Source organism: Burkholderia sp. 9779_493 (assembly GCF_015712215.1).
Lineage (GTDB): Bacteria > Pseudomonadota > Gammaproteobacteria > Burkholderiales > Burkholderiaceae > Burkholderia > Burkholderia cenocepacia.
Map to the genome: position 1 here is coordinate 1 of NZ_JACCQA010000044.1, position 55118 is coordinate 55118.

At 67.9% G+C, this 55118-nt stretch carries 50 protein-coding genes and 1 pseudogene; 16 read left to right on the top strand and 35 right to left on the bottom strand.

The annotated features are described in order from the left end of the window. Positions 1-384 precede the first annotated feature (384 nt). Genes H0X95_RS31080 through phnS form a run of 7 tightly spaced genes read right to left on the bottom strand, consistent with a single transcriptional unit; the run spans position 385 to position 7679 of the window. Positions 385-939 carry a phosphonate degradation HD-domain oxygenase gene (locus H0X95_RS31080; protein WP_058902322.1) on the bottom strand — a complete coding sequence of 185 codons (555 nt, stop codon included), beginning with the start codon at positions 937-939 and terminating at the stop codon, positions 385-387. A gap of 4 nt (positions 940-943) precedes the next feature. Continuing rightward, positions 944-2398: a phosphonoacetaldehyde dehydrogenase gene (phnY, locus tag H0X95_RS31085; protein ID WP_048985291.1), complete on the bottom strand. Its 1455-nt coding sequence runs from the start codon at positions 2396-2398 to the stop codon at positions 944-946. Further along, positions 2395-3705, bottom strand: a complete 1311-nt coding sequence (gene phnA / locus H0X95_RS31090) for a phosphonoacetate hydrolase (protein ID WP_048985294.1) — start codon at positions 3703-3705, stop codon at positions 2395-2397. The genes phnY and phnA overlap by 4 nt, the downstream gene beginning before the upstream one ends. Next, positions 3702-4562: a 2-aminoethylphosphonate ABC transport system, membrane component PhnV gene (gene phnV / locus H0X95_RS31095; RefSeq protein ID WP_059720640.1), complete on the bottom strand. Its 861-nt coding sequence runs from the start codon at positions 4560-4562 to the stop codon at positions 3702-3704. Before phnV ends, phnA begins: the two co-directional genes overlap by 4 nt. Continuing rightward, on the bottom strand, positions 4552-5472 hold the full coding sequence (gene phnU / locus H0X95_RS31100) for a 2-aminoethylphosphonate ABC transporter permease subunit (protein ID WP_048985295.1): 921 nt from the start codon (positions 5470-5472) through the stop codon (positions 4552-4554). The genes phnV and phnU overlap by 11 nt, the downstream gene beginning before the upstream one ends. Then, on the bottom strand, positions 5450-6553 hold the full coding sequence (phnT, locus tag H0X95_RS31105) for a 2-aminoethylphosphonate ABC transport system ATP-binding subunit PhnT (RefSeq protein WP_006494272.1): 1104 nt from the start codon (positions 6551-6553) through the stop codon (positions 5450-5452). The genes phnU and phnT overlap by 23 nt, the downstream gene beginning before the upstream one ends. 34 nt (positions 6554-6587) lie before the next feature. Continuing rightward, positions 6588-7679 (bottom strand): 2-aminoethylphosphonate ABC transporter substrate-binding protein, encoded by a 1092-nt coding sequence (gene phnS, locus H0X95_RS31110; protein WP_059720639.1) that lies wholly within the window; start codon positions 7677-7679, stop codon positions 6588-6590. A 261-nt stretch (positions 7680-7940) separates the two neighbouring features. Here phnS and H0X95_RS31115 point away from each other — a divergent pair, with 261 nt between their 5' ends. After that, positions 7941-9050, top strand: a complete 1110-nt coding sequence (locus H0X95_RS31115) for a 2-aminoethylphosphonate--pyruvate transaminase (protein ID WP_059720638.1) — start codon at positions 7941-7943, stop codon at positions 9048-9050. A gap of 97 nt (positions 9051-9147) precedes the next feature. Here the strand turns inward: H0X95_RS31115 and H0X95_RS31120 are convergent, their stop codons facing one another. Genes H0X95_RS31120 through aroQ form a run of 3 tightly spaced genes read right to left on the bottom strand, consistent with a single transcriptional unit; the run spans position 9148 to position 11836 of the window. Next, positions 9148-10491 (bottom strand): MFS transporter, encoded by a 1344-nt coding sequence (locus H0X95_RS31120; RefSeq protein WP_006489486.1) that lies wholly within the window; start codon positions 10489-10491, stop codon positions 9148-9150. A gap of 38 nt (positions 10492-10529) precedes the next feature. Continuing rightward, a complete protein-coding gene (locus tag H0X95_RS31125) occupies positions 10530-11384 on the bottom strand; it encodes a shikimate dehydrogenase (RefSeq protein WP_034203266.1) in 855 nt (284 codons plus the stop codon). Continuing rightward, on the bottom strand, positions 11381-11836 hold the full coding sequence (gene aroQ / locus H0X95_RS31130) for a type II 3-dehydroquinate dehydratase (protein ID WP_006489476.1): 456 nt from the start codon (positions 11834-11836) through the stop codon (positions 11381-11383). The genes H0X95_RS31125 and aroQ overlap by 4 nt, the downstream gene beginning before the upstream one ends. Before the next feature lie 257 nt (positions 11837-12093). Here aroQ and H0X95_RS31135 point away from each other — a divergent pair, with 257 nt between their 5' ends. Together H0X95_RS31135 and H0X95_RS31140 are read left to right on the top strand one after the other, a co-directional pair. Then, positions 12094-13986 (top strand): bifunctional sugar phosphate isomerase/epimerase/4-hydroxyphenylpyruvate dioxygenase family protein, encoded by a 1893-nt coding sequence (locus H0X95_RS31135; RefSeq protein WP_059720637.1) that lies wholly within the window; start codon positions 12094-12096, stop codon positions 13984-13986. A gap of 287 nt (positions 13987-14273) precedes the next feature. Beyond that, a complete protein-coding gene (locus H0X95_RS31140) occupies positions 14274-14537 on the top strand; it encodes a hypothetical protein (protein ID WP_006489463.1) in 264 nt (87 codons plus the stop codon). Between the two features lie 78 nt (positions 14538-14615). Here the strand turns inward: H0X95_RS31140 and H0X95_RS31145 are convergent, their stop codons facing one another. After that, positions 14616-15410, bottom strand: coding sequence for an AraC family transcriptional regulator (locus H0X95_RS31145; RefSeq protein WP_006489480.1), 795 nt, complete (start codon positions 15408-15410; stop codon positions 14616-14618). A gap of 580 nt (positions 15411-15990) precedes the next feature. Here H0X95_RS31145 and H0X95_RS31150 point away from each other — a divergent pair. Both H0X95_RS31150 and H0X95_RS31155 read left to right on the top strand, forming a co-directional pair. Next, the gene (locus H0X95_RS31150) at positions 15991-17169 is read left to right on the top strand and encodes a branched-chain amino acid ABC transporter substrate-binding protein (RefSeq protein WP_006489492.1); all 1179 of its coding nucleotides are present in this window, start codon (positions 15991-15993) and stop codon (positions 17167-17169) included. Between the two features lie 314 nt (positions 17170-17483). Continuing rightward, entirely contained in the window at positions 17484-18794 is a 1311-nt protein-coding gene (locus H0X95_RS31155; RefSeq protein ID WP_006494264.1) for an MFS transporter, read from the top strand. Between the two features lie 113 nt (positions 18795-18907). On the opposite strand, the gene H0X95_RS31160 is transcribed toward H0X95_RS31155, so the two are convergent. From H0X95_RS31160 to garD, 4 genes are all read right to left on the bottom strand, one after another. Further along, positions 18908-19345, bottom strand: a complete 438-nt coding sequence (locus tag H0X95_RS31160) for a DoxX family protein (protein ID WP_006491342.1) — start codon at positions 19343-19345, stop codon at positions 18908-18910. 163 nt (positions 19346-19508) lie between these two features. Then, positions 19509-19964, bottom strand: a complete 456-nt coding sequence (locus H0X95_RS31165) for an RbsD/FucU family protein (RefSeq protein ID WP_006491332.1) — start codon at positions 19962-19964, stop codon at positions 19509-19511. Between the two features lie 79 nt (positions 19965-20043). Next, the gene (locus tag H0X95_RS31170) at positions 20044-20436 is read right to left on the bottom strand and encodes a nuclear transport factor 2 family protein (protein ID WP_006491341.1); all 393 of its coding nucleotides are present in this window, start codon (positions 20434-20436) and stop codon (positions 20044-20046) included. A 183-nt stretch (positions 20437-20619) separates the two neighbouring features. Then, on the bottom strand, positions 20620-22173 hold the full coding sequence (gene garD, locus H0X95_RS31175) for a galactarate dehydratase (RefSeq protein ID WP_059720636.1): 1554 nt from the start codon (positions 22171-22173) through the stop codon (positions 20620-20622). A gap of 229 nt (positions 22174-22402) precedes the next feature. Here garD and kdgD point away from each other — a divergent pair, with 229 nt between their 5' ends. Beyond that, entirely contained in the window at positions 22403-23317 is a 915-nt protein-coding gene (gene kdgD / locus H0X95_RS31180; protein WP_006491348.1) for a 5-dehydro-4-deoxyglucarate dehydratase, read from the top strand. 87 nt (positions 23318-23404) lie between these two features. Here kdgD and H0X95_RS31185 read toward each other — a convergent pair whose 3' ends face one another. Further along, on the bottom strand, positions 23405-23959 hold the full coding sequence (locus tag H0X95_RS31185) for a hypothetical protein (RefSeq protein ID WP_059720635.1): 555 nt from the start codon (positions 23957-23959) through the stop codon (positions 23405-23407). 191 nt (positions 23960-24150) lie between these two features. After that, a complete protein-coding gene (locus H0X95_RS31190; protein ID WP_059720634.1) occupies positions 24151-25728 on the bottom strand; it encodes an aldehyde dehydrogenase (NADP(+)) in 1578 nt (525 codons plus the stop codon). Positions 25729-25975: 247 nt separating this feature from the next. On the opposite strand from H0X95_RS31190, the gene H0X95_RS31195 reads away from it, so the two are divergent. Next, a complete protein-coding gene (locus H0X95_RS31195; RefSeq protein ID WP_006491336.1) occupies positions 25976-27352 on the top strand; it encodes an MFS transporter in 1377 nt (458 codons plus the stop codon). A gap of 66 nt (positions 27353-27418) precedes the next feature. On the opposite strand, the gene H0X95_RS31200 is transcribed toward H0X95_RS31195, so the two are convergent. After that, complete coding sequence (locus H0X95_RS31200; RefSeq protein WP_006494258.1) at positions 27419-28144, bottom strand: site-2 protease family protein; 726 nt, start codon at positions 28142-28144, stop codon at positions 27419-27421. After that, positions 28141-29094 carry a DUF2167 domain-containing protein gene (locus H0X95_RS31205; protein WP_006491337.1) on the bottom strand — a complete coding sequence of 318 codons (954 nt, stop codon included), beginning with the start codon at positions 29092-29094 and terminating at the stop codon, positions 28141-28143. The genes H0X95_RS31200 and H0X95_RS31205 overlap by 4 nt, the downstream gene beginning before the upstream one ends. A 196-nt stretch (positions 29095-29290) precedes the next feature. On the opposite strand from H0X95_RS31205, the gene H0X95_RS31210 reads away from it, so the two are divergent. Beyond that, positions 29291-30139 (top strand): helix-turn-helix domain-containing protein, encoded by an 849-nt coding sequence (locus H0X95_RS31210; protein ID WP_006494257.1) that lies wholly within the window; start codon positions 29291-29293, stop codon positions 30137-30139. 32 nt (positions 30140-30171) lie between these two features. Here H0X95_RS31210 and H0X95_RS31215 read toward each other — a convergent pair whose 3' ends face one another. Then, the gene (locus tag H0X95_RS31215) at positions 30172-30798 is read right to left on the bottom strand and encodes a LysE family translocator (protein WP_034203259.1); all 627 of its coding nucleotides are present in this window, start codon (positions 30796-30798) and stop codon (positions 30172-30174) included. A 168-nt stretch (positions 30799-30966) separates the two neighbouring features. Here H0X95_RS31215 and H0X95_RS31220 point away from each other — a divergent pair, with 168 nt between their 5' ends. Further along, positions 30967-31431: an Lrp/AsnC family transcriptional regulator gene (locus H0X95_RS31220; RefSeq protein ID WP_006494255.1), complete on the top strand. Its 465-nt coding sequence runs from the start codon at positions 30967-30969 to the stop codon at positions 31429-31431. On the opposite strand, the gene H0X95_RS31225 is transcribed toward H0X95_RS31220, so the two are convergent. The 11 genes from H0X95_RS31225 to H0X95_RS31275 form a co-directional block, all read right to left on the bottom strand. Continuing rightward, positions 31428-32798, bottom strand: coding sequence for a dihydroorotase (locus tag H0X95_RS31225; RefSeq protein ID WP_059720633.1), 1371 nt, complete (start codon positions 32796-32798; stop codon positions 31428-31430). The genes H0X95_RS31220 and H0X95_RS31225 overlap by 4 nt on opposite strands. 3 nt (positions 32799-32801) lie before the next feature. Then, positions 32802-33362 carry a gamma carbonic anhydrase family protein gene (locus H0X95_RS31230; RefSeq protein ID WP_006491343.1) on the bottom strand — a complete coding sequence of 187 codons (561 nt, stop codon included), beginning with the start codon at positions 33360-33362 and terminating at the stop codon, positions 32802-32804. Continuing rightward, entirely contained in the window at positions 33362-33940 is a 579-nt protein-coding gene (locus H0X95_RS31235; protein ID WP_058902335.1) for a 6-pyruvoyl trahydropterin synthase family protein, read from the bottom strand. Before H0X95_RS31235 ends, H0X95_RS31230 begins: the two co-directional genes overlap by 1 nt. Further along, positions 33934-34854 carry a GTP cyclohydrolase FolE2 gene (gene folE2 / locus H0X95_RS31240; RefSeq protein ID WP_034203464.1) on the bottom strand — a complete coding sequence of 307 codons (921 nt, stop codon included), beginning with the start codon at positions 34852-34854 and terminating at the stop codon, positions 33934-33936. The genes H0X95_RS31235 and folE2 overlap by 7 nt, the downstream gene beginning before the upstream one ends. Before the next feature lie 60 nt (positions 34855-34914). Then, positions 34915-36123, bottom strand: coding sequence for a zinc metallochaperone GTPase ZigA (gene zigA, locus H0X95_RS31245; RefSeq protein ID WP_185716449.1), 1209 nt, complete (start codon positions 36121-36123; stop codon positions 34915-34917). 166 nt (positions 36124-36289) lie between these two features. Continuing rightward, entirely contained in the window at positions 36290-37501 is a 1212-nt protein-coding gene (locus tag H0X95_RS31250) for an acyl-CoA dehydrogenase family protein (RefSeq protein WP_059720631.1), read from the bottom strand. Continuing rightward, on the bottom strand, positions 37498-38340 hold the full coding sequence (locus tag H0X95_RS31255) for a hypothetical protein (protein WP_034203255.1): 843 nt from the start codon (positions 38338-38340) through the stop codon (positions 37498-37500). Before H0X95_RS31255 ends, H0X95_RS31250 begins: the two co-directional genes overlap by 4 nt. 51 nt (positions 38341-38391) lie before the next feature. Beyond that, positions 38392-39048, bottom strand: coding sequence for a methionine ABC transporter permease (locus tag H0X95_RS31260; protein ID WP_006491339.1), 657 nt, complete (start codon positions 39046-39048; stop codon positions 38392-38394). After that, positions 39041-40222 (bottom strand): methionine ABC transporter ATP-binding protein, encoded by a 1182-nt coding sequence (locus tag H0X95_RS31265; protein ID WP_059720630.1) that lies wholly within the window; start codon positions 40220-40222, stop codon positions 39041-39043. The genes H0X95_RS31260 and H0X95_RS31265 overlap by 8 nt, the downstream gene beginning before the upstream one ends. 18 nt (positions 40223-40240) lie before the next feature. Further along, positions 40241-41653: an LLM class flavin-dependent oxidoreductase gene (locus tag H0X95_RS31270; protein ID WP_059720629.1), complete on the bottom strand. Its 1413-nt coding sequence runs from the start codon at positions 41651-41653 to the stop codon at positions 40241-40243. A gap of 10 nt (positions 41654-41663) precedes the next feature. Next, positions 41664-42494, bottom strand: a complete 831-nt coding sequence (locus tag H0X95_RS31275; RefSeq protein WP_059720628.1) for a MetQ/NlpA family ABC transporter substrate-binding protein — start codon at positions 42492-42494, stop codon at positions 41664-41666. 428 nt (positions 42495-42922) lie between these two features. Here H0X95_RS31275 and H0X95_RS31280 point away from each other — a divergent pair, with 428 nt between their 5' ends. From H0X95_RS31280 to H0X95_RS31300, 5 genes are all read left to right on the top strand, one after another. Continuing rightward, entirely contained in the window at positions 42923-44287 is a 1365-nt protein-coding gene (locus H0X95_RS31280) for a 2-hydroxycarboxylate transporter family protein (protein WP_006481998.1), read from the top strand. 120 nt (positions 44288-44407) lie between these two features. Then, entirely contained in the window at positions 44408-46321 is a 1914-nt protein-coding gene (locus H0X95_RS31285) for a sensor histidine kinase (protein WP_196446338.1), read from the top strand. Further along, positions 46311-47672: a sigma-54-dependent transcriptional regulator gene (locus H0X95_RS31290; protein ID WP_006484474.1), complete on the top strand. Its 1362-nt coding sequence runs from the start codon at positions 46311-46313 to the stop codon at positions 47670-47672. The genes H0X95_RS31285 and H0X95_RS31290 overlap by 11 nt, the downstream gene beginning before the upstream one ends. A gap of 25 nt (positions 47673-47697) precedes the next feature. Continuing rightward, entirely contained in the window at positions 47698-48027 is a 330-nt protein-coding gene (locus H0X95_RS31295) for a DUF3579 domain-containing protein (protein WP_006484473.1), read from the top strand. A gap of 238 nt (positions 48028-48265) precedes the next feature. Beyond that, entirely contained in the window at positions 48266-49117 is an 852-nt protein-coding gene (locus tag H0X95_RS31300) for an alpha/beta fold hydrolase (RefSeq protein ID WP_059720626.1), read from the top strand. A gap of 111 nt (positions 49118-49228) precedes the next feature. On the opposite strand, the gene H0X95_RS31305 is transcribed toward H0X95_RS31300, so the two are convergent. After that, positions 49229-49669 (bottom strand): PACE efflux transporter, encoded by a 441-nt coding sequence (locus H0X95_RS31305; RefSeq protein WP_059720625.1) that lies wholly within the window; start codon positions 49667-49669, stop codon positions 49229-49231. A gap of 101 nt (positions 49670-49770) precedes the next feature. Here H0X95_RS31305 and H0X95_RS31310 point away from each other — a divergent pair, with 101 nt between their 5' ends. Next, positions 49771-50661 carry a LysR family transcriptional regulator gene (locus tag H0X95_RS31310; RefSeq protein ID WP_006484483.1) on the top strand — a complete coding sequence of 297 codons (891 nt, stop codon included), beginning with the start codon at positions 49771-49773 and terminating at the stop codon, positions 50659-50661. Between the two features lie 143 nt (positions 50662-50804). Further along, complete coding sequence (locus H0X95_RS31315; protein WP_059720624.1) at positions 50805-51740, top strand: helix-turn-helix transcriptional regulator; 936 nt, start codon at positions 50805-50807, stop codon at positions 51738-51740. Here H0X95_RS31315 and H0X95_RS31320 read toward each other — a convergent pair. The 3 genes and pseudogenes from H0X95_RS31320 to H0X95_RS31330 form a co-directional block, all read right to left on the bottom strand. Continuing rightward, positions 51703-53223, bottom strand: a complete 1521-nt coding sequence (locus H0X95_RS31320; protein WP_059720623.1) for a hypothetical protein — start codon at positions 53221-53223, stop codon at positions 51703-51705. The genes H0X95_RS31315 and H0X95_RS31320 overlap by 38 nt on opposite strands. Before the next feature lie 16 nt (positions 53224-53239). After that, positions 53240-54664, bottom strand: coding sequence for a DUF6765 family protein (locus tag H0X95_RS31325; RefSeq protein WP_230878322.1), 1425 nt, complete (start codon positions 54662-54664; stop codon positions 53240-53242). After that, positions 54574-55118 (bottom strand): annotated as a pseudogene (locus H0X95_RS31330) (LVIVD repeat-containing protein); the annotation flags it as partial. The gene H0X95_RS31325 and the pseudogene H0X95_RS31330, both read right to left, overlap by 91 nt.

A 55118-nucleotide genomic window follows, 5' to 3' on the forward strand; every position in this document is an offset into this window, starting at 1 on the left:
CCGAGGATCAGCTCGCTGCCATCAAGCGCCCACACTTATCGGCTGTTAATTTTTAAAGAGCATGTCTGCGAGGGATCTTGAACCCCTCAGCAGCGCTGCGTTTTCAGCAGCAGAGAAGCGAGATTATGAACCGTGTTTCGCAGTTCGTCAACAACTTTCTGAACGACTTCGCTGCGACTGCGGGGCTCAACTTCCGTACCGCCGAGGCTCGCTACCTTCCGAACTCCAACGGCACTGCTTCCCTTCCTTCCGCGCCGCGTTTCCGTTAGCGCGAAAGAGGCGTGATTCTATGCAGCTCACGGCGATCGCGCAAGGGGTTTCGCAAAAAATATAAGGCGCCGCACGCTGCCGCGTGCGGCGCCTTATATAGAAGCAACCGAACCGTCAGGAAACCACGCGCGCCTGGCGTGCGACGATCGCCATATAGTGATCGAGATCCGGCGTCGCCTTGCCTGGCTCCTTCGCCGTATCGTCCCAGCGGCGCAGGTGCAGCGCGTCCTCCGCGAACGGGCGCTGCAGGAACGCCGCCGCTTCCTCGTCACTGAAGATACCGCCCTGCAACGCCAGGCTGCGCACCGAGTCCGGCGACAGGCTCTCGAAATAGCCGGCGTCCGTGCGGCACAGGCAGCGCTTCGCGTCGACGTGCAACCGGATCGGCTCCAGCACCGCGTCGGAAAACAGCGGCCGCAGGAACGGCAGCACGTAATACTGATGCAGATCGTCGATCCCGCGCGCGCTCGGCGTGTCGCCCTGGCGATTCAGCAAATGGCCGAGGTCGTGCAGGAACGCCGCCGCGACCAGCGCTTCGTCCGCCCCGGACGCTTCCGCCAGCAACCCGCTCTGCAATGCATGCTCGAGCTGCGTGACGGGTTCGCCGCTATAGGCCACATGGCCATGCTCGCGATACAGGCCGTGGATCTCTTCCACCGTCAGCGCCATTCGTTTACTCCCAAGGCAGCGAAAACGTCTTCAGGTTCGTGAAACTCTTCATCGCCTCCTGGACGCCTTCCTTGTAACCGAGCCCCGAATCCTTGATCCCGCCGAACGGCGACAGTTCGATCCGGTATCCGGGCACTTCCCATACGTTCACCGTGCCGACGTTCAACTCGTTCACGAACCGTACGACGGCGGCCGTGCTGTCCGTACAGACACCCGACGACAGCCCGAACGCCGTGCCGTTGCTGAGCCGGATCGCGTCGTCGATCGTATCGAATGCGATGACGGGCGACACGGGCCCGAAGGTCTCCTCGCGCACCAGCGTCATCGACGGATCGACGTTGTCGAGCACGGTCGGCGCGTACAACGCGCCGCGCCGCACATTGCCGGTCAGCAGGCGCGCGCCCTGCGCGACCGCCTCGTTCACGCGCGCCTCGAACAGCCGCGCCGCGGCTTCGTCGATCACCGTGCCCATTTCGTTCGAGGGATCGAATGGATCGCCGTATTTCCAGGCGCGCGTCTTCTCGACGAGCAATTCGGTGAACGCCGGCACGATGGAGCGCTGCACCAGCATCCGCTTGACGGCCGTGCAGCGCTGGCCCGAATTCCGGTACGAGCCCAACACCGCGAGCGACGCCGCGCGGTCGGGATCGGCATCGGCGAGGACGATCAGCGGGTCGTTGCCGCCCAGCTCCAGCACGATGCGCCGGTAGCCGGCCCGCGCCGCAATCGCCTTGCCGATCGCCACGCCGCCCGTGAACGTGATCAGCGACGCATGCGGATGCGTGACGAGCTCGTCCGCGATCTCGGCCGGGTCGCCGGTCAACACCTGCAGCATCGGTTCCGGCAGCCCGGCTTCATACAGCAGGTCGGCCAGATAGAACGCCGACAGCGGCACCTTCTCCGACGGCTTCACGATCACGCGGTTGTTGGTCGCGATCGCCGGCGCGATCTTGTGCGCGACCTGGTTCATCGGATGATTGAACGGCGTAATCGCGACGATCACGCCGTCGAGCGGCTGGCGCTGCGAGAACACGCGCCGCGCCTTGCCGTGGGGCGTCAGGTCGCACGAGAAACTCTGCGCGTCGTCACGCAGCGCCTCGACCGCCGCGAACTTCAGCACGTCGGCCACTCGGCCGATCTCGTAGCGCGAATCCTGTTTCGACAATCCCGACTCGAGCGTGATCAGGTCGGACGCCTCCTCGGTGCGCTCGCGCAGCAGCGCGGCCGCACGTTCGAGGATCTGCGAGCGTTCGTAGCGCGTCAGCGTCGGCCGGTAGGCCATCGCGTAATCGAACGCCGCGCGCACGTCGTCGACGCTGGCGAGCGGCGCGGTGCCGACGCGCGCGCCCGTGTACGGGTCCGTGACGTCGAGCGTGCGCTCGCGCATCGCGCGCGTGCCGCACCAACGCAACGCTTCGGCACGAAACGACGGATGATCTTGCCGCGGATGAGCCATCATGTCGCGATCCGGTTCAACACGAAATCGAACACGTCGAAGTTGCGCGGGCGACGTGCGGGATCGTCCCGCTCGATACGGCGATTGAACAGCAGCGGCACCTCCTGCTCCGACACGCCGCCATGCGAACGCAGCGGCACCGTGAGGCCCGACAGATCGTGGTCGCGTTCACGCGTACCGAGCGTCATGTCGCGGCGGCCGATCACGACGAGATCGCCGATCCGGTCGGCCGGCAGTTCGAAACGAGCGGCGGCTTCCGCGTTGTCGAGCACGAGCTCGACGCCATCGAGGCCACCGATGCGCCACATCGCTTCGGGCCGGTCGACGCCCGGCGCCAGGTAGATCGTCGCGAACGAACCGAGCGCGCCGTGATGCACGACGTACGGATCGGTAATCGGCAGGATCACGCGCGCCGCCTGCGTGCCGTACCAGCCGTCGAAGGCGTCCTGCAGATAGATCACGTTCGGGCGGCCCGTCGCCGGATCGTGCTTCGCGTTCATCCCGTGATCGGCCGTGAGCCCGATCGCCCAGCCGAGCGCGTCGAGCTGCGCGAGGTAGCCGTCCATCATCGCGTAGAACGCGTTCGCGCCGGCACTGCCCGGCTCGCATTTGTGCTGCACGTAGTCGGTGGTCGACAGGTACATCAGGTCGACCTGCCGCGTCTGCGCGAGGCGTACGCCGGCCGCGAACACGAATTCGGACAATGCCGCGCTGTACACATCCGGCGACGGCAGGCCGACCCAGTCGAGCACGTCGACGATCCCGTTTTCCGCGAGATTGGCCTGCGCGGCCTTCTCGGCCGAAAAGCAGATGCCGTTCAGCTGCCAGCCGAGCAGCCGGCGCAGCTTGTCCTTCGCGGTCACGACGGCCACCCGCGCACCGGCGTCGGACGCCGCGGCGAGCAGCGTGCCGGCCCGCAGGTAGGCCGGGTCGTTCATCATGACTTCGGCGCCGCGCCCGCCGTCGGCGGCCGGATCCCAGAAGTAGTTGCCGCAGATGCCGTGAACCGACGGCGGCACGCCGCAGACGATCGACAGGTTGTTCGGGTTGGTGAAGGTCGGCACGACGCAATCGGCGCGCCACGCGGTGCCTTGCTCGATCATCCGGCCGATGAACGGCGCGACGCCCGCTGCCACCGCCCGTTCGAGATAGTCGTACTCGCAGCCGTCGACACAGATGACGACGGTCGGCTCGACCGGCAGCCGGTAGCGCCGGCCGTTGACGTCGATCGAGCGTCCCGCGAGATCCGGCGCACCCTTGCCGGCGGCCGGTTGCTCGCCGGGGAGCCGCAACGCGAACGCGGCGTTCATGATGCCGCCCGCTTGCCGCGCGGCACGCGCGCGGCGATCAGCAGCAACGCCGCGAGCGACGCGCCGAGCATCAGCAGCGACAGCGCCGACGCCGGCAGGTAGTAGCCGCGCTCCACCTGCCCGATCACGACGATCGGCACGGTCGCGAAGCCGGGCGGATATACCGTCAGCGTCGCGCCGAGCTCGCCGAGCGACAGCGCGAAGCCGAGCGCGAGGCTCGCGCGCAGCGCCGGCACGAGCTGCGGCAGCAGCACGCGGCGCAGCACCATCGCGGGCGGCGCACCGAGGCTCGCGGCAGCTTCGCGCAGCACGGTCAATTCCGGGCGCAGCGCGGCGGCCGCGCAGCGATAGCAGAACGGCAGAATCAGTGCGAGCTGCACCAGCACGACGATCGCCGCCGAGCTGGACAGGTCGAGCGGCTTCCGGTGATACGCGATCAGCACCGCGAGCCCGAGCACGACGCTCGGTACGCCGTTCGGCACCATCACGAGCGCGTCGACGACCGCCCCGAGGCCGCGCCGGTCGCGCCCTTCGAGCGCGAGCGCCAGCCACAGCCCGAGGATCGTGCCGAGCGCCGATACGCCGAAGCCGATTTCGAGGCTCGTCGCCAGCGCGTCGTATTCCGGCGAGCCGAGCCGCTCGAACCAGCGCAGGCTGTAGCCGGCCGGCAAGATCGTGCCCGACCACTGCGTCGACACGCTCGACAGCGCGACGACGATCACCGGCAGCACGAACAGCCAGAAGCACGCGAACGCGGCCAATGCGAGCGCGGCGCGCGACGCATGCTTGAGCAACGCGTCGGTCCAGCCGACCTGGTGTCGCGGCACGGCCTGCCCGATACGGAATTCAGCGGACATCGTTCCCTCCCGTCGCACGCCGGTTCACCCGGCGATAAACCGCATACAACGCCAGCGACAGCGTCAACATCACGACCGCGCCGGCCGACGCGGTCGGCAGGTCGAGATCGACGGTCGCGCTGCTGTAGATCGCGACCGGCAACGTGACGAGCCGCGCGCTGCCGAGCACGAGCAGGATGCCGAACTCGTTCAGCGTCAGCAGGAAGCACAGCACGGTGCCGGCGGCGATGCCCGGCCACGCGATCGGCAGCACGACGCGGCGCGCGAGCATCCAGCCGGGCGCGCCGAGGCTGCGCGCGGCTTCGATCAGCCGCAGGTCCAGCGTCGCGAACGACGCGAGCGTCGGCCGCACGACGAACGGCGTGTAGAACACGGTCTGCGCGAGAATCACGCCGCCGATGCCGAACAGGAAATCGAGCGGCGGATGCTCGAGATGGAACAGGTGCTGCAGCGCGATGCTGATCGAGCCCTGCGAGCCGTACAGGAAGATCAGCGTGAACGCGACGAGGAACGACGGAAACGCGACGTACAGCTCCAGGAAGCGCGTGACGAGCGATGCACCCGGGAACGGCTTGAAGAACAGCAGCGCGGCCAGCAGCACGCCGAACACCGATGCGGTGCCGGCGCTCGCGAACAGCACGCCGAGCGTCGTCAGCAGCACGTTGCGCGTGTCGGGATTGCCGAAGAAGGTGCGGTACGCGGCGAAACTCAGCCCGTGATCGCCCGACACGCTCAGCAGCACGAGCCGCACCAGCGGATAGACGACGAGCGGGCCGAGCACGACGATCGCCAGCGCGGCGAGGTGTAAATCGCCCATGCGCCTGCGGCGCCGCGCGGCCGCGGCGTGTGCGGCGGCCGACGCGAGCACGTGCGGCGGCAGGCCGGCTTCAGGGCTCGATAAGGACGACATCGTCTGCCTCGCAATGCAGGGACACGCGCGCACCGCGCTCGGGAGCCGCGCCGCGGCCGCGTTGCATCGTGACGCGCACGGGCTCGTCGGGCGCCGCGTCGATCACGACGGCGATCGACAGGTCCGCGCCCTGCCATTCGACCGACGACACCGTGCCGTGCAGGCCGCCCGCTGCGGGCGGCATCACGGTCAGCCGCTCGGGACGCACGCACGCGACCTTGCCGCGCACCTCGTGGCGCGGATCGCCGAGCGGGAAGATCACATGCGGCGGCAGCAGGTTCGCCGGGCCGAGATAGCGCGCGACGTAGCCGTCGCGCGGCGCGTCGTACAACTGCTGCGGCGTGCCGAGCTGCGCGATGTGACCATCGCGCATCAGCAGCGCGCGATCGGACAGCACGAGCGCATCGTCGCGGTCGTGCGTCACGCAGACGACGGTCAGGTTCGGCAGGCGCTCGTGCAGCGCCTTAAGTTCGCTGCGCACCGACGCGCGCAGGTTGGCGTCGAGCGCCGACAGCGGCTCGTCGAGCAGCAGCACGTCGGGCTCGATCACCAGCGCGCGGGCCAGCGCGACGCGCTGCTGCATCCCGCCCGACAGTTGCGCGGGCAGATGGTGACCCGCGTCGCCGAGCTGCACGAGCTTCAGCGCATCGGCGACGCGGCGCGTCACTTCCGACGACGCCATGCCACGCGCGCGCAGCCCGAATGCGACGTTCTCGAACACCGACAGGTGCGGGAACAACGCGTAATTCTGGAACAGCAGACCGAGGTTGCGCTTGTGCGGCGGCGCATAGGTCAGGTCGCGTCCGGCAACGGTCAGCGTGCCGGTCAGGCCGTCGGCCTTCACGAACCCGGCGATGAAGCGCAGCAGCGTGGTCTTGCCGCAACCGCTCTTGCCGAGCACGGTCAGAAATTCACCGGCGCCGATCGACAGCGACAGATCCTCCAGCACCGTGCGCGCGCCGTAGCGCACGCTCAGATGCTCGATCTGCACGCCGCCCGGCGCGCCGGACCGCAGCGTCGCGTGCGGTTCGGCGGCGCCGAATGCGCCGGGATGGGTCAGGGTGGTTTCCACCGGGTTCATCCTCTTGCTCGCGAATACAGGCGGCGTGCGCCGATCACTTCGGCTTGACGACGTCGAGCTGCTTGCCCGAGCTGCCGATCACGTCCTTCTTCCAGCGCTCGATCCACACCGGCTTCTTCGCCATCACCTGGGTCCAGTCGACCGGAATCAGCTTCACACCCGCGATCGCCTTCTTGACCGCTTCGCCGTTCTTGCCGGCCAGCGGCACGTCGGTGCGGCCCGGGATGCCGTACATGTCCGGCACCTTCGACTGCACTTCCGTCGACATCAGGTAGTCGATCAGCTTCCGGCCGGCGTCCTGGTTCGGGCCGCTCTTGATCAGGCCGATGCCGTACGGGAGCTGGAACGTGGTCGGCTGGTCGCCGTCCTTCGCGGCCAGGAAGATCGGCTTGATGGACAGCGCGCCGTGTTCGGCATCGTCGAGGTCCATCTGCAGGTCGCCGTTCGCGACGCTGATCTCGTTACGCGACAGCAGCACGTTCAGGTAGCCCGTGCCCTTCGTGTGGAACTTCACGCTCTGCGACAGCTTCGCGAGATAGTCGAACGCCTTGTCCTCGCCCATCAGCGACGTCGTCAGGATCAGCACGGCCATCCCGTCGCCGGCCGTGGCCGGGTTCGAGTACGCGACCTTGCCGGCGTAGGCCGGCGCGAGCAGGTCGGCGAACGTCTTCGGCTGGTTCTTCACGACGTCCGGGTTGATCGCGAACGAGAAGTAGTTGTTCACGAACGTCGCCCAGGTGCCGTCCTCGGCCTTCGCGATGGCCGGCACGTTCTTGTAGTTCACGCTCTGGTACGGCTGCAGCAGGCCCATCTGGCCGGCTTGCTGGATGAACGGCGGCAGCGTGACGATCACGTCGGCCTTCGGGGAATTCTTCTCGATGTTCGCGCGGTTCACCACCTCGCCGCTGCCCGCCGTCACGATGTTGACCTTCACGCCTTCCTTCTTCTCGAAAGCCGGCAGCACGTCGCGATAGAGGTTCTCGAGGCCGTCCGCCGTGTACAGCACGACCGCTTTTGCCGCATGCGCCGGCATCGCGGCGCCTTGCAGCAGACCGGCGGCGCAGGCGGCCAGCGCGAGTTTGCGGAACGCGCCGGCGGCGGCGCGCGAGGGTTTCTGCAGTGTCATCTCACTTCTCCGTAGGCGGAACACCAAACGGCCGGGGCACGATCCGGCTCTCCTGTTGTCTTCGGGCGAGCCGCCTGGCGGCCCGCCTCGCTACCGCGCTCAGGCTGGGTGTCGCGCGGCAACCGAAGGATCACAGCGTTCGATGACAAAGCCGTGACGAATGCCACAATTTCCAAAAAATGACACATTTTGCCACTATCATGCAAGTCATTCGGAAATGCCGTCCGGTGTTTCGTTCGCCCTTTGCTGGAGACAAAAGCCATGCCCGACCCAATCCTGCTCACGCCCGGCCCGCTCACCACGTCCGCCACAACACGCCACGCAATGCAACATGACTGGGGGTCGTGGGATGCCGCTTTCAACCAGCTGACGGCCAGCGTCTGCGCGGATCTCGTCGCCATCGCGCATGGCGGAGACGAGTACGTATGCGTGCCGATGCAGGGTAGCGGCACGTTCTCGGTCGAAGCCGCGCTCGGCACGCTGGTGCCGCGCGACGGCGTCGTGCTGGTGCCCGAGAACGGCGCGTATTGCGCGCGCATCCTGAAAATTCTCGGCCGGCTCGGTATCGACGCGATCGCGCTGCCGTTCGGCGAAGACGCGGCCGTCGACGCGGCGGCCATTGAGGCTGCGTTCGCGCGCGAGCCGCGCATCACGCACGTCGCGCTCGTGCACCTGGAAACGAGCGCCGGGATCCTGAATCCGCTCGACGCGATCGCGGCCGCGTGCCGGCGGCACGGCAAGCGGCTGATCGTCGATGCGATGAGTTCGTTCGGCGCGCTGCCGATCGCGCTGGCGGACAGCGGCATCGACGCGCTGATCTCGGCCAGCGGCAAATGTCTCGAAGGCGTGCCGGGAATGGGATTCGCGATCGTGCGGCGCGACGCGCTCGACGCGAGCGAAGGCAACTCGCCCTCGCTCGCACTCGATCTCCACGACCAGTACGCGTACCTGCGCAGGACGGGGCAATGGCGCTTCACGCCGCCGACGCACGTGATTGCCGCACTGCGCGCCGCGCTCGACCAGTACTTCGCCGAGGGCGGCCAGCCGGCGCGCGGCGCGCGCTATGCGGACAACTGCCGGACGCTGGTCGAATCGATGCGCGCGCTCGGTTTCGTGCCGTTCCTCGACGCGAGCGTGCAGGCGCCGGTGATCGTCACGTTTCACGCGCCCGACCATCCAGCCTACGATTTCCGCCGTTTCTACGACGCGGTGCGCGACGCGGGCTTCATCCTGTATCCGGGCAAACTGACGCGGCTCGAGACGTTCCGCGTCGGCTGCATCGGCGCGATCGATGCGGGCGATATCCGGCGGGCGGTCGCCGCGATCGCGCAGGCAATCGAATCGCTCGGCATCGCGATGCAGCCCGCATGAAGCGAGGTATGTGCCGACCGGTCGGCACGCGCAAACAAAAAACCCGGCGGCCAACCGGCCGCCGGGCGAACGCACCGAGTGTGCGTGGAGCCGGTGCTTACAGCTCGATCCGCTTGATGTCGCCGACGACGAAGATGTACGACAGCGCACCGACCAGCGCGATCACGCCGATGAACACGAGCGCGCCGACGAACGAGCCGGTCGACGCGACGATGAAGCCGACCACGAGCGGCGTGACGATGCCCGCCAGGTTCGCCGCGAAGTTGAAGATGCCGCCCGTCACGCCGAGCAGGCCGTCCGGCGCGATGTCCGACACGAGCGTCCAGCCGAGCGCGGCCATCCCCTGCGCGAAGAACGCGACCGACATGATCGCGATCACCGCCTCGTTGCTCTGCACGTAGTTCGCGAGAATGATTGTCGACGCGAGCAGCAGGCCCGCGATGATCGGCAGCTTGCGCGCGAGGTTCGCGGACTTGCCGCGGCGCAGCAGCCAGTCGGAGAAGATCCCGCCGAACATCACGCCGACCGACGCGGCGATGAACGGCATCACCGCGAAGAAGCCGATCTTCAGCCAGCCCATGTGGCGCTCGGTTGCCAGATAGGTCGGGAACCAGGTCAGGAAGAATACGAGCGTCGAATTGCCGGCGAACTGGCCGAGGCAGATGCCCGCGAGCTGGCGCTTCTTCACCAGTTGGCCGACCATCGACCAGCTGAACTTGGCCTGCGCCGGCTTGCCGCTCTTGTCGCCGTCCTTGCGCGCACCGTGCACGAGACCGCCGCCCGCTTCGATATAGGCCAGTTCCGCCGAATTCGCGCCCGGGTGGTTGCGCGGCTCGTGGTAGAACTTCCACCAGACTAGGCCGAACACGATGCCGACCGCACCGACCACCCAGAACAGCGAGCGCCAGCCGAACGCGCCCATCAACGCGAACAGCACCGGGCTGAAGAACGCGAGGCCGATGTACTCGCCGACGGTGTAGGTGCCGGTCGCCATCGCGCGTTCGTTCTGCGGGAACCACGTCGCGACGACGCGGCTGTTGGTCGGGAAGCACGGCGCTTCCGTCACGCCGAGACCGAGCCGGCACGCGAGCAACGTCGCGACGCCCGGCACGAAGCCTTGCAGGAACGTGCACAGCGACCACAGCGTCATCGACCAGTAGTAGGTGATCTTGCTGCCGAAGCGGTCGAGGAACAAGCCGCCGGGCACCTGCATCGCCACGTACGTCCACGAAAACGCGGAGAACATGACGCCCATCACGGCCGCGTTGATGCCGAGCTCCTTGGTGAGCTGCGGCGCCGCCACGCCCAGCACAGTGCGGTCGAGATAGTTGATCATCGTGCCGATCGCGAGCAGCGCGAGGATCTTGTAGCGCGCCGACGTGCGCCGGACCGTGCCGGCCGCCTGCGCCGGCGCGGCGCTCGTGTGGGTGGTGTGTTGCATGGTCGTCTCCTGTCTCTCTTTCTGTGTCTGCAAGGGGGTCAGCGCGCGACGAGCGACTGAAAGTGATCGAACATCCGCTCGGCGTCGGGCGTGCGCCCGGTGAAGAGCTCGAACGCGTCGACGGCCTGGTACACGGCCATCCCGCCGCCCGGCAGCGTCGCGCAGCCGGCCGCGCGCGCGGCGTGGATCAGTTCGGTTTCGAGCGGGAAATACACGATGTCGGCCACCCACATGCCTGCGTGGAGCAGTTCGGCCGGCAGCGGCAGGCCCGGATGCTTGGCCATGCCGGTCGGCGTGCAGTGGATCAGGCCGGTCGCTGCGCGCATCGCGGCCGCGAGATCGCTGCCCGGCGTGACCCGGGCGGCAGGGAAGCGCTGCTGCAATTCGCCCGCCAGCGCGGTGGCGCGCGTGCCGTCGACGTCGAAAATCGTCAGTTCAGCCGCGCCCATCTGCAGCGCGGCGTGCGCGACGGCCGCGCCCGCGCCGCCCGCGCCGAGCTGGACGACGCGGTCGAGCTTCGCGTCCGGCAGCCCGCGGCGGAACGATTTCGCAAAGCCCGACCAGTCGGTGTTGTGGCCGATCCGCTTGCCGTCCTTGAACAGCACGGTGTTCACCGCGCCGAGCGCACGCGCGTCGTCCGACAGCGCGTCGAGGTGCTCGATCACGCGCTGCTTGCACGGATGCGTGATGTTCAGCCCGTTGTAGCCCATCCGCTGCGCGGCCTCGAGCAGTTGCGGCAGTGCGTCGACGGTCACGCCAAGCGCATCGAGATCGATGCGCCGGTACACGTAGCCGAAGCCCTGGCGGAAGCCCTCTTCCTCGTGCATCGCGGGCGACAGCGAACCGCCGATGCCCTGGCCGATCAGGCCGATCAGAAACGACGGGCGGCTCATCGGGCGGCCCCCTGCGCGAACAGCGTCGCCAGGCGCTGCAACGCGAACACATAGCCTTCGGTACCGCAGCCGCAGATCACGGCTTCGGCGATCGCCGAGATATACGAATGGTGGCGAAACGCTTCGCGGCGATGGACGTTCGAGATATGCACCTCGATCACCGGCTTCGCGATCGCGGAAAGCGCGTCGGCCAGCGCGACCGACGTGTGCGTATAGGCGGCCGGGTTGATCACGATGCCGTGCGTGTCGTGACGCGCGGCATGCAGCCAGTCGATCAGCTGGTGCTCGGCGTTCGACTGGCGAAACTCGATTTCCAGCCCGAGCCCTTCCGCCGCCGTGCGGCAGCGCTGCTCGAGATCGGCGAGCGTTTCCGCGCCGTAGATATGGGGCTCGCGGGTGCCCAGCAGATTGAGGTTCGGGCCGTTCAGCACCAGCACCTTGTGCTTGCTCATCGTGTTTCTGCTCCTGAAACAGGGGCAGACCAGGATCGGCGCCGCCCCGAAGACATCGGAATTTGGCGCTAGTGTGCGCCCGTGCACGCGGGCTGTCTTTTCGGGTTTTCGCTAATTTGTACCACCTAGTTAGTTTGTACAATACGCATCACTAACCCAGTAAATTCGGGATATGGCGCGCGTACGGAACTCAACGACTGGTTCATTCAGGGCCGGTTCGACCGGCGCCATGCCCCGTTCATCCGCAGGAAACGCCCATGCAGCGCTCGATCGCCACCGTGTCACTGTCCGGCACGCTCGCCGAGAAGCTCGCCGCCGTCCAGGCCGCGGGCTTCGACGGCGTCGAAATCTTCGAAAACGATCTCGTCTACTTCGACGGATCGCCGGCCGACGTCCGGCGCATGGCCGCCGACCTCGGCCTCGACATCGTGCTGTTCCAGCCGTTTCGCGACTTCGAGGGCGTGAGCGCGGCCCAGCTCGCGCGCAATCTCGACCGGATCAAGCGCAAGTTCGACGTGATGCATGCACTCGGCACCGACCGCATCCTCGTCTGCAGCAGTGTGGCGGCCGACACGATCGCGGACGACGGGCTGCTCGTCGACCAGCTCGGCGTGCTCGCCGAAGCCGCGCGGCAGGCCGGCGTGGTGGCCGCGTACGAAGCGCTCGCGTGGGGCCGCGTCGTGAAGCGGTACGGCCACGCGTGGAAGCTCGTGAACGCGGTGAACAGCCCGCACCTCGGCCTGGCGCTCGACAGTTTCCACACGCTGTCGCTCGACGATTCGCCGGACGCGATCGCCGACATCCCCGGCGACCGGATCGCCTTCGTGCAGATCGCCGACGCGCCGAAGCTCGTGATGGACGTGCTCGAATGGAGCCGCCACTACCGCTCGTTCCCGGGCCAGGGCGACTTCGACCTGGCGCGCTTCACCGCGCGCGTGATCGAGTCGGGCTATACGGGGCCGCTGTCGCTCGAGATCTTCAACGACGGCTTCCGCGCGGCGCCGACCGCGCTCACGGCCGCCGACGGCCATCGCTCGCTGCTCTATCTGGAAGACCTGACGCGCGCGCGGCTCGCGCAGGACGGTCGCACGCCGGCCGCCAGCCAGCCGCTGTTCGCGCCGCCCGCGCCGCCCGCGCACGTCGGGTTCCAGTTCATCGAATTCGCGGTCGACGCACCGGCGGCGGCGACCGTCGGCGAATGGCTCGGCCGGATGCGCTTCCGGCTCGCCGGCCGGCATCGCTCGAAGGACGTGACGCTGTTCCAGCACGGCGCCGCGTCGATCGTGCTGAACGCCGAGCGCGACTCGTTCGCCGATGCGTTCTTCCAGCAGCACGGGCTGTCGCTGTGCGCGTCGGCATTCCGCGTCGACGATGCCAAAGTGGCGTTCGAACGCGCGGCCGGCTTCGGGTACGCGCCGTTCTCCGGCCGGGTCGGGCCGAACGAGCGTGTGCTGCCGAGCGTGAAGGCGCCGGACGGCAGCCTCGAATATTTCGTCGACGAGGCGCCGGATACGCCCACGCTATATGAATCGGACTTCGTGCTGACCGACATCGACGGCCCGAGCGAAGTCGGCCCGCTGACGGGCATCGATCACGTGTGCCTCGCGCTGCCGGCCGACGCGCTCGACACCTGGATCCTGTTCTTCAAGACGGCGTTCGGCTTCGAGGCCGAGCGCAGCTGGCTCGTGCCCGACCCGTACGGGCTGATGCGCAGCCGCGCGGTGCGCAGCGCCGACGGCTCGGTGCGGATCGCGCTGAACGCGTCGGTCGACCGCCATACGGCCGTCGCCGAATCGCTCGACCGCTACCACGGCACCGGGCTGAACCACGTCGCGTTCCGCACCGACGACATCGTGAAGACGGTCGCCGCGTTCGCGGCCGACGGCGTGCCGTTCCTGCGGATTCCGGCCAACTACTACGACGATCTCGCCGCGCGCTACGCGCTGCCGAACGAACTGATCGACACGCTGAGCGCGCATCACCTGCTGTACGACCGCGACGAGCACGGCGGCGAATTCCTGCATGCGTATACGGAGCTGGTCGACAACCGCTTCTCGCTGGAGATCGTCGAGCGGCGCGGCGGATACGACGGCTATGGCGCGGCGAATGCGGCCGTGCGGCTCGCCGCGCAGGCGCAGCGCAGGAAATAAGGAAAGGACGCGAAGCGGAGTTGGGGCCGGACCACGCAAGCGATTCGGCGACCATTCGGGCGGCCCACCTTTCACCCGCACCATCGTGGTGAATCGCACCGCCGAAGGCCCGCCCGCACGGCCGGCCTCGATCAGCGGGGAAGCTACGCGGCGTCTGGCGTTACATCCCGTAACCCGTACCGCAGCGCAGCATTGCGCCGTCCGCCACGGTTTTAAGAATCGCTTAAGTCTTCGACGGCACCATCCGCAACCAGTACCCGATGGTCATCTCGAAAAGGAGGAAAGCGATGAGCGCCGTAGAAGCACCCGCGGGCCGCCCGGCCGCGCCCCCTGCAAAGAAGACGATGCTGCGCCGCCTGCTCAGTCATCACGAAATCGCGACGCTGCTCGTGCTGCTGCATGCACCGATCGGCGCGAACGCCAAACCCGAATTGCCCGCGCTGCAGGAAGCCGGCCTCGTCGAAATGGTCAAGCTCGACCCCGATACGGCCCCGAGCTTCCGGCTGACCGAAGACGGCACGGCCGTCCTGAAAGGGCTCGGCTACCGCTAAGCCGCCGTTTCCCCCCTTCTCCCGCTTCCCCGCCTTACCCCGATCCCCGCGACGCGCCGGCCACGCCGGCGAGTTGCGTCACCCCGCCCGCTCCTGCAGCATCAACCGGTATTCCGTCGGCGTCACGCCGACCGTCGCCTTGAACTGGCGCGTGAACGCGCTGTGATCCGTGTAGCCGCACAGCGCGGCGACGTCGGTCACCTTGTCGTGCGTGACGAGCAGCGCGGTGGCCGCGTCGAGCCGCGTCTTCAGCAGCACCTGGCGCGGCGTCAGGTGGAACACCTTGTGGAAGTAGCGTTCGAGCTGCGCGACCGACATCCCGGCCATCTGCGCGAGCTGCTTCAGGTTCAGCGGCTGCACGTAATGATCCTGGATGTGCTGGACCACGTCGGCGAGCCGGCTGTAGGCCGGGTGCGATCCCTCGTGCGCCTTCAGGTCGCGCGAGATGCCCGCGAGGCCGACCACCCGGCCCGCGGCGTCGCGCAGCGGCTCCTTGCAGGTCAGGCACCAGCCCGGCTGGCGGCCCGGATACAGGTGCAGCTCGAGCTGGTCCATCAGTTGCTGGCCGGCGTTGATCGTCGCCATGTCCTGCTCGAAATAGCTGCGGCCGAAGCGACGCGGAAACACCTCGTCGGCCGTCTTGCCGAGCAGGTCGCGCTTGTCCTTGTAGCCGCAGCGCATCGCCAGCGTGCGATTGACGATCGCGTAGCGGCCGCTCGCATCCTTCACGAAGAACGCGACGTCCGGCAGCGCATCGAACACCGGTTCGAGCAGGCGGAAATGCACGAGCATCGCGCCGAGATCGGCGTTGTCGGGCTGGTAGCGCAACGTGTCGGACAGGCTCATGGGCGGTACGGCAAGCAAGGTCGTCATCCCGGCAACCGCGAAGCGAGTGGCGGATGGCGTCGATTATAGGAGCGCCCCTTCGTTCGCGTCGCGCCGAACGCGGGGCGGGCAAGGCGGCGGCCGGTTGCATCGTGCGTCGCGATCGGCCGCATCGGTCAGCCGCACAGGTTGCGCACACAACTACTGCGAAGCGCGTGCGGCGCCGGCGAAGGTTCCGCTTTCGCCGCGGCCGGCGCAGCACATCGACACACTGCCAGCACGCCCCCGAATCCGCCATCCTAAAAATGCCGGCGACCCGCGTCTTGGCGGGTTTGCGCATCCGCCATGACGATTTCGGCATATATCAGGGTAATCGACGATATGCCGATATCGTCGCCGGCCACGCATCGAACGCGCAAGACGCACGCATTTTCGCTATCTAGACTTCGCTTCACGGTCACGAGACGACATCCCGCCGCTGCCGCAATCGGCACGCACGACCTGTCGCATCCGCCGTCGCGCACGCCGATTCCGGCATAGCACACGCAGTACGCGGCGAGCACGCATCGCCGCTGCGCATCGGCCTGCGGATCGAACCGTCTCGCCCGGTTTACCGGCGCCGGCCCGCATGCCGGCGGCGGCCCAACCACGCCATCAAGGGGAAGTGAAAGTGAAGCTGAAGGTATCGCACGTCGCGCTGGCCGCCGCCTGCGCACTGTCGGGCGCGCACGCCATCGCCGCCGACGTCGTCAAGATCGGTTTCGCCGCACCGCTGACCGGCCCGCAGTCGAATTACGGCACGGACATGCAGAAGGGCGTGCAGCTCGCGATCGCCGATTTCAACGCGACGCATCCGACGATCGGCGGCAAGCCCGTCACGTTCCAGCTCGACTCGCAGGACGACCAGGCCGACCCGCGCACCGGCACCACCGTCGCGCAGCGACTGATCGACGACAACGTCCGCGGGATCATCGGCCACTTCAACTCGGGCACCAGCATTCCGGCGTCCGACCTGTACGATCGCGCGGGGCTGCCGCAGATCTCGATGGCGACGTCGCCGCAATACACGGCGCGCGGCTACAAGACGACCTACCGGCTGCTGACGAGCGACGCGCAGGCGGGCCGCATCGTCGGCACGTACGCGGTGAAGACGCTGCGCTTCAAGCGCATCGCGATCATCGACGACCGCACGGCCTACGGCCAGGGCATCGCGGACGAATTCGCGAAGGCCGTGGAAGCAGCCGGCGGCACGATCGTCAAGCGCGACTTCACGAACGACAAGGCGCTCGATTTCTCCGCGATCCTGACCAACCTGAAGGGCATGAATCCGGACGCGATCTTCTACGGCGGCGGCGATGCGCAATCGTCGCCGATGATCCGCAAGATGCGCCAGCTCGGGATGAAGTCGGCCTTCGTGACGGGCGAAATGTCGCGCTCGCCGACGTTCCTGAAGGTCGGCGGCGACGCGGCCGAAGGCGCGATCGTCTACATGGGCGGCCTGCCGAAGGAAAAGATGCCGGGCTTCTCCGGCTACGCGGCCCGCTACAAGGCGCGCTTCAACGAAGACGTGATCACCTACTCGCCGTATTCGTACGACGGCACGATCGCGCTGCTCACCGCGATGAAGGACGCGAACTCGACCGACCCGAAGGTGTACACGCCGTACCTCGGCAAGGTGTCGATCAAGGGTGTGTCGGCCCCGAGCATCGCGTACGACGCGAAGGGCGACCTGAAGGATGCGCCGGTGACGATCTACAAGGTCGAGCGCGGCGCGTTCAAGCCGGTCGATACGATCGCCGGCAACTGATACGCACCCCTTCCCGCGCGGCGCGCCAGCGGCTCACCGGCCGCCCGCGCCGCGCGCGCTTCGGCCGCCCGGTCCGAAGCCGTCCTCGGCGCGCGCCCGCGCGCAGGCATTTCGCGCTCCTGTAGAATCCCCCCACCCGCTTTGACGCTTCGTCTCCGCCGTGCCCCATCCCGGTGCGGCGGCGCGTGTTGCGCGCCCCACCCGGCACGCCGCACGCTTCGACGACGCAAGCCGCGCCTTGTCAGTCCATGCCGAAAAGCGGGCCCTGGAGACGCAGCACCGACAACAACATTCGAATACCGATCGTCCTGACCATGCAAGCTTCCGAATTGAGCGGCGTGCCTCGCGCCGCCGAACGCGCGCTCACGCGCAGCGACTACAAGACCCTTGGCCTTGCCGCACTCGGCGGCGCCCTCGAGTTCTACGACTTCATCATCTTCGTGTTCTTCGCGCCGGCGATAGGGCAGCTGTTCTTCCCGCACGACATTCCCGACTGGCTGCGCCAGTTGCAGACGTTCGGCATCTTCGCGGCCGGCTACCTCGCGCGCCCGCTCGGCGGCGTGATCATGGCGCACTTCGGCGACCTGTTCGGCCGCAAGCGGATGTTCACGCTGAGCGTGCTGATGATGTCGGTGCCGACGCTGCTGATGGGCCTGCTGCCGACCTACGACACGATCGGCATCCTCGCGCCGGTGTTGCTGCTGCTGTTCCGCGTGCTGCAGGGCGCGGCGGTCGGCGGCGAAGTGCCGGGCGCGTGGGTGTTCGTGTCCGAGCACGTGCCGTCGCGCCATATCGGCTATGCGTGCGGCACGCTGACCGCGGGTCTCACGGCCGGCATCCTGCTCGGCTCGCTCGTCGCGGCCGGCATCAACAGCCGCTACTCGACGGCCGAAGTCGGTGCGTTCGCATGGCGCATCCCGTTCCTGCTCGGCGGCGTGTTCGGGCTGTTCTCGGTGTACCTGCGCCGCTGGCTGCATGAAACGCCGGTGTTCGCCGAGATGAAGGCGAAGAAGGCGCTCGCGGCCGAGATTCCGCTGAAGGCGGTGCTGCGCGACCACGGCCGCGCGGTGATCGTGTCGATGCTGCTCACGTGGATGCTGTCGGCCGCGATCGTCGTCGTGATCCTGATGACGCCCGCGCTGCTGCAAAAGCAGTTCCACCTGACGCCCGCGACGACGCTGTTCGCGAACAGCGTCGCGACGCTGTGCCTGACGGCCGGCTGCATCACCGCGGGTTCGCTCGCGGGCTGGATCGGCGCGAAGCGCGTGCTCGGCATCGGCGGGCTCGGGCTGGCCGCGTGCTACTACCTGCTGTTCGCGCAGGTCGCGGCCGATGCATCGACGCTGCCGCTCTACTACGGGATCGCGGGCTTCATGGTCGGCACGATCGGCGCGGTGCCGTTCGTGATGGTCAAGAGCTTCCCGGCCGTCGTGCGCTTCTCGGGCATCTCGTTCTCGTACAACGTCGCGTATGCGATCTTCGGCGGCCTCACGCCGGTGATCGTGTCGCTGATGATGAAGTCGAATCCGCTCGCGCCGGTCGTGTACGTCGCGGCAATCTGCGTGCTGGGCGCGATCGCCGTGCAGTTCTCGAAGGATGCGAAGGATGTGAAGGACGCACGCTGAACGTCGGCACGCACGCGCCGGCCGGATGAACGAAGGGCCGAATCCCGCGGCGTGTGGGATTCGGCCCTTTTGTTTTGCGTCGGCGCCGGCGTCGCGGCGCGAATTGGCTTAGCTCAACGCAGCACGCCGTACGACGAACTCGGCCGGCGCAGCGCGTCGATGCTCGCGCCGCCTGCGCCCGTGACGAACAGCAGCAGGAACCCGCCGGCGATCGCGACGTTCTTCCAGAAGTGAATCACCATGTCGTGCTGGACGGCCGCGTTCGTCGCGTCCCAGAAATTGTGCCCGACCATCGCGGTCGCGATCGTGTAGACCGCCATCAGCAACGCGAGCGGCCGTACCTTGTAGCCGACGATCAGCAGCAGGCCGCCGAGCCCCTCGATCGCGACGACGATCGGCGCGACGACCTGCTGATAGGGCACGTTCATCCCGTGCAGATACGCGACGAAGTCGCTGTAGCCGAGCAGCTTCATGATGCCGCCCCACAAGAACAACGCCGCCAGCGCCAGGCGTGCGAAAAAAATGACGCCGGAATCGACGGTACGCGTCATGCCTCTCTCCTCGTATGCAATTCGGCCGGCCGCGCGGCCCGGCAGGGCGCGCGGCAAATGGGCCAGCATAGAGGGTCTTTCCGCGGTGTCCAAGAAAAAGGTTGTAGCAAATCTTTACACTGCGGCGGCGACGCCCGCGGCCCGACGCGTGGAAAAAATGCGTTTAGCCCGCGTCGCTCAACAGCACGCCCTTCTTGAAGATGAAGCAGCCGTAGCCGCGCGTTTCGCCGGTGACGATCACCGCATACGCCTGCTGCGCGCGCTCGTAGAACGCGAAACGGTCGATGCCGGCGAGCGGCACCGCGCGCCCTTCCGCGCGGTCGATCTCGGCCTGCACTTCGCGCTGCACGGGCGGCACCGCGGCCGCGTCGCCGACGACTTCCATCCGCCATGCGGGCGTGTCGACGAACGTATCGAGCGGCAGCACGGACAGCACCGCGCGCACGACGCGCGCCGAATCGGCGCCGTCGATCCGCAGCGCGCGGCCGACCACCGTGTGCTCCGCGACGGATTCCGCCGGGAAATTCGCATCGCAGATCGCGATTTCGTCACCGTGGCCCATCGCGCGCAGCGTGTGCAGGATGTCGGCGTGCAGCAGCGGGTCGAGATTCTTCAGCATGTCGGCTAGTCTCCGGGATCAGGAACGAATCGCATAACGTTACCCGATCCCGGCGGCCGCTGCGCATGTGCCGTTCGCGTCACGACGCCGCGGCCGGCATTTCGTCGATGAAACCCGTGACCGATGCGAGGCGGCCCGATGCGTCGACGGTGCCGAAGTCCGAGCCCTTCACGATCGCCGCGCCGTCGGGCGACACGAGCGCCCACGAGAACCGCAGATGCTGGCCGAACGCGTCGACGTCAGTCGTGCGGCGGAAGCGGTACGCGGGGAAACGTTGCTGCACGGCGGCGATCATCGTATCGATGCCCGCGTGGCCGTCGCCGGCCATCAGCGGATCGCGATAGGCCGCGTCGCTCGCGTAGGTCGCGTCGATCAGCGCGCGGCGGCGCGCGACGTCGGGTTCGTTCCACGCGTCGAAGTAGCGGTCGACCAGGTCGGCGTGGACGGACGAAGCGGATTGAGCGGTGTTCATGGCGAGGCTCCTTGTGTCGGTGGACGATGTCGCGGACGTTTCGGGTCCGCGTGCCGCTATCGTCGCCGGGCGCGCGCGGACGGTCGATTACGTGCGAGGTAAGGAAATCGCGCGTGCGCCGCCCCAAAAGAAAACGGGCGCCCGAAGGCGCCCGCATCGTCTTGCCGCTACCACCCGCACGTATCAGGTCACCGGCGCCGGATTGAACAGCGTCAGCGCATTCGCGAGCTTCCATTGCTCGGCCCACGTGCGGCGCTTGCCGCTGGCGACGTCGAGCATCAGCCGGAACAATTCCCAGCCCGTGTCCTCGATCGTCGCCGCGCCGGTCGCGATCTGCCCGGCGTCGAGATCCATCAGGTCGTGCCAGCGGCGCGCGAGATCGCTGCGCGTCGCGACCTTGATCACCGGCACCTGCGCGAGGCCGTACGGCGTGCCGCGGCCGGTCGTGAAAATGTGCAGGTTCATCCCCGCCGCGAGCTGCAGCGTGCCGCAGATGAAATCGCTCGCGGGCGTCGCCGCGTACAGCAGCCCCTTCTGCCGCGCCCGATCGCCGGGACGCACGACGCCGGCGATCGGCGCGCTGCCCGACTTCACGATCGACCCCATCGCTTTCTCGACGATGTTCGACAGCCCGCCCTTCTTGTTGCCCGGCGTCGTGTTCGCGCTGCGGTCGACGCGGCCGCGCTGCAGGTAGCGGTCGTACCAGTCCATCTCGCGAATGATCTCGCGGGCGACGTCCTCGTTCGCCGCGCGCGACGTGAGCTGCGCGACGCCGTCGCGCACTTCGGTCACTTCCGAGAACATGATCGTTGCACCCGCACGCACCAGCAGGTCGGCCGCGAAGCCGACCGCCGGGTTCGCGGTGAGCCCCGAGAACGCGTCGCTGCCGCCGCACTGCACGCCGACGACGAGATCCGACGCGGGACACGTCTCGCGACGGCGGCGGTTGAGCCGCTCGAGATGCGATTCGGCCATCTTCATGATCGAGTCGATCATCGAATTGAAGCCGACGTGCGCGGCATCCTGCAGGCACACGACGCCGCCGTTGCCGGTCGCGCCGTCGGCGGTCACCGGGATCGCGCCCGGCGGCAGCAGACGCTCGGGCTGCAGCTTCTCGCAGCCGAGGCTCACGGTCATCACTTCGCCGCCGAAATTCGGATTCAGGCTGATGTTGCGCAGCGTGCGGATCGGGATGTCGGCGTCCGGCGCATCGATCGCGACGCCGCAGCCATACGTATGTTCGAGCCCGACCACGTCGTCGACGTTCGGGTAGCGCGGCAGCAGTTCGTCCTTGATCCGCTTCACCGCATGTTCGACGACGCCCGACACGCATTGCACGGTCGTCGTGATCGCGAGGATGTTGCGCGTGCCGACCGAACCGTCGGCGTTGCGGAAACCCTCGAACGTATAGCCTTCGAGCGGCTCGAGCGGCGGCGCGGCACGCGTCGCGAGCGGCAGGTCGTCGAGGCCCGGCGGCTCGGGCATGCGCATCGTGCGCTCGTTGACCCAGCTGCCGCGGCGCAGGTCGGTCAGCGCATAGCCGATCACCACGTTGTAGCGCACGACCGGGTCGCCGGCCGCGAGGTCGACAAGCGCGACCTTGTGTCCTTGCGGCACGCCTTCGCACAGCGTCAGCCCGTCGGCGAACGTCGCGCCTTCGGGCAAACCGCCGTCGTTGACGACGATCGCGACGTTGTCGTCCGGATGCACGCGGATGTAGAGCGGGGAAGCAGTCATCGGAATTCCTGGAAGCATTCTGCGATATCGTTAGTCATCATACGACATTCAACCTCACTCGACGATGCTGCGTAAACCCTTATCCGGAAAGACCCTACCCTTGACCCGCCAGCAAACCGCTTGCGTCGCTCTTTCTTGCGTTGTACGATGACATACAACGACATCGCCAATTCGGCTCGTATGCCGTTCCCGACGAACCAGCACTCGCGCTAGACGGACGACCCCAACCATGACTTCACCGCAAGAACTCAAACAGATCATCTCCCACGGCCTGCTGTCGTTTCCGCTGACGGATTTCGACGCCGACGGCAGCTTCCGTCCGAGCACCTATGCCGAGCGCCTGGAATGGCTGGCGCCGTACGGCGCGAGCGCGCTGTTCGCGGCCGGCGGCACCGGCGAATTCTTCTCGCTCACGCAGCGCGAGTATTCGGACGTGATCCGCGTCGCGACGGAAACCTGCAAGGGCAAGGTGCCGATCCTCGCCGGCGCGGGCGGCGCGACGCGCGTCGCGATCGAATATGCGCAGGAGGCCGAGCGCCTCGGCGCGAGCGGCGTGCTGCTGATGCCGCACTACCTGACCGAAGCAAGCCAGGAAGGGATCGCCGACCACGTCGAGCAGGTGTGCCGCGCGCTGAAGATCGGCGTCGTGGTGTACAACCGCGCGAATTCGAAGCTGAATGCGGACATGCTCGAGCGCCTCGCCGACCGTTGCCCGAACCTGATCGGCTTCAAGGACGGCGTCGGTGAAATCGAGAGCATGGTCACGATCCGCCGCCGCCTCGGCGATCGCTTTGCGTACCTCGGCGGCCTGCCGACGGCCGAAGTCTATGCCGCCGCGTACAAGGCGCTCGGCGTGCCGGTGTATTCGTCGGCCGTGTTCAACTTCATCCCGAAGACGGCGATGGCGTTCTACGAAGCGATCGCGAAGGACGACCACGCGACGGTCGGCCGCCTGATCGACGAGTTCTTCCTGCCGTACCTGAAGATCCGCAATCGCCGCGCGGGCTACGCGGTCAGCATCGTGAAGGCGGGCGCGAAGCTCGTCGGCCACGATGCGGGCCCGGTGCGCGCACCGCTCGTCGATCTCACCGAAGCCGAAGCGGCCGAGCTCGACGTGCTGATCAGGAAGATGGGCCCGCAGTAAGCGGGTTCGCCGGCGGCGCGGGCGTCCCGCTCCGCCTCCGTCTCACGCGATGGCCGCGCGGCTCGACGAGCCGGCGCGGCCATTGCATTACATCTGCGCGATCGCGCCGATGATCCGCTGACGCACACCGGTGAGCGTGTGCTGCGTCTCGTCGATCCCCTTGCGCGCCGCAAGCGGCCGGCCGCGCGCCGGCGACTCGGCGCCCACGATCTGTTCCAGCACGTCGCGATCGACGACTGCATCGAAGAAGCGCCCGACGGTAAACATCGCGTACTGCTTCGCCGTCGCGAGATGCGTGTTGGCCTGCGTGAGCGCGTCGGCGCGCTGCGCGCCGTTCGGCCCGTCGATGCTGCGGCGGTGCTTCAGCGCGAACACCACCGCCTCCATGTCTTGCTTGAAGCGCTCGACGGCCCTGCCGAAGATCACCGAATGCGGATCGGGGCCCACGACGGGCCGCCCCTGGTTGATCGTCACGTCGAATTCGCTGCCGCCCAGCTCGCGCTGCAGCGTGAACAGCGCGTCGGCCAGCACGCGCCCTTCGCTGGTTTCGCCGATCTGGGTACGGACCGATTTCGCGACGTCGCCGATCGCTTTCCACAATCCGGCCGCGAACAGGTGGTCGCCACGCTTGCTGATATTCATTGGATGGTTCCTTGTTGGTCTTGTGCGTCTCTCAGGCTCGCCCGCGGACCTGACGGTCCGAGGCTTCGCTACTGTAGGAGAAACGGTGCCAACAGGAAAGCCGCGCTGAAAAAAACGGAGACGGCCACCGGCCGCCTCCGTTTTTACCCATCCGGCGAGCGGCCCGGCGTTCGCCGCCGGGCCGCCGCCCGTCACTCCGCCTTGCCGTCCCGCAGCCGCGGAATCGCGAGCGGGTTGCCTTCCTGCAACCCTTCGGGCAGCAGGTCGTCCGGGAAGTCCTGATAGCACACCGGCCGCAGAAAACGCTCGATCGCCGTCGCACCGACCGACGTGACGGCCGGGTTCGACGTCGCGGGGAACGGCCCGCCGTGCACCATCGCGTCACACACCTCGACGCCGGTCGGGTAGCCGTTGACCAGCAGGCGCCCGGCCTTGCGCTCGAGGATCGGCAGTAGCCGGCGCGCGAGCGGCTTGTCGTCGGCATCCATCTGCAGCGTGGCCGTCAACTGGCCTTCGAGCGCGTCGAGCACGCGTGCGACTTCGTCGAGATCGCGACAGCGCACGATCAGCGACGCCGGCCCGAACACTTCGTGGCTGAACGCCGGCTCGCCCAGGAACGCCTGCGCGCCCACTTCGTACAGCGCGCCGCCCGCCTGGCAGTCGGTCTGCGCCGCCTCGCCCGAGCCGATTTCGCGCACGCCCGACAGTTCGGCCAGCTTGCCGCGACCGTGACGGTACGCATCGGCGATGCCGCGCGTGAGCATCACGCCGGCCGGCTTCTTCGCGAGCGCCTGCGCGGCGACCGTCTCGAAGCGGTCGAGATCGGGGCCGTCGATCGCGAGCACGAGGCCCGGATTGGTACAGAACTGGCCGACGCCGAGCGTCAGCGAATCGACGAAGCCCGCGGCGATCGCGTCGCCGCGCGCGGCCAGCGCGGCCGGGAACAGCACGACCGGATTGATGCTGCTCATTTCCGCATAGACGGGAATCGGCTGCGGACGCGCGTTCGCGAGCTGCACGAGCGCCATCCCGCCCTGCCGCGAGCCGGTGAAGCCGACGGCCTGGATCGCCGGATGACTGACCAGCGCCGCCCCGATCACGCGGCCGGGGCCGACCAGCAGCGAGAACACGCCGGCCGGCATGCCGGTTTTCGCGACGGCGGCACGGATCGCGCGGCCGACCAGCTCGGACGTGCCGAGGTGCGCTTCATGCGCCTTCACGATCACCGGGCAGCCGGCCGCGAGCGCCGACGCGGTATCGCCGCCCGCCACCGAGAACGCGAGCGGGAAATTGCTCGCGCCGAACACGACGACGGGCCCGAGCGCGACTTTCTGCAGCCGCAGGTCCGAACGCGGCAGCGGCGTGCGCGCCGGCTGCGCGGGATCGATCGACGCGGCGAGGAAACGTCCGTCGCGCACGACACGCGCGAACAGCCGGAGCTGGCCGACGGTACGGCCGCGCTCGCCCTGCAGCCGCGCGACGGGCAGGCCCGTTTCGGCGTGCGCGCGCTCGATCAGCACGTCGCCGAGCGCGACGATTTCATCGGCGATCGCTTCGAGAAACGCCGCACGAGCCGCGAGCGGCTGCGTGCGGTACGCATCGAACGCGTCGCGTGCGAGTTCGCACGCGCGGTCGACGTCGGCCTGCGTCGCGACGCCGAACGCCGGGACGTCGATCGGCGCGCCCTTCGTCGGGTCGAACGCGCGCAAGGTTCCGGCCGAGCCGGCCACCGCTTCGGCGCCGATCAGCATCTCTCCTGTCAGTTGCATGGGTGTGCTCCGTGGTTCGGGAATGGATTGCCTATTGTAGCTCAACAGATACGATGTCTGCCGACATCCGCGCAGTATCCTGTCCGCGGGCAAAGGCGCCGACGATACACGCGGAAGCCTTTCCCGGCTAGCTTCTCACGACTTTCCCACACTGTGATGACGATCCTCAAAGGGAAAACCCGAGGTTTCTGGATTCGAGCATTCTCAATAAACTTTCGCCTATGTCATACGACGACGTACATTCAAAGTGAGCAATCAACCCTCCCCGCGCGATCTTCCGCTCGACCTCGCGCGCACTGCGCGCCGGACCGCCGTGCGCTACTGGATCCTGGCGATGCTGTTCGTCGTCACGACGCTCAACTATGCGGACCGCGCGACGCTGTCGATTACCGGCACGCCGATCCGCAAGGCGTTCGGCATCGATCCGGTGACGATGGGCTACATCTTCTCGGCGTTCAGCTGGGCGTACGTGCTCGCGCAACTGCCGAGCGGCTGGCTGCTCGACCGCTTCGGCGCGCGGCGCGTGTATGCGGCGAGCATCTTCCTGTGGTCGGCGTTCACGCTGCTGCAGAGCACGATCGGCCTCGGCGGCAGCGCCGCGTTCGCGGTCGCCGCGCTGTTCGCGATGCGCTTCGCGGTCGGCATCGCGGAGGCGCCGGCGTTTCCGGCGAACGCGAAGGTCGTCGCGAGCTGGTTCCCGACGGCCGAGCGCGGCACCGCATCGGCGATCTTCAACGCCGCGCAGTACTTCGCGGCCGTGGTGTTCTCGCCGCTGATGGCCTGGCTCACGCATGCGTACGGCTGGCATCAGGTGTACCTGTGGCTCGGCCTGGCCGGCATCGCGCTCGCATTCCTGTGGCTGCGCGTCGTGAAGGACCCGGCCGACCATCCGGCCGTGAACCGGGCGGAGCTCGACCATATCGAGCAGGGCGGCGGCCTCGTGCGGTCCACCACGCGCGGTAGCGGCGGCGCGTCCGAAGGCAGCCGCGTGGCGGGCTGGTACTACGTGCGCCAGCTGCTGTCGAACCGGATGCTGATCGGCGTGTACCTCGGCCAGTACTGCGTGAACGTGCTCACGTACTTCTTCCTCACGTGGTTTCCGATCTACCTCGTGCAGGCGCGCGGGATGTCGCTGCTGAAGGCCGGCTTCATGACGTCGCTGCCGGCGATCTGCGGGTTCCTCGGCGGCGTGCTCGGCGGGATGCTGTCGGACGCGCTGATCCGCCGCGGCGTTTCGCTGACGCTCGCGCGCAAGATCCCGATCGTCGGCGGGATGCTGCTGTCGATGGTCATCATCGGCTGCAACTACGTCGACAGCGAAGCGCTGGTCATCATGCTGATGGCCGTGTCGTTCTTCGGCAAGGGGATCGGCTCGCTCGGCTGGGCCGTCGTCGCGGATACCGCGCCGAAGGAAGCGATCGGCCTGTCGGGCAGCCTGTTCAACATGTTCGGCAACACGGCGGGCATCGTCGCGCCGATCGCGATCGGCTACCTCGTCGGCGCGAGCGGCTCGTTCAACGGCGCGCTCGTGTTCGTCGGACTGAACGCGCTCGTCACCGTGTTCAGCTATCTCGTGATCGTGAAGGAGATCAAGCGCGTCGAACTGCGTCATCGCGACGCGTGAGGTTCGACCTTTGAAAAACGGCGGCCGCTTCATGCGCGGCCGCCGTTTTTTTACATCGGAGCGACGTCAGGTCGACGCGTGCACGGCGCGCAGCATGTCGTGCACGCCGGACGTCATCAACGCGAGGAACGCGAGCAGACCGACGTAGCAAAGCGCGTAGGTCGTCTTCGTCTCGATCGACGTCGCGTAGTACATGCGGTTCTCCGGCGCGTCGGGATCGTAGCGCCACGCGCGCTTCAGTTGCGGCAGCGCGAGGATCGCCATCACGATCAGCAGCGGGCTCGGCCGATACACGAACAGCGCGATCAGCACCGGCACGCCGGCGAACCAGATGCGCGGCGACAGCACCGCGGTGATCCGCCCGCCGTCGAACGGCGACAGCGGAATCATGTTGAACAGATTGAGGAAGAAACCCGTGTACGACAGCGCGAGCAGCAGGTTGCTGTCGGTGTGGCGCGCGGCCGCGTAGCAGGCCAGCGCGCCGAGGGTGCCGACGAACGGCCCGGCGAGGCCGACGTAGGCCTCCGTTTCCGCGTCGTGCGGCATGTCCTTCAACTGGATCCACGCGCCGACGAACGGGATGAAGGTCGGCAGCCCGACGTCGAGCCCGCGCCGCTGCGCGGCGACGTAGTGGCCGGCTTCGTGCACCAGCAGCAACGCGACGAAACCGGCCGCGAAGCGCCAGCCGTAGAACAGCGCGTAGACCGCGATCGACGCGAGCATCGTGCCCGCCGATACGAGCACCTTGCCGAGCTTCAGGCCGCCGAAGATCAGCAGCAACAGCTTCGTCATTCGTTGCGCTCCGTGGCGGCGGCGTCGGATGCATCCGCGATGGCCGGGGCCGCGGCCGCCTTCGGCTTGCGCCCGAAGAAACGCTTGAGCGCCGCGCCGCCGGCCAGCAGCGCGACCGCGCCGATCTTGAAGAACTTCACCGCGAATGCGCCGATCAGCGCGAGCAGGCCGAGCTTCTTCGCGCCGACGCCGACGATCAGCGCCGCGAGCCCGTACTCGGCGACGTGGTCGGTCGACTGGTTGAAGTCGGCATAGCGCTTGCCGTCGTTGAAACGGATGTTCGACAGCAGTTCGTCGGCCGACGCCTTGTACTTCGGCAGGTCGGCGAGCGTCGACGCCATCGTCAGCGACAGGTAGCCGTCGCGGCCGAGCACGAGCGTCCGGTAGTTCACGCCGTCGTTCGCGGCATTCGGCGCCGCGCCCTTGTCGCGGATGATCGCCGACCACACGAGCCGGTGCGTGGCCGCGTCGTACGCGGGCGCCTTCGCCCAGCCGACCACCTCGGTTTCGGGCAGGCCGCGCGCCTTGCGCGCCGGGTTGTTTTCCTCGGTGCCGGCCTGCAGGCTTTTCAGCAGTTCGTCGGGCTTCCAGTCCTTCGCGTCGTCGTCGCGGATGTAGCCGCTCGGCTCGAACGACACGACCGAGATCCAGTCGGCGTCCGGATCGTCGGGCAGCACGAGGCCGACCAGTTTCGCTTCGTCGATCGCGTTGCCCATCGAGCGCAGGTAGCGGCCGGCTTCGGCGGCCGGCACGAACGATTCGCCGGCCTTCAGCTTCAGCACGGCTTCGTGTTTCACGTCGATGTCGGTCGGGCCTTTCACGACCGCTTCGTTGGCGGCCGCGGCGGCGGCCCTCATTTCCACCTGCGCGGCTTCGGTCTGCGCGTGGCCGCTGGTCGCGGCGAGTGCGAGCGTCGCCACGCAGGCGAGCCGGACGGCAAGTTTTTTCATTGTTGGATTCCCCTGGAATGCCTTGTTGTCGATATGCGCGGCGTCCGGCCCATGCGTTGTGGTCGCGGGTCCGGCGCCGCCTCTCAGGTGGCACGGGGGCTATGGTAACGCAGCGACTGCGCGCGACCGCGGCGGCACGCGGCGCTTACCTCGCAGGTAATGCCGAAGCGGCGCGAGATTGCCTATCATTCGCTCCATGAACTCGACCGCCACGCTCCATTCGCCCTCCCCGTCCGCCGGCCGCGCGTCCGGCATCGGCCCGCTGCTGCGCACGTGGCGGCAACGCCGGCGCCTGAGCCAGATGGCGCTCGCGCTCGATGCGGAAGTCTCCGCGCGCCACCTGAGCTTCGTCGAATCGGGCCGCGCGCAGCCGAGCCGCGAGATGGTGCTGCATCTCGCCGAGCGCCTCGACGTGCCGCTGCGCGAACGCAACGCGCTGCTCGTCGCGGCCGGCTTCGCGCCGCTGTTTCGCGAACGGCCGTTTTCGGACCCGCAACTGGATGCCGCGCGTCATGCGGTCGAAGCCGTGCTGCGCGGGCACGAGCCTTATCCGGCGCTCGCGGTGGACCGCCACTGGACGCTGCTCGCCGCGAACCGGATGCTCGGCGCGCTGGTCGCGCAGGCCGATCCGGCGCTGCTGCAACCACCCGTCAACGTGCTGCGACTGAGCCTGCATCCGGACGGCCTCGCGTCGCAGATCGCCAACTGGCACGAATGGCGCGCGCACATCCTGCACCGGCTGCAGCGGCAGATCGATGCGAGCGGCGACCGCACGCTGCATGCGCTGCGCGACGAGCTCGCCGCGTATCCGGCGCCGGCCGGGCAGCCCGACGATTCGCACACGCGCACCGATTTCGCGGAAATCGCCGTGCCGCTGCGGCTGCGCACGGCGAGCGGCGAGCTGACGTTCTTCAGTACGACGACGGTATTCGGCACGCCGGTCGACGTGACGCTGTCGGAACTCGCGATCGAGGCGTTCTTTCCGGCGAATCCGGAAACGGCGGAGGCGATGCGGGCGCTGGCGGACGCGTTGCCGGCGGAGTAGCCGGCAGGCGCGCCGGCGCCGCGGCCGTGCGCTCAGCGGCGTTCGAGCGCCAGCTTCACGCCCAGCGCGAGCAAGACTACCCCGCTGACGCGATGCATGCGCGTCAGGATGCGCGGGTTGCGGCGGATCGATGCCGACAGCAGGCCGGCGAACAACGCGACCGGCCCCTTGACGAGAAACGTCAGCCCGGCAAACGTCGCACCCAGCACGAACAGCGACAGCATCGGATGGGGGACGCCGGCCGGCACGAATTGCGGCAGGAACGCCAGATAGAAAAGCGCGACCTTCGGATTGGATACATTGGACAGCGCGCCTTGCGCGAACGTCCGCAGCCGCGATGCCGGCGCATTGCCGTGGCCCGCGAGCGTCAATTCGCCCGTCGAGCGCAACAGCGTGATGCCGAGGTACAGCAGGTACAGCGCGCCCACCATCTTAAGCGCCGTGAACAGCCATTCGGAGGCCTGAAGAAGGGCGCCCAGCCCGAGCGTCGCGAGCATCGTATGCACGAGCAGCCCGACGCTGACACCCGCGGCGGTCACGAGGCCCGCGCGCGTGCCGCCGGACAGCGTGCGCGACATCACGAGGACCATGTCCTGGCCGGGCGTCAGAATGATCAGAAGGGATGTGGCCATGAACGGCAACCAGGCGACGTGCGGCATCGGGAAACTCCTGAAAGCGGCGCCGCGGCGCGCGGGGATCGCGCGCTCCGGAGGCCGGGCAGTCGTCAGATTATCGGCAATTTCCCGTGGAGATTGGTTGCAAAACCGGCTACTTCCGGCTGTTGATTTGGAGTTATTCTCCAATCTTGAGGTTTTGGGTAGCCAAACATGCCAATCAAACTGGATGCAATCGACCGACGCATTCTGCGTGCGTTGCAGCAGAATTCGAACCAGACGAACGCCGACATCGCGCAACAGGCGGGACTGTCGCCCACGCCGTGCCTGCGCCGCGTTCACCTGCTCGAGGAACAGGGCGTGATCGACGCCTACGTTGCGTTGCTGAACCCGGCAGCCGTCGAGCTGCGCTTCACGGCATTCGTGCGCGTCACGCTGGAGCGCCAGGACAAGACGACGGTCGAACGCTTCGCACGCGAGATGGAGCAGGCGCCCGAAGTGCTCGAGTGCCACCTGATGGCCGGCAGCTACGACTATCTGCTGCGCGTGATCGCGAAGGATCTCGACGACTATCAGCGCTTTCAGATGGAAACGCTCACGCAGATCGAAGGCGTGCGCAACGTCGAAACCGAAATCCCGCTGAAGCGCATCAAGCAGACGGTGCGGTTGCCGATCTAGGTGTCGAGAAACGTCACGGCCTCCCCCGCCGGCTGCCCGTTCAGCGCCTCGTCCCGCACGACGACCTGCCCGCGCACGACCGTATGCACGGGCCACCCCGTGACCGCACAGCCGTCGTACGGCGTCCACCCGCTCACGCTCGCGATCCATGCGTCGCGAATGATCCGCCGCGCGCGCAGGTCGACGATGCTGAAATCCGCGTCGTAGCCGGCCGCGATGCGCCCCTTCCCTTCGATGCCGAAAACGCGCGCCGGCCCGGCGCTCGTCAGGTCGACCAGCCGTTCGAGGCTCAGGCGGCCGGCCTGCACGTGATCGAGCATCAACGGCAGCAGCGTCTGCACGCCGGTCATCCCGCTCGGCGACTGCGGATACGGGCGGCGCTTTTCGTCGCGCGTATGCGGCGCGTGATCGCTGCCGATCACGTCGACCACGCCGTCGCGAACCGCCTGCCACAGCGCATCCCGATGATGCCGTTCGCGCACGGGCGGATTCATCTGCGCGAACGTGCCGAGCCGCTCGTAGCAATCCGGTGCATGCAGGCTCAGGTGATGCGGCGTGACTTCGACCGTCACGCGCCGCCGGTGCCGCGCGAGCAACGCCATTTCATCCGCCGTGGACACGTGCAGCACATGCAGCCGGCGGCCCGCTTGCGCGGCCAGCCCGACGATGCGCCGCGTCGCGGCCAGCGCGCTTTCCGCGTCGCGCCAGCGTGGATGGTCGCGCACGTCGCCGCTCGCTTCCGCGATCGCCTTGCGCTCGCGCAGCCGCGCCTCGTCCTCCGCATGCACGGCCATGCGCCGCCGGCCGTTGCGCAGGATCCGGCGCAACACGGTTTCGTCGTCGGCCAGCAGATCGCCGAACGAACTGCCCATGAAGACCTTCACCCCCGCGCAGCCGGGCAACCGTTCGAGCACCGGCAGCCGTTCGGCATTCACGGCCGAGCCGCCGATGTAGAACGCGTAGTTGCACCACGCACGGCCGCGCGCGAGATCGAGCTTGGCGCCCAGATCCTGCTCGTCCAGCGTCAGCGGATGCGTATTGGGCATCTCGAAGATCGTCGTGACGCCGCCGAGCACCGCGCCGCGCGTGCCGGCCTCGAGGGTCTCCTTGTGCGTGAGCCCCGGTTCGCGGAAATGCACCTGGCTGTCGACCACGCCCGGCAACACGTGCAAGCCGCGCGCATCGAGCAGCACGTCGGCGCTCCACGCGCCGTGCAACGCGCCCAGCGCGACGACGCGGCCATCCGCGCACGCGACGTCGATCCGCTCGGCGCCGCCGGGCGTCATCACCGTGCCGCCGTGCACCAGCAGATCGGCGTGCCGCAGCTTCGATCGGTCGCCCGCTTCCTGTCGCAGCCGCGCGTCCATGCGTCAGAACTCGTTCTGGATGTGCTTGTAACCGAGCACCAGCGCATTGTTCGTGCGCGCGACGTCCTCGGAGAAATCGCTCGCGTCGGCCGTCACCTGCGGCAGCGCGGCGAGGTCGGTTTCCGGCCCGATGCGTTCGGTCGAGCGCACGTAGAAGCCCGGCGGCAGGTGGCAGCCGTCGACGACCGCGTTGTAGCGCACCACGCAGCCGTCGTCGATCGTGCAGTTGAACAGCACGCTGTTGAAGCCGACGAACACGCCGTCGCCGACCTTGCACGGCCCGTGGACGATCGCGCGATGCGCGATCGACGTGTGCCGGCCGATCGTCACGCTCGCACCCGATTTCGAGTGGATCACGACGCCGTCCTGGATGTTCGAATGCGCGCCGATCACGATCGGCGCGATCTGGCCGTCGGCATCCGTTTCGTCGGCACGGATCACCGCGTACGGGCCGATGAACACGTTCTCCTCGACGATCACGTGCCCGCACAAAATGGCGGTCGGATCGACGAACGCGTTCGGATGAATCGTCGGCAGATCGCCGCGCGGGTTCTTTCGGATCATCAGGATTCCTGCCTGGAAAGGACATGACTGCGCTTGATCCGCTCGAACAGGCCCGGATCGCGCCACTGCGCGACGATGGCCGGCGCGAACACGATCGCGTCGAGATCGATGCGGCCCATGCGCGGGTTGAATGCGTCGTCGCGGAAGCACTGCGCGTAGCCGGTCTCGGTCTCGTGAACGATCACCGAATGCAGTCGCACGTCGGCTTCGCCGTTCGACATCGGCGTGCCCGACAGCGCGGCATCGACGAGCCGGAACAGCACGCGCGAGAACTGCTCGGCGCTCGGCGACACCGGCAGCAGCACCCAGCGCTCCGAATGCCGACGCATGCTTTCGACATAGCGCGGATCGTCGTCCGACCACAGCGTCACCGCATGGTCGAACGCGTCGATCAGGTCGCGCACGTCGCCCTTGAGCAGCCCGAAGTCGTAGATCATCTGCCCGTGGTCCAACGCATGCGCTTCGAGCAGCAACTCGACACGGTACGAATGACCATGAATCGAATGCGAGCAGCGCCGCGTGCTGCAGCCGCGCACGACGTGCGCATTCTCGAAGCGGAACAGCTTGCGGATCAGCATGCGTCGGCCCCCTCGCGCAGCGGAGCGGCCCACGCCACAGCATCGTGCGGATGCAGGCTTTCGAGATGGCGCACGCGCACGCGCGGGCCCGCATGATGGCCTTCCAGCGCGGCCTGCACGCGGCGCGCGGCATCCTCGACGAACATCAGGTTGCCGCCGTTCAGCACCGCGAACGCCTGCTCGTCCGCACGCTTGACGGCCGTCTGCACCGGCGTGCCGAGCGCCTGCTCGACGCGATCGATCAGGCCGATCAGCCCCAGCGTTGCGCCATCGGCGGGCAGCGCCACGCTGACGACGGCTTCGCTGCGCTGGCTGTGCGGCGTGGCGGCCGTCGCATGCTGTTTCAGCCATGCGGCGACCGCTGCCGGGTCCACGCGATCCTCGCGGCCGAACGCCGTCAGGAACGCCTGTTCGATCCAGTGCCGCGACAGCGCGGCCGAACACGGGCACGTCGACGAATAGACGACCGTCACCTGCGCGCGCAACGCGAATGCGTCGCCGGCCAGCGTCGCGTCGACCCGCACCGGATAGGCCTTCCAGCCGCTCAGCCCGTCGGTCACGAGCGCCGTGCGGCGGGCCAGCAGGTCGAAGTGCAGCCGCACGCGTGCGCTGCGCGTATCGCAGTCGCGGTGGCTGTCGACCATCGCGCGCAGCACGCGCTGCAGGCCGGCCGGCGACAGCGCTTCGCCGTCGGCCAGCCAGTCGAGCAGCCAGTACAGCCGCGACATGTGAATGCCTTTCACCTGCGGCGCAGGCAGATCGACCTGCACGTCGGCACGCGCATGCACGTCGCGCCGGCAGCCGGGCTCCGCCACGACGACGGGCAGGTCGATGCCCTGCATGCCGACCCACTCGAGCGGGCGGTGCCCCGGCGCGACATCGGTCAGGGAAATATCGGGAAGCGCTGCGTTCATGCTTGACATCCGGTGGAGCGCCTTCTCCATCCGGATCGATGCAGGAAGCGCGCGTTCAGGTCAGGGCCAGTCGCGAAACGGGTTGTTCCACGTGGTCCAGTGTTCGGGGCCGGTCGCCATCTCGGCGTCGGTCAGCAGACACGCGTCGAAGCGCGCGCGCAACGCCGGCTCGTCCATGTCCATGCCGATCAGCACGAGTTCCTGCCGGGCGTCGCCGACATGCTCGTCCCAGCGCGCGCGGATCTGCGCGACGGCTTCCGGGTCCTGCGGCCAACGCTCGGGCGGCACGGCCGCCCACCAGTGGCCGGCCGGCCCGTGCCACGCGACCGCGCCCGCCTGCGACCACGAACCGGCGACGGCCGGATGCGTGGCCAGCCAGAAGAACCCCTTCGAGCGGACGACGCCCGGCCATTCGCTCTCGACGAGATCGAAGAAGCGCTGCGGATGGAACGGCCGCCGCGCGCGATAGACGAAACTGCGGATCCCGTATTCGTCGGTCTCCGGCGTGTGCGTGCCGCGCAGTTCCTGCAGCCAGCCCGGCGCGCGCGACGCCGCGTCGAAGTCGAACAGGCCGGTGTCGAGCACACGTTCGAGCGGCACCTTGCCGAATTCGGCGATCTCGATCCGCGCACGCGGGTTCAGCCCGCGCAGCAGCGCGACCAGCCGCTCGCGTGCGCTGCAGTCGATCAGGTCGATCTTGTTGATCACGAGCACGTCGCAGAACTCGATCTGGTCGATCAGCAGATCGACGACCGTGCGCGCGTCCTCGTCGCCCATCGATTCGCCGCGCGCTTGCAGGCTGTCGCGCGACGCGTAATCGCGCAGGAAATTGAACGCGTCGACCACCGTCACCATCGTGTCGAGCCGCGCGACTTCGCCGAGGCTGCGGCCGTCCTCGCCTTCGAACGTGAACGTCTCGGCCACCGGCAGCGGCTCCGAGATGCCGGTCGATTCGATCACGAGCTGATCGAAGCGCCCTTCGCGCGCGAGCCGGTCGACCTCGATCAGCAGATCCTCGCGCAGCGTGCAGCAAATGCAGCCGTTGCTCATCTCGACCAGCTTCTCGTCGGTGCGCGACAGCCCCGCGCCGCCGTCGCGCACGAGCGCGGCGTCGATGTTGACCTCCGACATGTCGTTGACGATGACCGCGACGCGCCGGCCCTCGCGATTGTTGAGGATGTGGTTGAGCAGCGTCGTCTTGCCGGCGCCGAGAAAGCCGGACAGGACGGTCACGGGAAGCCGCGTGGACGGGTGAAGGGCGGGGCTCATCGGGCGATTCCGGAACAGGACGTTGAGGATGAAATGATATATTGTATCGATACGATATAACATATCGTTCCTGGCGTCCAGCAGCCCGGCTCATCGATGCGGCGACAGCGAGGGCGGCACGAAGGCCGCGGTACGCGGGGCCGTGCCGGCAGCGCCCCGCTGCGTATTACGTATAGAGCGACGCCGGCGGCAATGCGTCGGTCAGCGCGAACCGGCCCACGTCGCGCAGCCGGTAGTCGAGCGGATCATGGAGCGTATGCGTGCGGGCGTTCCGCCAGAAGCGGTCGAGGCCGAGCGACGCGGCCGTCGCGCGCGCGCCGCATGCGTCGAACAGCGCCTCGCCGTTGTCGAGCGCCGCGCGCTGCGCGACGATCTTCGCTTCCGACACCGCGAGTGCGACTTCGGCGCGTTCGTCGGCCGTCAGCGCATCCTGCCGCGCCCACGCGTGCTGCAACGCGTGGGCCGCGCGATCGGCCAGCGCCGCCGCGGCGACCGCACGCACGCGCATGTCGCCGAAGCGCTGCAGCGTGTACGGATCGTCCTCGGCCCGCTCGACGTCCGAGTGAATCCACGGGCGGCCATGCTGCCGCACGTAGTCGCGCGCCTCGGCCAGCGCACCTTCCGCGAGACCGACGAACAGGTTCGTCAGCACGAGCTGCGACACGAGCGTGCGCAGCGTCGCGCGCGGCGTCGGCGGCGCTTCCGACCGATGCAGCACCTCGTCGGCCGCGAGCGTCACGCCGTCGAAGCGCACGCTGCCGCTGTCGGTCTGGCGCTGGCCGACCGGATCCCAGTCGTCGTTGACGGTGATCCCGGCCCGATCGGTCGGCACCACGCCGAACACGGTGCGGCCGATGGCCGGATCGTGCGCGGATACCGTCATCCGCTGCGAGCCGCGCGTGCCGGAACAGAAGCCCTTCACGCCGTCGAGCCGGTAGCCGCCGTCGGGCGTGGCCGTGGCCACGAGCCGCGTGTCGAGCGGATTGACCGCGTTACCCCACCACCAGCGCCCGTCGACCGTGCCGCGCAGGTAGCGTTCGCGCTGCGCGGCGTTGCCCCACACGTCGACGCTCACCACCTGCAGGCACTGGAACCCGACGAGATGCGCGAGCGCGCTGTCGACCCGCGCGACCTGCCGGATCACGTCGTAGATCGCGGGCCACGCCGCCTCCTGGCCGCCGAACGCGCGCGGAACCGCGAGCGTCAGCAAACCCGCGTCGGCGAGCCATTGCTTCTCCTGCGCGGCGTGACCGCCCGCGCGGTCGCGCTCGGCGGCGCTCACGCGCAACGCGTCGATCGCGCGCGCCAGCGCAGCGCGGTCGACGGCCGGTGCATCGGTATCCGGCGCCAGCGTCGCCGGGCCGCGGGGATCGTTCATGCGACAGCTTCCTGTTCAACGGTTTCGCCCGACAGCGGGACGAGCGCGCCGAGCTGGCGGCCGGTCAGCCGCGACAGGATCTCGCGCCGCCAGTCGTCGTAGATCGCACGATATTCGGCGATATCCGCGCCGAACACCAGTGCGGTATGCGCGTACTCGTCGTGCAAATAGCCGTCGAGCCGCGCCTGGGTTTCCTCGTCGGCCGCGATCACGCGATCGATCAGTGCGTCGCGCTCGGCGACCGGCAGCGCCTGCAGCGTGTCGAACCACCACTGGACGATCTGCACGCGGTGCCACTCCTCGTCCGGCCGGATCCGGTTCTCGCCGTGCTCGCGCATCGCACTGTCGCCGATGCGGCCGGTCTTGCGCTGGATCCACAGCTTCGCGAGGATGTGCAGCTCGTAATGCCATTCGAACGCGAGAAAGCCCGCGACGTCGCGCACCGCGATGTCGCCGATGCGTGCCCAGTGCGCGGCGACCAGCCGGTCGACTTCCGGCAGCGGATCGCGCCCGGTGAGCGCGGTCACGCGTTCGCGGCCGATCACCGCGTGCGCGCCGTCGTCGCCCAACTGGCGCGACAGGATCAACTGGAAATGCGGATCGTCGCGGAACAGCGTGTCGATCGCCTTCGCGACGACCTGCACGATGAACAGGTCGTGCGATGCCATCTTCGTGTAGTAGTCGGCGACGGCGGCCAGCTCGTCGCCGTCGCGCGGCTCGCGCGGCGAGGTCGCCAGCTTGTCGGGGAAGTCCGGACGATGGCGTCGCGCCACCTCAAGAAACAGCGCTTCCTCGAATTGTCCGTTCCATTCGCGCGGCGCGCCGATGGGCAAGGTCATGATTTTTCTCTCAGGATCAGGAATGAAGCGAGCGGACGCTCGTGGCGTCGCTCAGGTGCGCCTGGTCACGCGTCGGACCAGGCGGTCGCCCGTGATTTGCACGGCCGAGACGAGCGCGATCAGGATCACGATCACGGTCGCCATGACGGTAGTGTCGAAACGTTGATAGCCGTAGCGGATCGCGAGATCGCCGAGCCCGCCCGCGCCGACGGCGCCCGCCATCGCGGTCGAGCCGATCAGCGCGACGACGGTGATCGTGAAGCCGCCGAGCATGCCGGGCAACGCTTCGGGCAGCAGCACGTGCCACACGATGTGGCGGCGCTTCGCGCCCATCGCGAGCGCGGCCTCGATCAGCCCGCGATCGACTTCGCGCAGGCTCACTTCGGCGATTCGCGCGAAGAACGGGATCGCGGCGATCGACAGCGGCACGACGGCCGCCCACACGCCGATCGTCGTGCCGATCAGCACGCGCGTGAACGGCAGCAGCGCGACCAGCAGGATGATGAACGGCGTCGAGCGGAACACGTTGACGAGCGCGCCGAGCACCGCGTTCACGCCGCGCCGCGCATAGATGCCGCCGGGCGCGGTGGTCACGAGGATCACCGCGAGCGGAATGCCGATCAGCGCCGCGATCGCGGCCGATGCGGCGACCATCGACAGCGTGTCGCGGATCGCGTCGAGCAGTTCGGGCCACCAGAGGTCAAACATAGCCGAGCACCTCCGCGTGATTCGCATGGCGGCGCGCACGTTCGAGCAGCGCGGCGACCGCACCGCCGCGCGCCGCCGGGCCGGCGTCGTCCGCCCGCGGCGTCGCGGCGATCACGAGCCGCCCCTGCGCGTGCCCCTGGATGCGTTCGATGCCGCCGTGCAGGAACCGCACGGAGCCGCCGAGCGCCGCCGCGAGCGCACCGACATCCGGCTCGCCGCCGCTCTCGCCCGTATAGCGGACGTCGAGCACGATCTGTGCGCCGTCGGGCAGCGCGGCCTGTTCGGGCAGCGGCCGCACGCGCGCGGCCAGCTCGGCCGGCAAGTCGTGCTGCAGCGTGCTCAGCAGCGCGCGCGTTGCGCCGTGGCGCGGATCGCCGAACACGCGCCACACCGGGCCGGTTTCGACGACTTCGCCCTGTTCGATCACCGCGACGGTGTCGCACACCGCGCGGATCACCTCCATCTCGTGCGTGATCAGCACGATCGTCAGCCCGAGACGACGGTTGATGTCGGCGAGCAGCGCGAGGATCGATTGCGTGGTTTCCGGATCGAGCGCCGACGTCGCTTCGTCGCACAACAGCACCTCCGGATCGTGCACGAGCGCCCGCGCGATGCCGACCCGCTGCTTCTGCCCGCCCGACAGGCTCGCCGGATACGCGTCGCGCTTCGCGGCGAGCCCGACGAGCTCGAGCAGCGCCTCGACCTTGCGCACGCGCTCGGCCTTCGGCACGCCGGCGATCTTCAGCGGCAGCGCGACGTTCTCGAACACCGTCTTCGCGGACAGCAGGTTGAAATGCTGGAACACCATGCCGGTGCGACGACGCAACGCGACGAGGCCATCCTCGTCGAGCACGCCGACGTCGACGCCCTGCACGCGCACGCGGCCCGAACTCGGCCGCTCGAGGCCGTTCAGGAGGCGCAGCAACGTCGACTTGCCCGCGCCGCTGCGGCCGATGATCCCGAACACCTCGCCGCGCCGCACGTCGAGCGTCACGTCGCGCAGCGCGGCGGCGTGGCCGCGCGGCGTCGCGAATACCTTGCCGACCTGCTCCAGCGACACGGCCGCGCCGCCGGCCGGCGTCACGGCTTCCTCATGTGCCGCTGCATCGGCACCGGCACCGGCGCGCACGGCCGATGCCTCGATGAAACCCAGCGTATCGAACAATTGCGTCATCGCTTCGCTCCGTCACGTTCAGGCATGCGCGGGGTGCGCGGGTTCGGCTGCGGCCGCCGGCCGGTGCTGCGCACCGGTATGCCACGCGGGCAGGCGCGGCCCCGCGCCGAACAGCTTCTCGCGCAGCGTCGGCGCGGGATCGTAGTCTTCCTTGTAGATGCCGCGGTTCTGCAGCTCGGGCACGACCCAGTCGACGAAATCCTCGAACGACTCGGGCATCACGGTGCGCGTCAGGTTGAAGCCGTCGATGCCGGTCTCGTCGATCCACGACTGCAGCTCGTCCGCGACCTGCGACGGCGAGCCGACGATCGGCGCATAGCGGCCGCCGAGCGACATCTGCTCGAGCATGCGGCGCACGGTCCACGTGCCGGTCGTGCTCTTCTTCGAGATCGCGTCGACGGCCGACTGGATCGAATCGGTCTTCACGTACGAGATCGGCTCGTCGAGGCCGTACTTCGAGAAGTCGATGCCGGTCGAGCTCGCGAAATGCGCGAGGCCGGCTTCCGGGCTCGCGTAGCGCCGGTATTCGTCGAATTTCTCGCGGGCGAGCAATTCGGTCTCGGCCGTCACGACGCTCACGCCGGCAAAGATCCTGATCGACGCCGGGTCGCGCCCCTGCCGCGCGGCGGCCGCGCGGATGTCGAGCGCCGCCGCGCGTGCGGCCGCCTTGCTCTGCCCGTTCACGAACACGCATTCCGCGTGGCGCCCCGCGAACTCGACGCCGCGCGCGGACGAGCCGGCCTGGTACAGCACCGGCGTGCGCTGCAGCGACGGTTCGCTCAGGTGAATCGCATCGACCGAATAGAACGGCCCGTCGTGCTTCACGCGCCGCACCTTGCCCGGCTGCGCGAACACGCGCGCCTGCGCGTCGCGGATCACCGCATCGTCGTCCCAGCTCTGTTCCCACAGCTTGTAGACGACGTCCATGTAGTCGTCGGCGCGCTCGTAGCGATCGTCGTGGCCGATCTGCTGCGCGAGGCCCATCCCGCGCGCGGCGCTGTCGAGGTACCCGGTGACGATGTTCCAGCCCACGCGCCCTTTCGTCAGATGATCGAGCGTCGACATGCGGCGCGCGAACAGGTACGGCGGCTCGTAGGTCAGGTTCGCGGTCACGCCGAAGCCGAGATGCCGCGTGACCTGCGCCATCGCCGGCACGAGCAAGAGCGGATCGTTGACGGGCACCTGCACCGATTCGCGCAGCGCGGCGTCCGGGCCGCCGCCGAACACGTCGTACACGCCGACGATGTCCGCGAGAAAGATCCCGTCGAACTTGCCGCGCTCCAGCGTCCTCGCGAGATCGGCCCAGTAGTCGAGATCGGTGTAATGCGCGGAGCGGTCGCGCGGATGCGTCCACAGCCCGTGGTTGATGTGCCCGACGCAGTTCATGTTGAACGCGTTGAGCAGGATCTTCTTGCGGTTCGCCGTCGTCATGCCGCCTCCGTCACCACGCGATCGCGTACAGCGAGCCGAACGCGTTGTCGAGCGCACGGCGCACCGCCGGCGAGTGCTGGTAGATCGCGATGAACTTGCGGATGCGCGGATCGTTCGCGCTCTCGGGCCGCACGACCCACTGGATCGCGAAGTTCTTGTTCTCGGTGCCGTCGAACAGCAGCGCGCTGTTCGGGTCGGTCGTGCCGGCGAGCTTGATGAAGCTCGGGTAACCCTGCGCGAGATCGACGTCGTCGAGCGAACGCGCGAGCTGCGACGCTTCGAGCGGGATGATCTTCAGGTGCTTCGGGTTGGCGACGATGTCGTGCGTGGTCGCGCGGTAGTCGGCGCCCGGCTTCAGCGTGATGAGCCCCGCGCGCTGCAGCAGCAACAGCCCGCGCCCGCCATTGACCGGATCGTTCGCGATCGCGACGCGCGCGCCGTCCTTCAGCTCGGCGAAGCTTTTCACCTTCTTCGAATAGAGACCGATCTTCATGATCGTGCCGGGCGCGATCGAGATGAAGTTGTAGCCGCCCTGCTTCTTCGCGTTCTCGAGAAACGGGATGTGCTGGAAGTAGTTGACGTCGATGTCCTTGTTCGCGAGCGCCGCGTTCGGCGTATTCCAGTCGGTGAATTCGACGATCTTCACGTCGAGCCCCTGCTCCTTCGCCTCCTTCGCGGCGATCTTCAGCGCCTCGATCTGCGGGCTGGTCGAGATTCCGACCTTCAGCGGCGCGGTGTCGGCGCGCGCGCCGTTCAGCAGCACGACGCCGAGCAGCGCGGCCGTCACCAGGCGGGCCAGGCGGCCGGCGGAAAAGCGGGCGGAAAAAATGGGATGCAGCATGGAAACCACTCTCCTGTCCAAAGACGGTATCGACGGATGAGCGACACCGCGGCGAACGCGCGGGCGTTCTCCGGACAGTCGTCATCGCATCGGAAAAGGATCAGCCGATGATAGAGAGCGGCGGGAAGGCGGTCTACGAAGCGATTGTGCGAAGAAAATCGCGCGCGGCGATATGGCCGGCGGTACGGCGGGCGGCGGCCGCGCACCCCGGCCGCCGCCAGGCCGAAATCTCGGCCTGAGCGCCGCGCCGATTCCGAAATCTCGGCCAGCTTGCGCGGAAAATCCTTTCCGCAGACGAAACAAATCCCTTATGAATCAATGCATTAAAAATATTCCGGCAGGCCGTCATGCTGGCACGGGGGTTGCGTAATAGACGGCACACGATGCCGCGAAGCGATGCAGGCATTCCAAACATCAGGAGACACGTCTTGCAGACCTCTATCCAAACCCCGTCCCATCCGGAGCCGCTTGCCGCGGCCGGTCCCGCCACGCGCGAACGCTTCTGGCCGGAAGGCTGGTGGAAGCTGATGGAAATCCGCATCGGCATCATCCCGCTGCCGGTCTACGTGATCCTGTTCGGGCTGATCGTCGGCTTCGCGGTCACGGGCAAGGTGCCCGGCGAAATCTCGATGGCGATCGCCGTGCTCGCGTTCTTCGGCTTCACCTGCGCCGAACTCGGCAAGCGCCTGCCGCTCTTGCGCAACATCGGCGCGGCCGCGATCTTCGCGACCTTCGTGCCGTCGGCGCTCACGTACTACCACGTGCTGCCGAAGCCGGTGCTGAACCTCACCGTCGAGTTCACGAAGTCGACCAACTTCCTGTACCTGTTCATCGCGTCGATCATCGTCGGCAGCATCCTGAGCATGGACCGCCGCGTGCTGATCCAGGGCTTCGTGAAGATCTTCATTCCGCTCGCGGCCGGGTCGGTCGCCGCGGCGATCGTCGGCACGGCGGTCGGCACCGCGCTCGGCCTCGGCGCGCGCCACACGCTGCTGTACATCGTCGTGCCGATCATGGCGGGCGGCGTCGGCGAAGGCGCGATTCCGCTGTCGATCGGCTATTCGGAACTGATGCACCTGCCGCAGGGCGAGATGTTCGCGATGGTGCTGCCGCCGGTGATGCTCGGCAGCCTGACCGCGATCATCCTGTCGGGCGCGCTCGACATGCTCGGCAAGCGCCTGCCGCACCTGACCGGCAACGGCCGCCTGCAGGTCGGCGAAAGCGGCGACATGACGCCGGAAAGCGAAGAGATCCGCGGCCACGTCGACGTCACGCACATCGCGGGCGCCGGCATCACCGCGATCACGCTGTACCTCGTCGGTCTGATGGCGCACAAGCTGTTCGGCCTGCCCGCGCCGGTCGCGATGCTGTTCCTCGCGGTACTGGTGAAGCTCGCGCGTGCGGTGTCGCCGCCGCTGCAGGAAGGCGCGTTCGTCGTCTACAAGTTCTTCTCGACCGCCGTCACGTATCCGCTGCTGTTCGCGATCGGCGTCGCGATGACGCCGTGGGACAAGCTGACCGCCGCGTTCACGCTCGTCAACGTGGTCACGATCGTGTCGACCGTCGCGACGTTGATGGGCACCGGTTTCGTGGTCGGCCGCCTGCTGAAGATGTACCCTATCGACACCGCAATCGTGAACGCCTGCCACAGCGGGCAAGGCGGCACCGGCGACGTCGCGATCCTGACCGCCGCGAACCGGATGCAGCTGATGCCGTTCGCGCAGATCGCCACCCGCATCGGCGGCGCGATCGTCGTCACGGTGACGCTGATCCTGGTCGCGCACTTCGGATAACGCGCGGCCGCACGCCCCGTCGCGCCGGCTGCCTCGCACGCGCCGCCGCCGGCCTTGGCCGGTGCGCGGGACGCGTCGTTCAACGCGGCCAGGGCCGGTTCACGCCGATAGCGGGCTTCGATGAGGGCGAACGTGCAGAAGAGCTTCAAGGGAATCCCGTGGTGGGGCTGGGCATCGGCCGCGGTGCTGTATGTCGGCGTGGCCGGCGCGGCCGTCGATTTCGCGTGGGAACGCGCGATCGACGCGCTCGAGGAAGCCGGCGCGCACCGGCTCGACCTGTATGCGTCGAGCCTGAAAAGCGAGCTCGGCCGCTTCGAGATCCTGCCCGGCCTGGTCGCGCGGCAGGACGGCGTGCGCGCGATGCTGAAAGCCGCGCCGGACGATGCGCCCGAGCGCGTGCATGCGGTGAACACCTACCTCGAAGCCGTGAACCGCGACGCGGGCAGCGGCGCGGTCGACGTGATCGACCTGCAAGGCGACGTGATCGCCGCGAGCAACTGGAACGAGACGATCAGCTTCGTCGGCACCAACGTGTCGTACCGGCCGTACTTCAAGGACGCGCTCGCGCGCGGCAGCGGCCGCTTCTTCGGCATCGGCACCAACACCGGCGTGCCGGGCGTCTACTTCGCGAGCGCGGTGCGCAGCGACGGCGTACCGATCGGCGTCGCCGCCGTGAAGATCAGCGTCGATCCGCTCGAATCGGCATGGCGCGCGCCGGGCGTCGCCGCGATGGTCGTCGACAGCAACGGCGTGGTCGTGATCTCGACCGAGCCCGCGTGGAAATTCACCGCGCTGCGCCCGATCACCGCGCAGCAGCAGCGCGACATCCAGGCGTCGCGCCAGTACGCGGGCCGCACCGTCGACGCGCTGCCCTATCGCCGCATCGGCGATCGCAGCTCGGCCGCGTGGTTCGGCACCTTCCCCGATCCGCGCCACGCCGGCCGCACCACGCGCTATCTCGTGATGTCGCGCCCCGCGCCGCAGGCCGGCGATTCGCTGATGGTGCTGCTCGACATCGCGGGCGCGCGACGCCAGCAGCAGACGGCGTTCGTGTTCGTCACCGGCGCGTTCCTGATCGTCGCGCTGCTGGTCGGCTATGCGATCCAGCGCCGCCGGGCGATCCTCGCGCGGCTGAACGCGCAGGATGCGCTGCGCCGCGCGAACGACCGGCTCGAACTGACCGTCGCGCAACGCACCGCCGCGCTGACGGCCGCGAACGAGCGGATGCAGCGCGAGATCGACGAGCGCGAACGCACCGAGCAGCGGCTGCGCGCGTCGCAGCAGGAAGTCGTGCACGCGGGCAAGCTCGCGGTGCTCGGGCAGATGGCCGCCGGCCTCACGCACGAGCTGAACCAGCCGCTCGTCGCGATCCGCACGCTGTGCGACAACGCGCGCACGTTCTTCGAGCGCGGCCAGCCGGCGCCGGCGCTCGCGAATCTCGAGCGGGTCGGCAAGCTGGTCGACGGCATGGCCGTGCTCACCGGCGAGCTGAAGACCTTCGCGCGCAAGCCCGACGTCGAGCGCGTCGCGGTATCGCTGAACGAGGCCGTCGCGCATGCGCGGCTCATCTACGATGCGCGCATTCGCGACGAAGGCGTACGGCTCGACGTGAACATCAAGCCCGGCACGACGGTCTCGGCCGAATCGAGCCAGTTGCAGCAGGTGATCGTGAACCTGCTCGGCAACGCGCTCGACGCGGTGCACGACGCGCCGGTGCGCCGCATCGTCATCGAGGCGGTCGAAGCGGACGAAGCGGACGACGCGGACGAGGCGGACGACGCCGGTCGCGTGCGCCTGACGGTGACCGACAGCGGCGCGGGCATCGCGCCCGACGTGCTGCCGCACCTGTTCGAGCCGTTCGTCACGACCAAGCCGCGCGGCCAGGGCCTCGGGCTCGGCCTCGCGATCACGTCGCGCATCGTCGAGGCGTTCGGCGCGAGGATCACCGCGACGAACCGCGACGAAGGCGGCGCGCAGTTCACCATCGAATTCGCGGCGGCGACGCCGCAACAGAGGACAGAGCATGGAAGATGAGATTCGGGTGCTGGTCGTCGAGGACGATGAAAACGTCCGGATCGGCGTCGAGCAGGCCGTCGCGCTCGCCGGGTTCCCGGTCGACGCGTTCGCGTCCGCCGCCGACGCGCTCGCGCACGTCGCGCCCGGCGCGCCGGTGGTGATCGTGTCGGACGTGCGGATGCCCGGCATCGACGGGCTGCAGCTGCTCGACCGCGTGATGGCCATCGACGCGCAGATCCCGGTCGTGCTGATCAGCGGCCACGCGGACATCTCGACGGCCGTCGGCGCGATGCAGGTCGGCGCGTACGACTTCATCGAGAAGCCGTTTTCGTCGGACGTGATCGCCGGCCGCGTCGCGCGCGCGGTCGAGAAGCGCCGCCTGACGCTCGAGGTGCAGGGGCTGCGCGCGGCGCTGAACAACTGGCAGGGCATCGAGGCGTTCGTGCTCGGCAAGTCGCCCGCGATGGCCGACGTGCGCAAGAAGATCCTGCGCCTCGCCGATACGTCGGTGTCGGTGCTGATCACCGGCGAGACGGGCACCGGCAAGGAGTTGATCGCGCGCAGCCTGCACGACTTCGGCGGCCGCCGCGACGCGCATTTCGTCGCGCTGAACTGCGGCGGCCTGCCCGAGCAGGTGTTCGAGAGCGAGCTGTTCGGCCACGAGGCCGGCGCGTTCACCGGCGCGATCAAGAAGCGCATCGGCAAGATCGAGTGGGCGGACGGCGGCACGCTGTTCCTCGACGAGATCGAGACGATGCCGATCGCGCTGCAGATCAAGATGCTGCGCGTGCTGCAGGAACGCGTGGTCGAGCGGCTCGGCGCGAACGACCTGATTCCGGTCGACTGCCGCGTGGTGGCCGCGTCGAAGGCGGATCTCGCCGAACTCGCGGCCGACGGACGTTTTCGCGCGGATCTGCTGTATCGCCTCAACGTCGCGCAGATCGAGCTGCCGCCGCTGCGCGAGCGGCGCGAGGACGTGCCGCTGCTGTTCGAGCATTTCGTGCTCGCGGCCGCGCGGCGCTTCGGGCAGCCGGCGCCGGTCGTCACCGCCGCGCAGGTGTCCGAACTGATGACGCACGCGTGGCCCGGCAACGTGCGCGAGCTGCAGAACGTGGCCGACCGCTTCGTGCTCGGGCTGACCGGCGACAGCCTGCTGTCGTCCGGCGGCACGCCGACGGCCGGCAGCACGCTCGCGGAGCAGCTCGCGTATTTCGAGCGGATGCTGATCGAGGACATGCTGCGGCGTCACCACGGCAACGTCGCGGACGCGAGCGAGGCGCTCGGCATGCCGAAGAAAACGCTCTATCACAAGCTGCGCAACCTGCGGATTCCCGCGCGCGGCGACGCCGCGGCCGACGGCGGCGAATGACGCGCACGAGGACACGCACCCCAGCATGGATCGCATCGACATCACCGACCACGGCCGCATCGCCGGCCATTTGATCCGCGGCGTCACGCGCGCGCAGAAAACCTTCCGCCCGAGCGACTGGCCCGAGCGCCTCGCGGGCGTCATCACGCTGTTCGTCGGCGAACGGCGGCCCGGCTATCCGTGCGCGCTGTCGCGGCTCGCGATGCCGGTCGTCGACGGCGGCGTCAAATGCCTGTTCGTGTCCGACGAATTGCGCGCCGTCTGCGCGGACGCATTCGATTTCGCGATGCAGTTCGCCACCGACAACGACCTCCCCGTCGAGCTTCAGACCGCGCCCGCGTTGAGCGTGCGCTGACGCGCCCCCTTCCCCGTTCCGATGCCAGCGCGCGTGCGCGCAGCCCGCGGCACGCCCTTTCATCGGCGAAATGAATCGTCAGACGATTGAAGGCTTCGGTGCATGACCACTCTCCGACAGGGGTTTCCGGCTGTGCCATCAAAAAAATTGATCGTCACGATGAAAATTATGCGTTTTCCTTGCAGGTCGCCGTGATGCATAGTTGCGTCGTGTTGACGCACCTTTGAGCCTTTCAGCCATGAACATGCGAATCGAGCCGTCCGTGCTCGCGAACCCCGACCTGCAATTTGCGACGCTTTCGTCAGGCATCAGCCTGCCGTATGTCGAGCGGGGCAGCGGTGCGCCGATGGTGTTCGTGCACGGCTCGCTGTGCGACTACCGCTACTGGGATCCGCAGCTCGCGGCGCTGTCGGCCCACTACCGCTGCATCGCGCCGAGCCTCAGCCATTACTGGCCGGCCGTCGAAGCAGGCATCCAGGACGAGTTCAGCTGGCAGAACCACGTCGACGAGCTCGCCGAATTCATCGATGCGCTCGATCTCGGCCCCGTGCACCTGGTCGGCCATTCGCGCGGCGGCAGCGTCGCGTTCAACGTCGCGCGCCAGCATCCGCACCTCGTCGAGTCGCTGACGCTCGCCGATCCGGGCGGCCCGCTCCAGCAGCCCGGCGTGCGCGAAGCCGCGCTGCCGGCCGCCGCCCTCGCGCTGCGCACGAAGGCCGTGAACCTGATCGGGCAAGGCGACGTCGAAGCCGGTCTCGAGATGTTCGTCGATTCCGTGAGCCTGCCCGGCGCATGGAAGAAGAGCACGTCGCGCTTTCGCACGATGGCGATCGACAATGCGAGCACGCTGCCGAAGCAGCTGCGCGACCCGCTGCCCGCGTATTCGCAGCACACGGCCGGCGACATCGCATGCCGCACGCTGCTGATCGACGGCCAGCGCAGCCCGAAGATGTTCCGTCACAACGTCGACACGCTGTCGCAGTGGATCGGCGATGCGCAACGGCAGACGGTTGCCGGTGCGTCGCACGGGATGAATGCGGCGAGCCCCGCGGTGTTCAACCGTTACGTGCACGAGTTCGTCGGCGCGTAACGTCGCGGGCGGCAGGCGCGCCGCCCGTCTTCGCTGCCGTCGTCGCATGGCCTGCTACCGAAACGACACGACGCGTACTGCCCGCATCGAATCGTTTCGCATCCCTCTGCGTCATGCCACCGGCACCGCCTTGCGCGTCACCGCGTCCGGCAACCCGAACACGCTGTCGAACGCCCAGTTGTACGTGAACGTGAAGATCGGGAAGAACACGATCAGCACCGCGTCGTACAGGAACGCCTGCAGCAGCGACACGTCGAGCCACCACGCGATCAGCGGAATCAGGAACGTCACGAGCGCGATCTGGAACCCGATCGCATGTACGACGCGCCGCCCGACGGTGCGCGTCGTTTCCGCGCGCCGCCGCTCCCACGCCTCGAAGCCGAGGTTGTACAGAAAATTGACGATGACGCCCGTCGTCGAGATCATCACGCCGAGCAGCCCGCTCGTCGCCGCGCTCGCGCCGCTCAACATGCCGAGCACCGACGACGCGACGAGGATGCCGAGCACCTCGAACATCACGACGTAGACTATGCGTCTCTTCCATCCTTGCATGACCGACCACCTTCATATCGAACCAGGTGGCGAGACTACCGCGGGCACGTCGTCCGCCAAAGTCAGGTCCTTTCAATTTTTCTGACAGGAGACGGCCGACCATGCTGACCAGCGATCACATCGACATGCTGCTGACCGTCATCGACAAAGGCTCGTTCTCGGCGGCCGCGCGTGCGCTCGGCCGTACGCCGTCGGCAGTCAGCATGGCGATCGCGAACCTCGAGGCCGAACTCGACCTCGTGCTGTTCGATCGCGGCACGCGCGAGCCGACGCCGACCGCCGCGATGGCCGCGCTGCTGCCCGACGCGCGCGCGATCGCCGAACGGCTGCATGCGCTGCGCGCGCATGCGCAGCACTTGTCGGAAGGCGTCGAGGACACGCTGCGGCTCGGGCTCGCGGCCGAAATCGACGGTGCGCCGGTTGCACGCGCGCTGACGGCCGTCGCGGCGCAATATCCGGCGCTCGCGGTCAGCGTCGTCACGGCGCCGCAGGATGTGATCGTCGATGCGCTGCATCGCGGCGCCGTCGATCTTTGCGTCGCGTACGGCGGGCTCGATCTGCATCCGCAGGAACAGATTCACGCGCTGTGGACCGAGACGCTAATCGCGGTCGCCGCGCCCGACCATCCTGCGATTGCCGAAGCCGCGCATCCGGAAGCGATCGAGCGATTGTCGGGATTTCGGCAGATCGTGATCGCCGATCCGGAGCGGCCACTCACCGACGTGCGGCCGCTGATCGGCAACCGCACGTGGAAGGTGACCGACATGGCGACCGCGATCGCGCTCGTGAAGGCCGGTCATGGCTGGGCGAACTTGCCGGAATCGATCATTGGCCGCTATGTGGCCGACGGCGAACTCGCACCGCTCGTGTTCGCGAACATCCGCAACGGGTTGCCGTTGCCCGTGTATTTGCGGCGGCCGAAACATACGGGGCTCGGCAAGGCGGCGAGCGAGCTGGTGCGGGCGCTGCGGGCTGCCGCCGGCAATTCCTGACGGTTGCGGCCCTGGCTCACACACGCCGCCAGGTAAGCGTCGAGTAAGTATCGCGGCCTACAGTAGGTTCGCTTGCGCGATGCCATCGTGGCATCGAATCGCATCTCGGGAACCGCTCGCCAGATCAGACGAAAGGAGAACGCGTGATCAGCCGGCCAGCCATGAGGGACGTCTGCGCGATTGCGCCGAACGGAAGCCGCGTCGGTTGGCATCCGCCGCACAAGTGGAAAAGGCAGCCCGTCGCACCATCGTTCGCCGCGGTCTCGATCGAGCACTACATCGCTGGCGCCACGGAAATCGTCGATCTGGAGACGACCGGCCCGATCCTGGGCATGTATCTGCAGGCGCCCACGACACTCGAGCTGCGAACGAACACCGGCCGGTGGGCACCGACCCGCATCCGCGGACCGCTGGCTTATGTTCCGCCCGGCTTCTCGTTTTCCGGCCGATGGTCCGATGAAATCGAGTGGATCAGCGTCCACTTCGAACCGTCATGGCTGTCGCGGACAGGGCTGCAAAGCGACGTCTGGTTCGCGTCGGCCGCGCTCCGGATGGACGTGATCGACGACCTGCTCACACAGATCGTCCGCAGCCTCCATGAAGACGCCGTCGCGGGGATGCCGCAGGGCCCGACCTATGCGGAAGCGCTCGGCTCAGCCGCGCTGCACCGCATGCTGCACCTGGAAGCTCGGCCGCAGGCGAAGCAATATGCGCAAGCCGGCATGATGCGCAAGGCCGGTGAGTACATCAGGGACCATTTCCGCGGCCCGCTGACGCTGATGATGGTGGCCGATGCGGTCGGCTACCCGGGCGATCTCTATTCGTTCATCCGGAGCTTCAGAAAGGCCAACGGACTGACGCCGCACCAGTACATCATCGAGAACCGCCTTCAAGCCGCCCGCCGCCTGATCGAGCGCGGGGCATACGGCGTGACGGAAGCCGCGATCGACTGCGGCTTCTCGTCGGCGAGCCACTTTTCGGCGACATTCCGCAAGCGGTGGGGCGTGTCGCCCTCCGCACTCAAGCCGCGCGCCGCGACCGCTACGCCAGCGGAAGCGACAGAATCCACAGGCCGCTGATCGTCAATGCGATCGTCAGCACCAGCAGCGGCAACTGGCCGACGGTCGCCGTTGCGGCCGGACGGCCGCTCCGGACGGCAATCGCATGCGTGAGCATCACGCTCACGACGTGCCCGGCGAGAATCAGGAGCACCTGCGCATGCCAGATGTATCCGACGTCGATGAGCGCCTGGGCCGCCGACATCTGATCGGCCGCGGCCGCCACCGGCAGCAGATTCCACCCGAGGCCGAGCGGATCGGACGCGAGCCGGAAGATCTGCCGCCCCTGATCCCAGAACAGCGTGAAGTAATGGCAGACGTTGTAGAAGAACGCGATCGGCAGCAGTACCAGGCAGAACTGCCGCGAGAACGACGCTCCGCCCGACGACGAACGCGAACTGATCGCGCCGAGCGTGCAGCAGCCCCGGAACACCAGGTAATACGCGATGCCGATGATCGCGAACGCCACCCATTGCCAGATCAGCAGGATGTCCGCTGAAAAAGCGTAGTGCCGGCCGAGCGACGGAAACAGATCGACGACGTGCGGATAGATGCTGCGCCAGAAGAATGCGTGCCACGTAGCCGTATCGCGCAAGCCGTCGTAGGCCGTCGACGACAGCATGAACGACAGAAAGGCGATGACGCTGGTATCCGCCGGCCCGTCGCGCGACATGTCCGCGACCGGCTTTCTCGATTCCACGATCACGTGACGCCGCGCTGCCCCACACCATTTCAGCGGCGACAGCTTCGCGCATAGCCTGCACAGCACGCCGAACGTATCGCCGTGGGCGAGCCAGCGCTCGCGCCCGAAGCAGAACGCGCCAATCAGCGCATACGCGGCATACGCGACGAGGAACAGGCCGACGTCTCGGGGGCGCCCCGCGCCGAACAGTTCCAGCGCGATGAGCGCGATATAGCCGCCCAACGCGGGCCACGAGGCGAGATGTTCGGGATAACGATAGCGCCCGCGCTCCAGGACGGGGAAACAGCGCACGGCGATTCGCAACAGAAGCGCAAACGGATTGGTGAATGCATAGACGTCACCCAATATCGCGCTGACATACAAGGCGCCCAGATAGAACCAGATCCAGAAGCCCGGCATCGCCAGGTTCAGGAACGGATTCGTGGTTCCCGCGAGGCCGGCCACGACCAGGAGCGCGACGAATACCGCACTCGCGATTTGCGCGGCGTTCACGAGCGGAACCGGGATTCGCAGCGCTTTCGTCCAGGTTCCGGATCGCCTTCCCGGCTCGGGTGCGCGCATGCCCGACGCAAACGCAAGGATCATGAAGGACACCATCAGCGTGCCCGTTGCGGCATACGCATACAGCCACAACGGCACCGGAAGGTAGTACGGGATATTCCATGCGTGGGCGCTCGCGCCGGTTGGCGTGCACAAGACAATCCATGCGAGCCCGAAGGTCAGCCATCCCTTTCCGTGCAATGCGACACCTTCGAACTGGCCGCTCGCCCGCGCCGATTGATGCACGATATCGTCACGCATTTCGACGTCTTCCCGATCAGTAGTCGGCCGACGAGACCCATCCCGTCACCTTCCAGCCGATTCCATTGCGCTTCTCCGACACGATCCCCACGGTGTCGTACGGTGCGTCGAGCAGTTTGACGAGTGCAACGGCGCGCGGGTGGCCGGCGCTCGACCACGGTAGCGCAAACACCACGAAAGGCAGGACGGGGGACGGCTTCTCGCCTTCGACGATCAGCGGCAGCACGGCGTCGTTCAATGACCTGAACACCTCGAACGACGTGCGATTGCGCGCAGGTGCGAGCGAATGCGTCGCCGAATGCGGTAACCCCTCGACGGCCAGATAAGCGCCGTGATCCCTCAGTCTCCATCCAACCAGCGCGTTGACCAACGCATCGTCAGGCTTCTGCCCGCGCTCGACCGAAATCGCGGGCAGCCAGCGCTTGTCGACCGGCGACGTCGTGACCCAGTCGCTGAGAAAGCGTGTGTAGAAATCGACGATGTCCTTGTCGACGCCAGCTTGCATCGCCGACGGCAGCGGCGCGGGCAGGTCGCGCCGCCCATGCCATCGGACGGTTTTCCACGCAGGCCCGTCGGGCAGGCTGATACCGTCGAGAAACGACGTATCCGCGATGCCGTTCGCGACGAACCAGTCCGACTTCGCGCGCTTCGTTCGCGCAGCGACGAAGTCGGGAAGCCGTTGCCGGACTTGATCCCAGGGTGCCGCCTGCCGCGCCGCTCCATCGATAGCCGGATACCGGATCATCTGAAGGTAGGTCGCCTGCGCCATCGCTTCCACATCGGCGACCCGACGCCAGGTCAGCTCCGCCGCGTGGCTCGACGATGCGTGTCGATCGAGCGGCGCCGCCATCGCCAGACCGGCATCGCACGCGATGCCGTCGCGGCTCCAGTCCGGAACGGACGGCACACCGCGATGCGCCCACGAATCCTGCCAGCCATGGAGCGCGCGGCCGAATTCGCCGAGCATGAACGCGGCCTTGCCGCCGCCGGCCTTGCCGAGCGCCGCGTCGACGGGCGCGAGCGCAGCCGGCCCACCGGGCACTACGGCTCTTGCCTGCGCATCGACCGGTACGCTGCGCGCGCCCGGATAGTGTCGGGCCTGCGCATCGACCGCATCGGGGACAAAGCGCGACAGGCACGCGTACTGCAACGGCGATGTCATGTACTCGATCGATCCTGCATCGATGCGTTGATCCGCGAGCGCAATGGCCTCGGCGTCGCGCGGCGCGAAGCCGGCCTGCCGTGCCAGCCAAAGCGTGAGGCCGAAGTGCACGTCGGCCTCGAAACCGGCACACGTCAGCGGCATCGCGAGCGCAATCGCGCAAACCAGCAGGTCACGGCGAAAGCGCATCAATTGCCGATCTCCGTCGCCTTCGTGCTTTCGGGGAACGGCCAACTGTCGTTCTCGAACGACAACACGAGCATGCCGTTGTCCTGGCATGCGGTGGTCAGCAGGTGGCGATCGAAATCGAAATCGAGACGCGACGCACACCAGTCCGGCCCGCCCGCACGGTACTGACCGAACATCAGATGCGCCGAGCCCGCGCCGGGCGACTTCACCGAAGCCGGGTTGTAGTACGCGATCTCCTTCGGCTTCGACGGATCGCGAATGTCGAAGACGCGAATGCCGGAGTTGAAGTAACTGCACGCGAGCGCGGTCGCGTTCTGCCGGTTGTCGACGCTGCAGTAGTGCGCGCCGTACGTGAATGTGGTCAGGCCGGCGATATCGGGAATGACCTTGCTGCAGTTCGCGATCGCGTGCGTTTCGAGCCGGAGCTCCGACACCAGCCGCGGCGCAGCTTCGTTGGACATGTCGTAGATGTGCCCCATCGGGAACGGCGCCACACCGGCATTGCATGCGGCTTTGACCGCCGTTGCGCCCGGATCCTGGAGCC

Bases quoted from the DNA above. Each gene is read 5' to 3' on its own strand.
- H0X95_RS31190 (WP_059720634.1), bottom strand. From the start codon at position 25,728: ATGCAACTGACAGGAGAGATGCTGATCGGCGCCGAAGCGGTGGCCGGC.
- H0X95_RS31225 (WP_059720633.1), bottom strand. From the start codon at position 32,798: ATGGACGCGCGGCTGCGACAGGAAGCGGGCGACCGATCGAAGCTGCGG.
- H0X95_RS31140 (WP_006489463.1), top strand. From the start codon at position 14,274: ATGAGCGCCGTAGAAGCACCCGCGGGCCGCCCGGCCGCGCCCCCTGCA.
- phnA (WP_048985294.1), bottom strand. From the start codon at position 3,705: ATGAACGCCGCGTTCGCGTTGCGGCTCCCCGGCGAGCAACCGGCCGCC.
- phnS (WP_059720639.1), bottom strand. From the start codon at position 7,679: ATGACACTGCAGAAACCCTCGCGCGCCGCCGCCGGCGCGTTCCGCAAA.
- H0X95_RS31165 (WP_006491332.1), bottom strand. From the start codon at position 19,964: ATGCTGAAGAATCTCGACCCGCTGCTGCACGCCGACATCCTGCACACG.
- H0X95_RS31160 (WP_006491342.1), bottom strand. From the start codon at position 19,345: ATGACGCGTACCGTCGATTCCGGCGTCATTTTTTTCGCACGCCTGGCG.
- H0X95_RS31080 (WP_058902322.1), bottom strand. From the start codon at position 939: ATGGCGCTGACGGTGGAAGAGATCCACGGCCTGTATCGCGAGCATGGC.
- phnU (WP_048985295.1), bottom strand. From the start codon at position 5,472: ATGTCGTCCTTATCGAGCCCTGAAGCCGGCCTGCCGCCGCACGTGCTC.
- H0X95_RS31265 (WP_059720630.1), bottom strand. From the start codon at position 40,222: ATGACGCAATTGTTCGATACGCTGGGTTTCATCGAGGCATCGGCCGTG.
- H0X95_RS31295 (WP_006484473.1), top strand. From the start codon at position 47,698: ATGGATCGCATCGACATCACCGACCACGGCCGCATCGCCGGCCATTTG.
- H0X95_RS31250 (WP_059720631.1), bottom strand. From the start codon at position 37,501: ATGAACGATCCCCGCGGCCCGGCGACGCTGGCGCCGGATACCGATGCA.
- H0X95_RS31325 (WP_230878322.1), bottom strand. From the start codon at position 54,664: ATGCCAGGACAACGGCATGCTCGTGTTGTCGTTCGAGAACGACAGTTG.
- H0X95_RS31185 (WP_059720635.1), bottom strand. From the start codon at position 23,959: ATGAATATCAGCAAGCGTGGCGACCACCTGTTCGCGGCCGGATTGTGG.
- H0X95_RS31255 (WP_034203255.1), bottom strand. From the start codon at position 38,340: ATGACCTTGCCCATCGGCGCGCCGCGCGAATGGAACGGACAATTCGAG.
- H0X95_RS31155 (WP_006494264.1), top strand. From the start codon at position 17,484: ATGCAAGCTTCCGAATTGAGCGGCGTGCCTCGCGCCGCCGAACGCGCG.
- H0X95_RS31270 (WP_059720629.1), bottom strand. From the start codon at position 41,653: ATGACGACGGCGAACCGCAAGAAGATCCTGCTCAACGCGTTCAACATG.
- garD (WP_059720636.1), bottom strand. From the start codon at position 22,173: ATGACTGCTTCCCCGCTCTACATCCGCGTGCATCCGGACGACAACGTC.
- H0X95_RS31170 (WP_006491341.1), bottom strand. From the start codon at position 20,436: ATGAACACCGCTCAATCCGCTTCGTCCGTCCACGCCGACCTGGTCGAC.
- H0X95_RS31305 (WP_059720625.1), bottom strand. From the start codon at position 49,669: ATGCAAGGATGGAAGAGACGCATAGTCTACGTCGTGATGTTCGAGGTG.
- H0X95_RS31300 (WP_059720626.1), top strand. From the start codon at position 48,266: ATGAACATGCGAATCGAGCCGTCCGTGCTCGCGAACCCCGACCTGCAA.
- zigA (WP_185716449.1), bottom strand. From the start codon at position 36,123: ATGAGCCCCGCCCTTCACCCGTCCACGCGGCTTCCCGTGACCGTCCTG.
- H0X95_RS31235 (WP_058902335.1), bottom strand. From the start codon at position 33,940: ATGCTGATCCGCAAGCTGTTCCGCTTCGAGAATGCGCACGTCGTGCGC.
- folE2 (WP_034203464.1), bottom strand. From the start codon at position 34,854: ATGAACGCAGCGCTTCCCGATATTTCCCTGACCGATGTCGCGCCGGGG.
- H0X95_RS31115 (WP_059720638.1), top strand. From the start codon at position 7,941: ATGCCCGACCCAATCCTGCTCACGCCCGGCCCGCTCACCACGTCCGCC.
- H0X95_RS31210 (WP_006494257.1), top strand. From the start codon at position 29,291: ATGAACTCGACCGCCACGCTCCATTCGCCCTCCCCGTCCGCCGGCCGC.
- H0X95_RS31125 (WP_034203266.1), bottom strand. From the start codon at position 11,384: ATGAGCCGCCCGTCGTTTCTGATCGGCCTGATCGGCCAGGGCATCGGC.
- H0X95_RS31260 (WP_006491339.1), bottom strand. From the start codon at position 39,048: ATGTTTGACCTCTGGTGGCCCGAACTGCTCGACGCGATCCGCGACACG.
- H0X95_RS31310 (WP_006484483.1), top strand. From the start codon at position 49,771: ATGCTGACCAGCGATCACATCGACATGCTGCTGACCGTCATCGACAAA.
- H0X95_RS31200 (WP_006494258.1), bottom strand. From the start codon at position 28,144: ATGACGAAGCTGTTGCTGCTGATCTTCGGCGGCCTGAAGCTCGGCAAG.
- kdgD (WP_006491348.1), top strand. From the start codon at position 22,403: ATGACTTCACCGCAAGAACTCAAACAGATCATCTCCCACGGCCTGCTG.
- phnT (WP_006494272.1), bottom strand. From the start codon at position 6,553: ATGAACCCGGTGGAAACCACCCTGACCCATCCCGGCGCATTCGGCGCC.
- H0X95_RS31290 (WP_006484474.1), top strand. From the start codon at position 46,311: ATGGAAGATGAGATTCGGGTGCTGGTCGTCGAGGACGATGAAAACGTC.
- H0X95_RS31205 (WP_006491337.1), bottom strand. From the start codon at position 29,094: ATGAAAAAACTTGCCGTCCGGCTCGCCTGCGTGGCGACGCTCGCACTC.
- phnV (WP_059720640.1), bottom strand. From the start codon at position 4,562: ATGTCCGCTGAATTCCGTATCGGGCAGGCCGTGCCGCGACACCAGGTC.
- H0X95_RS31135 (WP_059720637.1), top strand. From the start codon at position 12,094: ATGCAGCGCTCGATCGCCACCGTGTCACTGTCCGGCACGCTCGCCGAG.
- H0X95_RS31215 (WP_034203259.1), bottom strand. From the start codon at position 30,798: ATGCCGCACGTCGCCTGGTTGCCGTTCATGGCCACATCCCTTCTGATC.
- H0X95_RS31275 (WP_059720628.1), bottom strand. From the start codon at position 42,494: ATGCTGCATCCCATTTTTTCCGCCCGCTTTTCCGCCGGCCGCCTGGCC.
- H0X95_RS31220 (WP_006494255.1), top strand. From the start codon at position 30,967: ATGCCAATCAAACTGGATGCAATCGACCGACGCATTCTGCGTGCGTTG.
- H0X95_RS31320 (WP_059720623.1), bottom strand. From the start codon at position 53,223: ATGCGTGACGATATCGTGCATCAATCGGCGCGGGCGAGCGGCCAGTTC.
- aroQ (WP_006489476.1), bottom strand. From the start codon at position 11,836: ATGAGCAAGCACAAGGTGCTGGTGCTGAACGGCCCGAACCTCAATCTG.
- H0X95_RS31145 (WP_006489480.1), bottom strand. From the start codon at position 15,410: ATGACGACCTTGCTTGCCGTACCGCCCATGAGCCTGTCCGACACGTTG.
- H0X95_RS31150 (WP_006489492.1), top strand. From the start codon at position 15,991: ATGCCGGCGGCGGCCCAACCACGCCATCAAGGGGAAGTGAAAGTGAAG.
- H0X95_RS31230 (WP_006491343.1), bottom strand. From the start codon at position 33,362: ATGATCCGAAAGAACCCGCGCGGCGATCTGCCGACGATTCATCCGAAC.
- phnY (WP_048985291.1), bottom strand. From the start codon at position 2,398: ATGATGGCTCATCCGCGGCAAGATCATCCGTCGTTTCGTGCCGAAGCG.
- H0X95_RS31285 (WP_196446338.1), top strand. From the start codon at position 44,408: ATGAGGGCGAACGTGCAGAAGAGCTTCAAGGGAATCCCGTGGTGGGGC.
- H0X95_RS31120 (WP_006489486.1), bottom strand. From the start codon at position 10,491: ATGCAACACACCACCCACACGAGCGCCGCGCCGGCGCAGGCGGCCGGC.